Below are 55,817 nucleotides of genomic sequence, written 5' to 3' on the forward strand. Positions count from 1 at the left end.
AACCGCTTCCAGTCCCGAGCGCCGACCGGTCCCGCTGTCTCGGGTGCCGCCGACGCGCTCTCCGGTGCCTGCAGCCCCAGCGCCCCACCGACGCCGCCAAGCACACCTGCTCGCAGCACGTCCCGCCTGTCGATCACAGCGACCTACCCTTACGCAGCGGTCGCAGGCTCCTCCTGCGATCCATCGGCCAGTTCACTGATCGTCGACCGGTGCCGTCTCCGTCGGCCGCCCACGCGCCAGACCCACCATGCGAACGGACGAGAGACGCACCGCCAAACAGCTCAGACACACAGGCAGGGCCGTGCCCGGCCATCGAGGCCGGACTCCGACGTGGAGGGCGTTCGTGCGGCGGGTGCGCCGAGACGGGACACTGTGTAGCCCGGCATCCGAGGGAGGGCCCAGTGCTGATCGACTTCGTACCCGACGGGAATCTGTACCCCTTCGAGTCGCGTTGGTTCGACTCGTCCGCCGGCAGGGTTCACTACATCGACGAGGGGACCGGACCGACGATCCTGTTCTGTCACGGCGCTCCGGCTTGGAGTTTCCTCTACCGTCACATCGTGCAGGACCTGCGCGACCGGTACCGGTGTGTCGCCGTCGACCACCTGGGTTTTGGATTGTCCGAGCGTCCTGCGGGTTTCGGCTACAGCATCGCCGAGCACACCGCGGTCCTCGGCGAGCTGATCGATCACCTGCAGCTCGACGGCTTCGTTCTGATGGGACACGACTGGGGCGGCCCCATCGGTCTGGGCGCGGTCACCGCGCGCGCGGACCGGGTGAGGGGGATCGTGCTGGGTAACACCGTGTTCTGGCCGATCGAAGCGATGGCGAACCGGGCCTTCAGCGTGATCATGGGTAGCCGTCCGATGCAGCGGCGGATTCTCGAGCAGAATTTCCTCGTCGAGCGCGTTCTGCTCGCAGAACTGGGGCGCAGGCTCACCGCTGCCGAGGCCGACCACTACCGCGCGGTGCAGCCCACCGCGGAAGCCCGGCGCGGACTCGCCATGATGCCCAAGGAGATTCGTGCCGCACGCCCGCTGCTGGACCGGCTTGCACGAGAGGTGCCCGCCCGGCTCGGCGACAAGCCGACCCTGTTGGTGTGGGGAATGCAGGACATGGTCTTCCGTCCGAACGCCTGTATCCCGAGCATGCGTGCAGTCTTCACCGATCTGGACGTGGTCGAGCTGCCACGCGCGCGGCACTTCATTCAGGAACACGCACCGGATGCGATCACGTCGGCGATCGCGAGGCGATTCCCGTGAGGACGATCGGCGAACGTCCGTCACCCGGGCCGCCGATCCGGCCGCGGGCGGGGGTGACGGCCGGGCCTGTCACCCCTTGCCGCGGGCGTGGGGCACGGTGTCATTTCACCGCTGATGTGAATGGCCATGTCGTGTCGGCTGCAGCGCGTTGGCGTACACGTAGTCGCCGACGTGGGTACCGATCGCCCTCCCGTCCTCGGCGTCCCAGCGGAAGTGCACGCCCAGCCAGAGGCGGCTGAACTCGCCCTCCTGGGCGACCTGGCTGAAGCTGTTGATCGTGCGGGACGTCTCGAGGGTGTGCGGGTCCTCGGAGTGTGCGATGAACGTGGCCTTGTCACGGCCGAAGAAGTTCCTCATCGCGCTCGCCCACGCAGCCGTGAAGTTGGCGTGCCCGGAGGTCCAGGCGGGGAAGCACGGGGTGAACGGTGTCCCTGTGCGGTCCGCGCTGAGAGGCTCCCAGGTCGCGTTCGCGCCGCCCGTCGCCTGGATCGCGGACACCGGGCGCCACAGCTTGATCGGGCTGTCGAACTTGGAGTCCCAGGCCGCGATCCCGGCATCCGCCAGCGACAGCGCCGACAGCGCGAACAAGTGGGTGGTCTCGTACGTGTCGAGCTTGAACTTCTTGGCGACGGTCCCGGTCAGTTGGAGCAGCTGCCCCGGGGGGTGGTAGGTGCCGTTCAGGTCATGGTCCCAGAACCAGCCGATGACGGTCTGCTCGTAGGTGCGCTCGGTGGAGTCGACGGCACCGACCCGTCGTACCTCGTCGCGCTGGGCCGCGTACTCCGGGCTGGCCACCAGATCGCCGTAGGAAGTGAAGCCGCGCAGGGTGGGAGGCCGGAACTGCGAGCCGGAGCGGAGCACGAACGGCTTCACCTTGCCCCAGTTCGGGGTCACCGCGTCGCTCGGCTTCTTGCAGGCCGCTTCGTCGGCCGTCGCCTCTTCACCCGTCGGCCGCCAGGCTCCGGGTGTGGTGGTGTCACCGCTGTAGACCGCCGGGTTGTCCGAACCGTCGCCCGCCCGGGCCTTGTTGATCTGCCTCACCACCGGGTCGACCACCAGGCGGTCGAGGGGGTCGTAGGAGTGGGGGGAGTGCCCGGTCCGGGCCCTGTACTGGGCGTCGATGTACGCCTGATCGCCCGGGTACAGCTGCGAGATGATCCGGTACGCCGTGCGGTCGATCAGCCGCTCCTCCTCGTCCCGACTCGGCCGCGAGTGTTTGCCGGCGTACTTCAGCGGCCGGTTGAGGTACGGCTCGTACTTCAGGGTTCCGTACGTGTACTGATAGGCGCTCTCCGCGTTGTAGATCGCCGCGAAGACCATCGCCCCGGACCTGGAGAGTTTGCCGGGCGAGGCGTCCCAGCCCCGCGCATTGCGGAACGTCTGGAGCAGGACCTTGTTCCAGTACTGCGTGGGATCGTCCTTGTGTCCTGTCGCGGCGGCGGCCTGTGGCGCACCGGCCGCCACCGGACTCAGTCCGGCGAGCAGGGCCCCGGCCACGGCGGCGGTCCGTAGCCGTCCCAGGCGTCCGCCGACACGGGACTTCAAGCGCGGGAGGGCAGGCTGCACGGCCGGCCGACGGTCATGGTGGAGCTTGAGGGGCACGGCATTCCTTTCGCTGTCGCTGATCACCAGCGGCAGCGTAATGTCGGATATGCCGGAGTCACTATTAACCACGCCGATATGTAGATGATCTGATATATGACATGGTTTCGGCAGGAATGATCAACGTGCAGGTCAGAGGGCATCTGGCGGAATACCGTAGTTCTGAGCCGTCAGGTGTCCCACCGCCGTGCGTGCTCCCTGTGCGCCTCGGTCAGGCCGTCCCGGAAGAATCGTTCGTAGTAACCGAGTTCGGGATGGTGCGTCTGGAGCCAGATGCCCGGCACCTGAATGGCGTCGACGTGTGCGGGGAACCGGCCGTGCGTGGAGTGGATGTACTCGCACACGTCCCGGGCGCACTCGATGACCCGCTGGTCGTACTCGCGGGCCTCGGCGAGGTAGCGCTGCCCGTAGTCGTTGCGGTAGATGCCCGCGAAGAGGTCCTTGTCGTGGTAGATGCCCTTCGGACCGAACTTCGCCTGGACGACTGCGTCCACGGCCTCCGACATCGACGCGTGGTACGGGGGACAGGCCGCTGTGATCAGCGGTTCGCCGTCGACACTGAGCCCGACCGGATGGGACCGTGCGGTCGCGAACCGGGGCAGCGGCAGCTGCCAGCGCGGGAGGTCCAGCGGGCGCCAGCGGGGGGTGACGAAGTCGAAGCCCAGCATCCGCCCGTACCGGGCGGAGAACTTCGGGTCGCCCAGCATGATCTGGGGGTTGATCGAGGCATGGATCCACGCGCCGAGCCCCATGGCGTCCGCGGTCAGCATGAGGTTCTGCAGCAGCAGCTCGGCCTCGATCTGGGTCCGCAGCGGGCCCAGCACACCCAGCGGAAGCTTGAGGTCCTTGTTCAGGAAGCCGTTGCGCACCCACTTGCGCACTCCGGCGGGGCGGTAGAAGTTGCGGTCGTCGACCAGCGTGGGCCGGGCCCCGTCCGGCTGGGTGAGCAGGTACATCAGGCCGTTGATGTACTGGTGCGAGAGGTCGACGACCGGCAGGAAGACGGTGCTGCCCGGCAGGTTGGACAGCACACGGTTGGAGTCCAGGTAGGCCGGGAAGTCGCGCATGCCCTCGGCGACGTCCAGGCGGTGGTCCAGAACCCGCACCTTGGCCTGCCTGGCCCGCTCGACCAGTGCACCGGGCTCGAAGGAGGCGTCCGGTGACGGCGGCAGCTTGCGCAGATAGTAGGTGCCACTGTCGTTGATCATGAAGAAGTGGGTGCCCTGCGCGTTGTCGGGGCTGCCTGCCGTACGGCCGGTCATGTTGAGGTTCGGCTTGGCCATGATGGGCTTGCCGTCGCGCGGATCCTCGAACGGCCGGTCCGGCATGGTGAGCCCGGTGCAGCCGGTGAGGGCGATCAGCACCGCCTCCTCCAGCTCACCGAGCGGTAGCGGTACGTCGGACGAGCTGTAGCTCATCGAGCCGGCGGGGACGGCCGCACCCCGGCCGACCCGGTGGGTGCGCCGTCGCCAGATGGTCTCCAGGAGCGGCCGCGCCAGCAGCGCTTCGAGCCCCCGATGGCGGGTGGACACCGTCATGGTCTGTCCTCTCCTTGCCTCAGGAACAGCAACTGCCCCAGGAACAGGCACTGCCCCAGGAACAGCCACTGCCTCAGGAACATCGTCCGACTCAGGACTCCGTGCTGTGGGCACCGTTCGGCGGTGTCAGCACCGGCCGCCACGGTACGAAGGCGCTCGCGTCGCGAGGCAGGAAGCTCGCCAACTCCGGGCAGTGCCGCAGAATGACCTCGGTCATGCCGCTGTGCTCGATCCAGTCCATGCCGAGCGGCGTGTAGAGCTCGGGGCGGTAGTCCACAGTGAGGAAGCGGTCGCTCTGCAGCCTCCGGGACGCCATCAGGATGAAGACGCGGAAGGCCGTGTCGCTGAATCCGAATCCGGTCGGCGGGTTCTCGGCGAACAGCCCGACCATGGTGTCGATCTCGTCGACCGACCGGTAGAGCTCCTTCAGCCGCGCCAGCGTCCCGGGCTCGGTCGTCAGGTCCTCGAAGCGGCGGATGCGCTCCTTGTGCAGGCCGGCCCGGAAGTCGTTGTAACGGGGCACACCGCGTCGCCGGGTCCGTGCCAGGTCGACGACGGACAGGTCGATGATCTCGCCGTCCCGCTCGAAGTGCTGCAGCGCGCGGGGGAAGTTGTGCAGCGTGATCGCGCCGGGATGGGCGATGCCGAACGAGTACAGCGAGTCGGGCAGCCCGGTCTTGCGGATGAGAGGCTCGGCCGCGGCGCCCTGCACGTCGTCGAAGGCGAGGATGTCCAGCCGCCGTCCGATTCGGTGGTCGCAGATCTCGAAGTCGTCCGGGATCAGCGGATGCATCCGGTAGACGGTGACGAAGTCCTCGGTGAGGGAGTAGGGCGCGCTGTGGTGATCGGGCACGGTCTCGGGGATACCGGTCAGCGAGTGCGCCTCGAAGAGCCACAGCCCCAGCCGTTCCAGCCACTTCGCGGGCGGGCCCTGCCAGTTGGTCTTCAGCGCGATGTCGATCGCCTCGGTGGCGAGGATCGCCGGTGTCCACTCCACGGTGTGGATCTTGGCGATGAGCGCGGACACGACGAGACGTGCCGTGTGGTAGACGCGCTCCTCGTCCATGCGCGGATACTCGCGACGCAGCGCCGCGCACACCGCGTTGTGCTCCCTGGCGAAGAGGGTGTGCATCAGGCTGAGGCCCAGCCACCAGTTCTCGCGGACCCCGGTCAGCGGGATGCCGTTCGGGCCGAGCGGCAGATGGCCGTCCTCCAGGCGCAGGCCCGCGCCGCCGTCGGTGTCGCGCAGGGAGCGGGCGGCCTTCTCGTCGCCGCCGTAGAGCTCCGAGCCGTCCCACCAGTGGGAGGCCGAGTCGGCGAAGTGGACCGGCGCGCCGTCGCCGGTCATCGACACGTTCTCGGCGAAGCGCATCATGTGCTCCGCGGGACCGCCCGGAGTGTTGTGCCACTCGACGTCCGGCGGGAGCGGTACCTCCACGCTGGAGGTACCCGTGGGGTAGCGACTGTGGTTGACCCAGTCGTGCACCTGGAACTGGATCCACGCGGCGGCGAGCAGATTCAGGGAGCGGGCGGGCAGGAACGTGTCGCGGTGCAGCAGCAGCCTGCTGACTTCGTACGGGCTGGGCTGGTCGAACAGGTCCGGGCGCAGCACCGGTGGCATGTTGCGGCCGAAGGCCGCGCCCACGGCCCCCATCGCGGGTGCGGACAGGTCGTTGAACGTGCCGTCGTAACTGCGGCCGATCCGCAGCGACTCGTCGATCGGGGGCGGCACCGGGACGGGCCGGGGCGGTGCCTCGTGGTGATCCGTGTCGATGAGGTTCTTCGTGCGCAACGTCTTGCGCAGGAAGACGAGGTTGAGCAGGCCGGCCGGCAACGGCAGCCGGTACCAGGGCACCTGCCGGTTGAGGACGCGGAAGGCGGCGCCTACGGGAGCGCTCAGCAGCTTGTTGCGCCGGGGCTCGTCGGTGGTGAAGCGGTAGCCCAGCCGCTGCGCGCTGCTCGCCTGGTAGGCGGCCTTGCGGGCACGGTTGAGATTGCCCAGCGGACGGAACTCCTCCGTGGTGTGCCAGGGGTTGAACGCCAGCTCCTCGATCCGGCGCGCGGCCGTGCGAGCCTCGGCGCCGGCCACGTCCTGGCGGGGGATGGTCAGGGTGGCCACGGGCAGCGCGGGTGCGATGTCGTCCCGCCATTCCACCGAGCCGTCCTCGACGGGGGTGATCGCCTCGTTGACATATCGCTGCACGAGCAGTTCGAAGGCGACGTCGCCGCGGGCCAGGCGCTGCGCGAGCTCGCGGCTCAGGTCGTCCGGGTCGGCGCGGGGTGGTGCGGGCGCGTCGGGTGCGCCCCGCACGGGGCGCAACTGGTAGCGCACCGGCCCGGCCTCGCCCCACAGGATGGCGCCGCGGCTCCAGTACGTCTCCAGGGCCAGGCTGCGCACATCGCCGCGCGCTCCGGCCCGCACATTGCGGCGCATCCGGGCGGCGGTGGACCAGCCGACGGCGAAGGGCAACTTGACGAACAGTGCGAACGCCTTCCGGAGGCGGGTGCGGGCGCCCGCCATCGTTCTGGCGAACGCCACGAACTCACGGGCGTTGCGGGCGTGGGACACCGGAAAGTTCGTCATGAGAAGGTCGTGCGTGCCGTCGGACGCCTCGACGCGGAGCGCCGCGCCGCGCATGTCGGGCAGGGAGTCGGCCTGCGGGGCGCCACTGGCGTTGGACAGCCGGACGGTGACCGGGTACTCGGCACCGGGCCGGACAAAGCCGGTCTGCAGCTCGGGCGGCACCTGGTCATGGATTCTCAGCCGGGCGTTCTCCACACCGAGCACCGGCTTCGCATGGAAGGTCCTGGCGAAGGACGCTGCCCCGCTGGACTTCCTGTTCCGCACCTGGACACGCATCAGTTCCCTGGCGAGTTCCTCGAAGACCAGCCGCTCGGCCTCCGCGCTGCCGCCCTCGTACCGCTCGTACTGTTCTGCGCTGCTCATGGTTGCGCCATGCCTTTCCTACGCCGGTTCGCGCCACCGCCCGCGCGTCACGCCGCGGACGCCTTGACATGCCGGACACCGCGGTCGCGGGCGTTGCTGATGATGCGTCGGGCATCGCGTCGGCCGGATTCGACGGCCGCGTCGATGAAGCCGGCAGCGCCGCAGCGCCGTCGGCGGATGCCGGTCTCCGTCATACGAGATCCTCCATCCTCCGGCGGGGGTGGAGCGGCACGGAGCCTCCGGTCGAGGAGGGGCAGCCGGCGGGTCTCCTCACCGCCGGGCCACTCGACCATGTTCGCGCAACCCGTCGCCGCTCGCATTTCGCGACGTCCTCCGCGCGCGGCGTGCGGCCGGAAGTACCAGGCCGACGGCAGCTGCGGCCGTGGGACCGGATGCCTGCGCGGCAACCCTGTTCTACGCTGACGGAAGAGGGATGTGTGCCCGTGTGCCCACGGGTGACCCCGCACAGTGGTGAATCGCCGAAGAGCGGACACCACGAGCTCCAGCTGAGCGGCGCGCGAGAACTCCGCCGTCGACCGCCAGTACGGAGGAGAAGAGCCATGAGGGTGTACGAGGCGATCGTCAAGGGCCTGGAAGGAATCGGTGTACGCGCCGCTTTCGGCGGCGCCGGGGAGAACGCCGCCGGCCTGATGCTGGCCCTGAAGCACTCGCGGCAGATCCGGCCCGTCATCACGCGGCACGAACAGGCCGCCTCGTTCATGGCCTGCGGCTACGCCATGTACACCAGACAACTGGGGTTCTGCTTCGCCACGGCGGGGCCCGGTGCGTTCAATCTGTTCTCCGGGCTGGCCGTGGCGATGTCCGACTCGTACCCGGTCCTCGCCGTCTCCGGATACGCGCGGATGAAATGGCGTGGATGGGGCTCGCTCAACGAGACCTCCGGACTGAACCGCACTCCCGACTCCCAGGCCATGTTCGCGGCCACGACCAAGAAGTCGTTCCTGCTCACCGACGTGGCCGACACCTGTGACGTCCTGGAGGAGGCAGTCAACCTCGCGTTCGAGGGAAGGCCGGGCCCGGTGCACATCCATGTGCCCGAAGACCTGACCGAGCACGGCGTCGAGGTGCCGGACTTCCGGCCGGTGCGACTGGACGTGCCGCCGGTGCGGCCCGACCCGGCGAGGGTCGAGGAGATCGCGTCCGTACTGGCCGACGCCATCGAGCGGCGGAAACGGATCGTGGCGCTGGTCGGATTCGGCGCGGTCCGCTCCGGAGCCGGACCGGAGATAAAGCACCTGATCGAGCGGTTTCAGATTCCGCTTCTCACCACCCTGGACGGCAAGGGCATCGTGTCGGAGGGACACCCGCTCGCGGTGGGCGTCTTCGCGGACAGCGGTCACTCCAGCGCGTGGAAGGCCTTCCGCGAGGCCGACATCGTGCTGTGCATCGGGAACTCCCTCGGCCAGCACGCCACGTTCAACTACCGCGCGGACCTGTTCGAGAACAAGCTGCTCATCCAGGTGAACATCGCCGAGACGGAATTCCGCAAAGCCTATCGGCCCGACTACGCGTTGTTGTCCGACGCGCGTGCGGCGGTGGCTGCCCTCGTCGACGCGCTGGAGAAGCGGGTCGGTGAAGTGCCGCCGGTGAAGGTCGACAGCCAGGACTACGAGGCTCGGCATGTCATCCACCTGACCGGGAAGATCCACCCCGCGCAGCTCGCGCAGGCCATCGGCCGGATGCTGCCGCCGCAGGGCGTGCTGCTCGCGGACGCCGGGGCCCATCTGGCCTGGCTCGGGTACTACGCGGAGCTGGAGGAGGGCCAGAACTTCCGCAAGGCCGGGGCCTTCGGGCCGATGGCCGGTCACGTGAACGGAGCCATCGGACTCAAGGTCGCGCACCCGGAGCGCACGGTCGTCGTCGGCTGTGGCGACGGCTGCTACTCGCTGTCCGGCTTCGAGTTGATGACCGCCGTCGAGAACAGCATTCCCGTCATCTGGGTCATCTTCGACGACGAGGAATTCAAGTTGATCAAGATGTTCCAGGTGGCCACCTACGGCGAGTCCGCTCTCGTCGAGTTCCGGAATCCGGACTTCGCGTCGTACGCGCGGGCCTGCGGCGCCGACGGCCACCGGGTGGAGACGCTCGACGAGTTCGAGGAGGCCTTCGGTGCGGCACTGGTCTCCGGCCGGCCCACGCTCATCGACGCCAAGATCACACGCTGGGCCGTGCCGCACTACAGCCCGTCACCCGACGGGGTGATCCCCGGTCTCGTGGAAATGCTCGAGGAGCGCTTCCGGGACCGGTAGTTCGCGCGTGATCAGGCAGGCGGGTCCGGCGACAAGATCCTCGACGCCTCCACCGTGACCGCCGAAGGCGCCGCCGTCACCAGTACAGCAGCCACCGGCCGTCGCACCACACGCCGTGCCCCTGGAGGGTGAGCCGTTCGTCGTCGGGCTCGACGCGGGTGCTGGGGGCGACCTGGTGCAGTGTGTGTCCGGAGTGGATCACCATGCGGCCGACCGTGTAAGGGACGTACTGCGTGGTGTGGAAGCGACTGAGATCGGCGACGGACTCGATCCAGCCCTTCTCCAGCGCATGCCGGAACTGGTCGTGGCTCACCTCCCAGAGGTTCAGGCCGCCGCCTGCCGCGGGCAGCCGGACCGGCAGGGTGAAGGAGATCTGCCGCTTCAGGTCCGTGCCGGGGGGCCAGGAGAAGGCCCGGTACTGCAGATCGAAGTGCAGGGGTGCGGTCGGCTTCGTGAACACCGCGGCGGACAGCCAGACATGGAAGCCCGGCAGCGCCAGGTGCTCGGGGTAGTGGACCGGGGCGCCGAGATGCTCGCCGAGGACATCCGCAAGGCGCGCGTACAGCCGGCCGAAGGAGTTCTGGAGCACGGGCCGTGAGAGGTCGGCCCGCTGCTGGTAGACGCCGGACTCCGGGTCCGGTGCGAGGTCGAGGTAGCTCGGCGCGCCCAGGGTGAAGAAGGCGGCCGGTTCCGGGCCGCGAGAGGTCCAGTGCCGGCGCAGGCCGTGCACCGTGTCGCGGAGTGCGGCGCTGTTCGCCCCGGTGAGTACGGTCAGCGAGTCGATCACGGACGCACCCCCTGCAGCAGCCCGAGGAGCGACGCGCTGATGGCTCCGCCGAGCCGCCGGTCGTACCAGTCGTACGCGGGCATCGGGTTGACCTCCAGGCACCAGTGGGTGCCGTCACCGGCGACCTTGAAGTCCCAGCCCGCGAAGGCCATGCCCAGGTCGGCGGTGTGGCGGACCACCTGCCCTGCGAGCGGTCCGGGCAGCTCGCAGGGGGTGAACTCCGCGTCCCGGTCGGTCCGGTAGTCCACCGAGCCGGAGACGATCTCCTCGGCGTGCACCCGGTCGCCGACGACATGGGCGCGGACGTCCCGGCCCGCGACGTACCGCTGGAGGTGCACCGGGCCCTGTCCGGGGTCGAAGCCGGCCAGGTCGGCCGCGCTCACCAGCCTGCTGGTGGCCCGTACCCCGGAGACCGCCTTGACCAGGGTCGGCCCGGCCTCGGCGAAGGCCCGCAGACGCCGCGGCGACGAGCTGGTGATGCTCGCGGGCACCGTGAACCCGGCCTGGGACAACGACCGTTCGTGCAGCGGCTTGGACCCGTTGTCGGACTGGATCGAGGGCCGGTTGACCACCAGGCCGGGGATGTGGTCCAGCCACGCAGCGAGTGCCGTCGTGAGCCAGCGCCAGCGCTGCGCCGACTCGGAGTCCTCCTGAAGTGCCGCGAGATCGGCGACCCGGCAGTAGTAGGACGCCTCCGGATCGAGATCACGGCCGCCGAGCCTGGCCGAGCGGTCCCCGCCCACGACCAGGTGCCAGTCGCCCGCCTCGACGGCCTGCCGCAGATCGATGACGCCGACCGGTACGCCTCGGGCCTCGGCCTCGGCGGTGAAGTGCGCGAAGGTACTCTCGGCGGCGAGGCCGACCGCGTAGATCATGGGAACAGCACCTTCACGAGTCGGGGCCCGAGCCCGAGCCACACCATGCGCAACTGCTCCACGTCGGGGAACGGCTCCACCACGACGAGCCATGCCCGTGTGAGGTCGGGTGACAACCGCCAGACCACGGACGAGAGTTGGAGTCCGAGCCGGGCGACGATCGCCGTGCTGCGCTCCTTCAGACCGAGGTGGTCCAGATCGACGGGACTGCTGCGCCAGGCCTGGTCGCCGAGGACGACCACACTCTCGAAGAGGGGTTCGGGGTCCGACCACCTCGCCCGACAGGGGCCGGAGCCGTCTGCCGAGGCGGCGACGGTGTCCGGGAGTTCGGGCCAGGGGCGCGTGGTCCAGGAGCCGAGGTCCTGGACCCACCATTGGGTTCCCTGGCCGTCCGTGGGTTCGCCGTGCGGCCCGTAGGGCCGGGAGGAGAAGACTTCCGGCGACCCGCCGGTCAGGCCTGCCCGTAGTTCGGTGAGTGCCGCGGACGCGGACACGCGGGTGCCGAGGCCGCCGGGTTCCGGGCGGTTGATCACGGGCGCAGGGGTCAGGGTGGCCACGGCCCACAGGTGGGCCAGGCATTCGCTGAGATGGAACTCGGCGTCGAAGCTGATGCGCTGCAGCGGCGGGGCGGGCAGCCGGAGGAACATCGGCAGCGCGGGCTCGACCACCGCGTCGGCGCCGTCGACGGTGACGGTGAACAGCTGTGCGGCGTCGAACACATCGAGGATCGTCGCCTCGTGGCCGCTGTCCCGTACGAAGTCGCGTACTTCGATCGCGACGGGGTCCTCGGGGTCGGCGACGACTACGAGTCCGGAGGGGTCGCCGCCGGGTGTCTCAGATGACGACACCGCGCCTCCTCAGCAGGCGGTTGATGCGTGAGGTCCGGAGAGCCGCCGCGGCCTGCTCCGGACCGTCGTCCGGCAACTCGGCCGCCGCCGCGAAACGTTGCGGCATCCCCGCCGGGCCGAGGGGCGACGGCTCCCGCTGCTGCCGTACGACGGCGGCGGGACCGGGCGGGGCCATCGCACCGTCGAAGCTGTCCTTGCCGTCCTTGAAATCCTTGCCGTCCTTGTTGTCTTTCGTGTCTTTCCTGTCCTTGCCGTCCTTCGTGTCCTTGACATCCTTCATCTCCTTCATTTCCTTCACCTCCTTCCCGTCCTTTCCGTCCTTGTGGTCCTTGCCGTCCTTGAAGTCCTTGAAGCGCTTCCGGGCCTCCGGCGGGCGGCCGGCATCGGGTACTTCGGTGTCCTGCTGCCCGGGGAAGGCCCGGCCCGGTTGCAGGGCGTTCCACAGCAGCGCCGGGACATCGTGCCGCTCGGCGGCCGTGAGGAACGGCCGCACCCGTGACTCGTCGATGGTCCAGGTCATGTGTTCAGCACTCCTGTCGTCGGACGGGACGCCGCGCGGTACAACCGCAGCGCAGCGGCCAGTTGCCGCTGTGTGTCCCTGTGGTGCGGATTGAGGTTGAGGACCAGGTGGTCCACGCCGAGCGACGCGTACCTCAGGAGGCCGTCCGCAACGTCCTGCGGTGAGCCGCCGAGGACGTCGGCCGCCGGGGGTCCCGCGCCGTCGGCGTCGGACCGAGTGCCGTCCGCCACCCGGACGTTGACGCCGAGCGTGATGCCCAGCGTCGCCGGATCACGCCCTTCGCGCAGACAGGTCTCCCGCACCCGGGCCAGGGTCTCCTCGGCACCTGCGGGGGAGCCGAACCAGCAGGCGTTCCACAGGTCGGCGTACCGGGCAGCGAGCGCGGTCATCCGGGGGCCGCGCGCCCCCACCAGGACGGGTGGACCGCCGGGGCGCGGGCCGTGGGGTCGCAACTCTCCGTCGCGCAGCCGGTGATGACGGCCCGAGAAGTCCGCCCGGCCCGTCCGCAGCAGCGCGAGGATGATCTGCAGCGCTTCCTCGAAGCGGTCGACCCGGTGATCGAAGGGGATGCCGAAGGCCTCGAACTCCGGTGCGTGCCATCCGCATCCGAGACCGAGGACGAGTCGTCCCCGGCTCACTTCGTCGAGGGTCACGGCCATCTTGGCCAGCACCGCCGGGTTGCGGAAGGCGGTGCACAGCACGAGGGTGCCGAGCTCCACGCGATCCGTCGCCTCGGCCAGGGCCGACAGCACCGTCCAGGACTCCCAGATTCCCTCGCTCGGTCCCTGGGCGTCGCGGAACAGCAGGTGGTCGAAGACCCAGACCGAGTCGAAGCCGGAGTCCTCGGCCCGGAGGGCGAGCGCTCTGATCTCCCCGTAGGACGGCTGTCGCCACGGATACTCGGCGAGAGGCAGAACCAGGCCGACCTTCATCGTCCCCCCAGGTGACGAACCCGGACCCCGCAGCGAGATTACATCCGGCGACGGGGCGTCACAACGGGCGCACGGAGGGCTGGTTGGGCATGTTCTGCGCTCCGTCGCTCTCGACACATTGCGGGCATTACGGCAATCCTGGTCGGGCCTACTGCCCGAGGAGACGCATGGATCCGCTGCCGGAGGAATCGCTTGTCGTCGATGTCGACGTCGTGGACGAGCGGGGGTGTGCCGAGCTGAGCGACCGCCTGGAGGCGCTGCGGCCGTGCTGGCTGACTCGTGGCATCGGTTGCTCCACGTTCGGCCTGGCGACCTACCTCGATGTCCTGGCCTCCGACTCTCCGGAGGAGACGTACTTCGGCCGGCTCGACCGGCACAACCACCTGGTGCGTGAGCACTTCGGTGATCTCCTCGACCGGGTGGCCGAGGTGCTCTCCGAGCTGCTGGCGACACCGGCCCGGTATGACGAGAGGGTGGCCCTGCCCGGATTCCATGTCTTCGAGGGAGAGGGCATCGCCACCGCCCCCAGGCCGAGTCAGCACTTCGACCTTCAGCACCGGGGGCTGCGCTGGCCCTTCCCGATCGCCCCGGTCGAGCAGGCCGTGTCGTTCACGCTGCCCCTCGCCCTGCCGCGCCGGGGTGGAGCCCTGGACGTCTGGGACATCACCGAGGCGGAGATGCTCGGGCTGGAGCGACTCGGCCAGACGTCCGAGACGATCGAGAGGGCGAGGCCGGCGCGGCGGCACGAATACCGGGTCGGCAGGATGGCCGTACAGCTCACGCCGGTCCTGCACCGCATCGCGGCGATCCCCGAACGGCATCCAGGCGATCGGCGCATCACCCTGCAGGGGCATGGAATCCGAGATGCGGACGGCTGGGTCCTTTACTGGTGAATCTCCTGGCCCATGTCAGCGACGCCCTATGCACTCGTTGGTGACTTTCCGTCGTTCAACGGCTACTGTCAGCTGTTTTCGGCCGGGCTCTCATCCGTATGCTGCGATAAAATGTCACAAATATTCGCATTCCCGCTTGTCTCTCGTGGCCCGTAGGTCAGTTCTCCCCGTAGGTCGGTTTTCATGGACCTCAACACCATCACCGAAGTAGTCCGGCGACCGTCCGAGCGGCCGGGCCGGGACTGGCACGCGGGTGACGCCTGGCTCGCAGGCGGGACATGGCTCTATTCCACGGAGCAGCCGGACCTGCGACGGCTGGTCGACCTGACGGCGTTGCGCTGGGAGCCTCTCGTTCCGTCGGCCGAGGGCCTGGAGATCGGTGCCACCTGCACCATTCGCGACCTGTACGCCTTTCCATGGCCGGAGGGCTGGACCGCCGGAATTCTCTCCCGCCAGAGCTGTGAGGCGTTCCTGTCCTCGTTCAAGGTCTGGAACGCGGCGACCGTCGGCGGAAACATCTGCATGTCCCTGCCCGCCGGCCCGATGATCACGTTGACGGTCGCGCTGGAGGCGCAGTACGAGCTGTGGGCGCCCGACGGCTCCGTACGTCTTGTGGACGCCCTCGATTTCGTCACGGGCGACCACCGCAACGTCCTCGCCCCCGGGGAGATCCTCCGGCGCATCACCATTCCGGAGCACGCGCTGCGCAGACGCACCGCGCACCGTCGTTTCACACTGACCAGGCTCGGCCGTTCGACGGTGTTCCTCGTCGGCACGCAACGACCGGGAGCGAACGACCTGTTGCTCACCATCACCGCGGGCACCACGCGGCCGGTCCGTATCGCCTTCGACTCCCTGCCCGATGTCCGGACCCTGCGGCAGAGCATCGACGCCCTGCCGGCCGACGTCTGGTTCGCCGATCCCAACGGGACCCCTGACCACCGTCGGCATCTGACACGGCACTTCGCCGAGGAGATCTGCCGCGAACTCACGGCTGGGGACCTGGCATGAGCTACCTCGTGAACGGCAGGAAATTCGACCGGGAGCCGGCTCCCGGTCAGTGCCTGCGCACCTTCCTGCGCGAACTCGGCCACTTCGGCGTCAAGAAGGGGTGCGACGCGGGCGACTGCGGCGCCTGCACGGTGTGGCTGGACGGCGCACCGGTGCACAGTTGCATCACCCCCGCGTTCCGCGCCGACGGCCGGGAGGTGACCACGATCGAGGGCCTCGGGCGGCCCGGCGCCCCGCACCCCATGCAGCGGCAGTTCGAGGACGCCCCGGGGTTCCAGTGCGGTTTCTGCACCGCAGGGATGATCATGACGTCGGCGACCTTCACCGAGGACCAGAAGGCGGATCTGCCACGGTCGTTGAAGGGCAACCTCTGCCGTTGCACCGGATACCGGGCGATCGAGGACGCCGTGAAGGGTGTCGGCGCGGTGCAGACGGCGGCACCGGGCAAGGCCGTCGGGACGAGCGTCGGCGCGCCCGCGGGCCACGACGTGGTGACGGGGCACGCCGAGTTCACCATGGACACGCGGATGGACGGCATGCTGCACCTCAAGCTGCTGCACTCGCCCCACGCGCACGCCCGGATCCTCTCGATCGACAAGAGCGCAGCGCTCGCGGTGCCCGGCGTGCACCGGGTCTACACCTGGCAGGACGTACCCCGCAGACGCTTCACCACGGCGATCCACACCGACCACCTGGTCGACCCGGACGACACCTGCATCCTCGACGACACGGTCCGCTTCGCCGGCCAGCGCGTCGCCGCGGTCCTGGCCGACACGGTCGGGGCGGCCGAGGAGGGCTGCCGTCGTCTCGCGGTCGAGTACGAGGTGCTGCCGGCGGTGTTCGATCCCGAGGCGGCGATGGCCGAGGGCGCGCCCCAACTGCACGGATCCGACGATCCGTTCGTCCGCGACCCGGTCCACAACATCCTGATCGAACTCCACTCGCACGTGGGCGACGTCGACGCGGGATTCGCGGCGGCCGACGTGATCCACGAAGGCACGTACTTCTCCCCGCGGGTGCAGCACGCGCATCTGGAGACCCACGGTTCGATCGCCTGGATGCAGGATGGGCGGCTGAACGTCCGCACCAGTTCCCAGTCACCGTCGATCGCGAAGGTCAAACTGGAGTACCTGTTCGCGCTGCGCCCGGACCAGGTCAGGGTGTTCTGCAAGCGCGTCGGCGGCGGATTCGGCGGCAAGCAGGAAGTGATCACGGAGGACCTGGTCGCGCTCGCCACCCTGGACACCGGGCGGCCCAGCTGTCTCGAGTTCACCCGCGAGGAGGAGTTCACCACGGCCTCGCCGCGGCACCCGATGACCCTTACGGTCAAGCTCGGAGCGAAGGCCGACGGAACGCTCACCGCCTTCCAGGTGCGCAGTGTGTCGAACACCGGCGCCTACGGCAACCACGGCGGCGAAACGCTGTACGCGGGCGGAGCCGCGGTCATGATCTACCGCTGCCCCAACAAGAAGTACGACGCGTACTCCGTCTACACGAACACCGTGCCGAGCGGGGCGCTGCGCGGCTACGGCATGACGCAGCCGGCGTTCGCCGTGGAGTCGGCCATGGACGAACTGGCCCGCGCCCTGCACATCGAGCCGCTGGAACTGCGCCGCCGCAACATCGTGCGGCCGGGTGAGCCCCTGGTGGCCCTGCACGACGGTCCGGACGACGTGATCTTCACCGAGGACGGACTCGCCGAATGCATCGACCTGGTGGGTGATGCCCTGGCCCGCACGGCCGGCCGGCCGGCCCCCGGACCCGGGTGGCTCGTCGGAACGGGCGTGGCGAGTTCTCTCCACGAGACCGCGCCCCCGACGGACCACCTCTCCGAGGCCTGGGTCACGCTGGGTGACGATCTCATCTACGAAGTGGCCGTCGGGACCGTCGAGTTCGGTGAGGGAACCTCCACGGCCCATGTCCAGATCGCAGCCAACCAGCTGGGCACGACGCCGTCGCGGATCCGTCTGGTGCAGGCCGACACCGACCGCACGGGCTTCGACACCGGTGCCTTCGCGAGCGCGGGCCTCTTCGTGGCGGGCAACGCGGTGCTGCGGGCGGCCAATGCCGTACGTGACCGCATCCTGGAGTTCGCCGCGGCGCACACGGGTGTCCATGTCGTGATGTGCACGATGGACGACGACGGAGTCCTCTGCGGGGACCGGCGGGTGTCGCTGGCCGAACTCGTCGCGCTGGCCCGGAGACGTGGAATCCGCTTCACCGCAGCGCGCAAGGCGTACGGCTCGCCCCGGAGCGTCACCTCCAACACGCAGGGGTTCCGGGTCGCCGTGCACCGGGTGACGGGTGAGATACGAATCCTGCACAGCGTGCATGCGGCGGACGCGGGGGTCATCATCAACCCGGCGCAGGTCCGGGGACAGGTGGAGGGCGGCGTCGCCCAGGGACTCGGCTTCGCGCTGACCGAGAACCATCACGTCGACGAGAGCGGCGTCATGGTCAACCCGAACCTCCGGAACTACCGCATCCCCACCTACGCCGACGTTCCCCGTACCGAGGTCCTCCTGGTGGGCTCGGCGGACTCGGTGGGGCCGATGCGGGCGAAGGGGATGGCGGAGTGCTGCATCAACCCGGTCGCCCCCGCGCTCGCGAACGCGGTGCACGACGCCACGGGCGTCCGCTACCGTGCGCTGCCGCTGACTCCGGAACGCATTTACGGCCGACTCCCCGCGGAGCAGTCGGTGTCGGCAGGTTGAGCCACCATGAACACCGAGAAGAACGTGGCCTCCGCGGCGACGGCGATCATCGGCCAGAAGGTCCTGCCCGGGATGGACCAGGAGTTCGAGTCGTGGCAGGAGGGCCTCAACGGCGCGGCCGCCTACTATCCCGGGTTCCTCGGCGCCGAGGTCTCCCGGCCGACGGCTCTGCAACCCGACTGGGTCGTCGTGTACCGGTTCGACTCGGTGGCGCACCTGCAGGCGTGGATCAACAGCGGGACCAGGCAGACGTATCTCGACGTCGGCGCCAAGTACTTCGACGGCCCGGCGACCCAGCAGGTGGTCAGCAGCGGCACCCAGTCCCTGGATCCGCTGGTCACCGTGGTGGTCACGCACCGCGTTCCCCCGAACCAGGTCGACGACTTCCTGGACTGGCAGCAGCACATGGTCGAGGAGGAGAGCAAGTTCGAGGGGTTTCGCGGGACCGAGCTCTTCCGCCCCATCGAGGGGCTCCAGGAGGAATGGACCACGCTCTACCGCTATGACAGCGCCGAACACCTCGACGCCTGGCTGACGTCGCCCCAACGGCAGCAGATCCTGGCCGAGGGCGAGAGGTTCAGCGACTTCAGACTGCGTACGATCGACAACTCGTTCGGCAGCTGGTTCGCCTTCCAGGGCAATGGCAGGGAGGCACCGCCGCCGCCCTCCGAGACCAGGACCTCCCTCGCCATCTGGGTCGGCCTGTACCCGACCGTCGTGCTGCTGACGCTCGCTCTGTCCCCGCTGCACCTGCGGCTCTGGATCGGCCTGCTCGTGGGCAACCTGCTGTCGAGCTTCATCATGAGCTTCCTGACCATGCCGTACTACGTGAACCCGCTGCTCGGGCGATGGCTGCGGCCACCGCCGGACGAACCGGCGCTGCGAACCAACCTCCGTGGCCTCGGTGTCGTCGCGGTGGCGATGGCCTTCTGGGCCGTCGTCTTCTACCTCGTCACGGTCCGGTTCTGGACACTGCCCTGACCGCCGGGCACCCGCACGGCCCGCTGCCCGTCTCCGGTGACCGGGAAACGGGAAGTTGACCGCAGGTTCACACCAGATCCCTTGTCTCCCCGGGATGCCCAAGTCTGGCTCGACGACAGCCGTTTTGTGCACCCCGGGCTTACGACGCCTTGACGATTCGTTCCATGAGGGTTCAACCGGCCGTCTGTACGTGCGTTGTGAGCTGTCCCTAAGGTCCCTGAAGGTTGCGCAAGAAGGGACTCGAAGAAGGGACTCATGGACACACTTCTCGCAGTCCGGGCTCGCGGGATCACCAGATGTTTCGGCGACGTCGTCGCGCTCGACGGCGTCGATCTGGACGTGGCGCAGGGGCAGATACACGGCTTGGCCGGACCGAACGGCGCCGGCAAGACGACATTGCTCGGTCTCCTGCTGGGCCTGGCCGTCGCCGACAGCGGCCGTCTCGAAATCCTGGGTACGCCGGTCCGGCGGACACTCGACGCTCCCGACGGTGTCGCCGGCTTCGTGGACGGGCCCGGTCTCTACCCCTCGCTCACCGCCAGGCAGAACCTCACCTCGCTGGCCGCTCTTCGCGGTCGCGACGCGAGGACGGCGGGGGTCGACGACGTGCTCGACCAGGTCGGGCTCACCGACGTCGCCGACGACCAGGCCCGCGGCTTCTCCCTCGGTATGCGTCAGCGACTCGGGCTCGCCGCAGCCCTGCTCACCAAGCCCCGGCTGCTCGTGCTGGACGAACCGTCCAACGGCCTCGACCCGGCCGGCAAGAAGCACGTACACGGTGTCCTCAACCGGCTCGCGGCGGACGGAACCAGTGTCGTTCTCTCCAGCCACCGCATGGACGACCTCCAGGCACTGTGCTCCGATGTCACCATCATCTCCACCGGACGGGTCGTCTTCTCCGGACCGTTGAGCAAGCTGGCCGCCGAGAACCGTGAACTCGACTACCGGCTGCTCACCTCCGACCCGCAGACCGCCCGGCGGCTGGCTGCCGACGCGACCGGGATCCGGATCGTCGACGATGCCGGGGCACGGCGCGGCACCGAGGCTCTCGTGGTGCGCGCGCTGGTGCCCGCCCTGGACGAGCTCGTGGTGCAACTCGTGGGCGCGGGCGTAGCGTTGCGCGAGCTCGCCCCCGTGGTGTCGCCGCTCGAAGCCGCGTTCCTCGCCCTCACCGAGCCACAGGAGGGGACCGGCCGATGACCGCGACCGTCGCCACCGACAACGTTGCCCGTGCCCGCCCGGTCTCGGTTGCGCGCGGCTACCGCTTCGAGCTGGTCAAGCTGGTCTCGCAATGGCGGATCCGCTTGCTGGTCCTCGCCTGCTGGATCGCGCCGGCACTGTTCGTCGCCGCGGTGAGCCGGCAGAGCACGCTGCCCGTCGACACGCTCTTCGGCCGCTGGATGCACGCCACGGGATGGGCCGGACCGCTCGTGATGCTCGGTTTCGCGGGCAGTTGGGCACTCCCGCTGCTGACCTCGGTGGTCGCCGGCGACGTGTTCGCCTCCGAGGACCGGCTCGGCACCTGGCGCCACCTGCTCGTGGTGGTCCGGTCGCCCAGGCGGATCTTCGCGGCGAAGACACTGGCCAGCCTCACCGTCCTGCTGCTGCTCGTGGCCGGGCTGGCCTGTTCCAGTGCGGCCGGTGGCCTCCTCGCAGTGGGCAACCAGCCGCTGGTCGGTCTCGACGGCCACCTGCTGACGCCTGCGGACGCGGCAGGAAAGGTCCTGCTCGCGTGGGTCTGCGTACTCGCCCCGACGCTGGCGCTCGCCGGGATCGGACTGCTCGGGTCGGTTGCGCTGGGGCGCTCCCCGATGGGGCTGCTGCTGCCCGCCGGCGTCGCGCTGGCGATGCAGCTCGCGCAGATGATGCCGCTTCCCGCCGCCGTACGACTGGCTCTGCCGAGCTACGCGTTCATCGCCTGGAACGGTCTGTTCACCGGCCCGGCTCAGCTCGGCCCGCTCCTGATCGGCATCGTGGTCAGCCTGGTGTGGGCGGTGATCTCGACGGCGCTGGCCTATCTGCTGTTCGTACGGCGCGACTTCACCAACGCCGCCTACGACGGCTCGGGGCGCCGCGCGGTCATCGGAGTCCTGCCGCTGGCCGGGGTGGTCGCGCTGACCGTCGCGGTCGTCGCCGCGACGACCGGGGCCACGGGCTCCGGCGTGGAACAGGACAAGGTGCAGCGTTCGCTCGCCACGGCGTTCGCCCACCTCTATCGCATGCAGACGAAGCAGCTCAACCGCCCCGACGTCACCGAAGCGCAGTTGAGGGCCACGGCGACGTGCAACAAGGGCAGCATCAGGGTCGCCGCCGAGGGACCGGGCAACGACTGGCGCTGCGTCGTCTCGTGGCATCTACCCGGCGTCGAGGCCGCAGGCACGGCCATCTATCAACTCGACGTCACCCCAGACGGGCGGTTCATGGCCGACGGCGATGGACCGAAGGAAGTGAACGGGTACTTCCTGGTGCGGACCCCGACCGGCGACGCACCGAACCCACTTTGGCAGTTCGACGGCAACGTCGAACTTCTCCGCCCCTCGGAGGAATGACTCCATGCAGGTAACTCGCAACCGCAGGACTGTCGAGACGGGCCTTCGCGGTAGACGACTCGGTCGCCGGAGCACCCTCACGGCAGCCGCCACCGCGGTCGTCCTCGCCGTCACCACCGGCATCGGTTATGCCCAGACACACCAGTTCGGCACCGATCAGGTCGGTCAGACCACCGACCGGGGCCAGGTCATCTCCAGCGACCAGTACATCGCCCCGTACGGTGACCGCCTCGTCATCAACAACGGCAAGATCATGTCGTCCTCCGTCAGCCCGGACGGCACCCATCTCGCGGCCTCGGTCACCGACGGCGGGAGCGCGCTGGCCATCGTCGACGTGCAGAACTGGAAGGTGCAGCAGGTCGTCGGCACCGCCGCGTCGTCGGTCCCGCGCCTCAGCAGCAACAGCGTGGGACAGGAAGGCCCCACGTACTCGCCCGACGGCAAGCAGCTGTGGCTGGGCCAGACCGACGGCTACACCCGGTTCACGGTGAACCCGGACGGCTCCGTCACGAACCCGACGTCGATCAAGATCCCGGCGGACGGGGCCAAGCACGCGCTCGTCGGCGAGGCGGTCTTCTCGGCCGACGGCTCCACCGTGTACTCGGCGGTCAACGGCCAGAACCGGGTGGTCGCCATCGACGCGGCGACCGGTGCCGTCAAGCAGAGCTGGGCCGTGGGCAACGCCCCGCGCGACATGGTCCAGGCCGGCGAGAAGCTGTACGTCAGCAACGAGGGCGGCCGTCCGGCCGAGCCGGGCGACACCACCATGAACTCGTACGGCACCCAGGTGCCGGCCAACCCCAGGACCGGTGCCACCACCACCGGTACGGTCAGCGTCATCGACCTGGCGAACCCGCAGGCCGCCCCGTCGAGCATCGACGTCGGCCTGCACCCGACGGCCCTGTACGCCAAGGGCAAGGCGCTGTTCGTCACCAACACCGCCACCAACAACGTGTCGGTCATCGACACCGGCAAGGACAAGGTCGTGCAGACCATCGACACCCGGCCGTGGCCGGAGGCGTCGGTGGGCTACGAGCCCGATGCGGTGACGCTCACCGACGACGGTCGTCTGCTGGTGACGCTCGGCCGGGCCAACGCGGTCGCCGTCTACCGGTACAAGAGCGCGCAGGAGCCCGTCAGTTACGTCGGCCTGCTCCCGACGGACTACTTCCCCGCGGAGATCACCACCGTCGGCAACCAGGTGCTGGTCTCCAACACCCGCGGTATCGACGCCCGCCGGCCCACCAGCACCACCGGGCACGGGACCCACGACACCACGTCGAGCGTGCAGCGCTTCACGCTGCCGGACGACAGCGTCATCAGGTCCCAGACGGCCAAGGTCTTCAAGCAGAACGGCTGGACCCCCGGCTCGGTCGAGCTGGCCAAGGGCAAGAAGCACGGCTGGCCGGTTCCCGTACCGCAGCGGATCGGCGCCCCCTCGACGATCAAGCACGTCTTCCTGATCGTCAAGGAGAACCGGACCTACGACCAGGTCTTCGGTGACATCCCGAAGGGCGACGGCGATCCCTCGGTGACACAGTTCGGCGAGAACGTGACGCCGAACCAGCACGCGCTGGCCGAACAGTTCGGCCTGTACGACAACACCTACGACATCGGCACGAACTCCGCCGAGGGTCACAACTGGCTGATGCAGGCCGACGACCCGGAGTACACCGAGTCCTCGGCCGGTGAGTACGCGCGCAGCTACGACACCGAGAACGACGCTCTCGGCCACCAGAAGTCCGGTTTCCTGTGGACCGGCGCGCAGGCGGCGGACAAGACCGTACGGGACTTCGGCGAGTTCCAGTCGATCGAGAGCAAGCCGTCCGACGCCTCCTGGCAGAACCTGTACTGCGACGCCAAGAACATGGACGCGACCGGGCAGGACACCGCCTACCCGATACAGACGGGCTCGGCGATCCCGTCGCTCAACGACGTGTCGGTGCCGGGCTTCCCGATGTTCGACACGAGCGTCCCGGACATCTACAAGTACGAGATCTGGAAGCAGGACTTCGAGAAGAACGGTCCGGCGAACCTGAACATGTTCTGGCTCTCCAACGACCACACCGGTGGTCCGGCGAGCCCGGCGGCCCAGGTCGCGGACAACGACCTCGCGGTCGGCAGGATGGTCGACGAGATCTCGCACAGCAAGTACTGGAAGGACTCGGCGATCTTCGTCGTCGAGGACGACTCCCAGGCCGGCCTCGACCACGTCGACGGCCACCGTGCCCCGATCCAGATCATCAGCCCCTGGGCCCAGCACGGCACCGTCGACAGCCACTACTACTCGCAGATCACGATGATCCGCACCATCGAGCAGATCCTCGGGATCCACCCGATGAACCAGAAGGACAGCGCGGCCAGCCCGATGGCCGGGGCGTTCACCAGGAAGCCGGACTTCACGCCCTTCACGGCGCTGCCCAACCGCACCTCACTGACCGACGGCCTGAAGACCCCGCCCTCCTGCGGTGTGGACACCCCCGCGCCGCAGGACCCCAAGGCGGCGGCCGTGCCGTCGTCGAAGGTGCCGGCGGACAAGCGGCAGCTCGCGGCCAAGTGGGACGAGTGGAAGTCCAAGCAGCGGCTGACCGGGCCCCACGCCGTGCCCGACTACGCGAACCCCGCGCAGATGAACCACCTCACCTGGTACCAGACGCACAACTGGACCAGGCCGTACCCCGGCGAGAACAGGATCTACGCCCCGAACGACGTCCCGGGCGCCTACCTCCCGTCGTCGGAGTCCGACGGCTGACGTAGCCCGATCGCCCGCAGGGTCCCTGGCCGGCCGCACCGCCGGCCAGGGACCCTGCTGTGCCACGGCTGCGTCCTTCGGCCCTGCGTCCACCCCGGTTCGTCCCGATCCCACCCCGGCCGCCGCTCGGCCCTCGACCGAGCGGGTGCCTTCCGGCGTGCCGGACGGTGGCCTGCCGCGAGCGGCGGCGGACGCCTCCTAGCCTCGGCGACATGCTGGGGCTTCCTGCTCATGTCCGTGCCTGCTTGTTCGACCTCGACGGTGTCCTCACCCGGACCGCCACGGTGCACGCGGCCGCCTGGAAGGAGATGTTCGACGACTATCTCCGCGAGCGCGCGACACGCGAGGGCACAGAGTTCGTGCCCTTCGACGCGGTGGACGACTACGACGAGTATGTGGACGGGCGGCCCCGCGAGGACGGCGTGCGCACGTTCCTCGCCTCGCGCGGGGTGCACCTGCCCGAGGGGACGCCGGACGACGCGCCGCAGGCCGAGACGGTGAACGGACTGGGCAACCGCAAGAACGAGCTGGTGCTGCGCCGGATCCGCGAGGACGGGGTGGAGCCCTACGAGGGCTCGGTCCGCTTCGTTCACGCGGCGCGGAAGGCCGGCCTGCGCTGCGCGGTGGTGTCGTCCAGTGCGAACTGCCGGGACGTCCTGGCGGCGGCCGGCATCGAGGACCTGTTCGAGCAACGGATCGACGGAGTGGTGGCACACGAGCGCCGGCTGCGGGGCAAGCCCGCCCCGGACACCTACCTGGAGGGGGCCCGCGTGCTCGGAACGGATCCGGACGCGGCCGCGGTGTTCGAAGACGCCCTGGCCGGGGTCGAGGCCGGGCGAGCGGGACGGTTCGGCGTCGTCGTGGGCGTCGACAGGGTGGGCCAGGCGGATCAGCTGCGGGCGCACGGGGCGGACATCGTGGTCCGTGACCTGGCCGAACTTCTGCAGTCGCGATGATCACCCACCCCAGCTACACGGTCGAGCCGTGGTGCCTGCGCGAGACCGAGCTGAACCTGGACGTGCTCGCCCAGAGCGAGTCGGTGTTCGCGCTGTCCAACGGGCACATCGGGTGGCGCGGCAACCTCGACGAGGGAGAGCCCCACGGGCTGCCCGGCGCCTACCTCAACGGCGTCCACGAGCGGCATCCGCTGCCGTACGCGGAAGCGGGCTACGGATATCCCGAGTCCGGCCAGACGATGATCAACGTCACCGACGGCAAGATCATCCGGCTGCTGGTCGACGACCACCCGTGCGATCTGCGCTACGGCCGGCTGGTGGCGCACGAACGGGTGCTGGACTTCCGGTCCGGCGTGCTCAGCCGCACGGCCCGGTGGACCTCGCCCGGCGGCCGCACGGTCCGGATCACTTCACGGCGACTCGTCTCCTTCACCCAACGCGCGGTGGCCGCCATCGTGTACGAGGTCGAGCCGATCGACGGACCGACCACGGTGGCCGTGCAGTCCGAGCTGGTCGCCAACGAACAACTGCCCGGCACGACGGGCGACCCGCGCGTGGCCGCCGCCATCGAGTCCCCCCTGAACGCCGAGGAGCACTTCGCGCAGGACACCCGCCTGCGGCTCGTGCACTGCACCAACCGCAGCGCACTGCGGGTGGCGGCAGCGGCCGACCACCTCGTCGAGGGACCCGAGAGCACTCGTCGTACGGCGCAGAGCGAGCCCGATGTCAGCCGTCTGACGGTGACCGCGGACCTGGTGCCCGGGCAGCCGCTGCGGCTGGTCAAGTTCGTGGCCTACGGCTGGTCGGGGGAGCGTTCGCTGCCGGCCGTGCACGATCAGGTGGACGGAGCCGTGGCGGCCGCGGTCAGCACGGGATGGGACGGGCTGGTCGCCGCGCAACGGGCGTACCTGGACCGCTTCTGGGCCGGCGCGGACGTCGAGGTCGAGGGCGACGCGCAGATCCAGCAGGCGGTGCGGTTCGCTCTCTTCCACGTGCTCCAGGCGGCGGCCCGCGGCGAGAACCGGGCCATTCCCGCGAAGGGCCTGACCGGAACCGGGTACGACGGGCACTCCTTCTGGGACACCGAGTCCTACGTGCTGCCGGTCCTGACGTTCACCGCGCCGGAGACCGTCGCGTCGGCACTGCGATGGCGGCACCAGATGCTGCCGGCGGCCCGGGAACGCGCGAGCCAGCTGGGCCTGTCGGGAGCGGCGTTTCCCTGGCGGACGATCGACGGTGGTGAGAGCTCCGCCTACTGGCCGGCCGGTACGGCTGCCTTCCACATCAACGCCGACATCGCCATGGCCGTCGTCCGGTACGCCGCGGTGACGGGGGACGAGGACTTCGAGCGTGGTGAGGGGTTCGACCTCCTCGTGGACACCGCCCGGCTGTGGCGCTCCCTCGGACACCACGACCCGGAAGGCGTCTTCCACATCGACGGGGTCACCGGACCCGACGAGTACAGCGCCATCGCCCGCGACAACCTGTACACCAACCTGCTGGCCCGGCAGAACCTGCTGGCCGCGGCGGAGGTGGCCGCGCGGCATCCCGACCGGGCCGCGGAACTCGGTGTCGACGACGAGGAGACCGCCGCGTGGCGGGACGCCGCGGCGCGCATGGCGAGGCCGTACAACGAGTCCCTCGGCGTGCACGAACAGTCCGCCGGGTTCACCAGTTTCCAGCGCTGGGACTTCGAGGCGACCCCGCCCGAGCACTACCCGCTGCTGCTGCACTACCCCTACTTCGACCTGTATCGCAAGCAGGTCGTGAAGCAGGCCGACGTGGTGCTGGCGATGCTGGCGTGCCCCCACCTGTTCTCGGACGAGCAGAAGGCACGCAACTTCGCCTACTACGACGCGCTCACCGTCCGCGACTCCTCCCTGTCGGCGTGCTGCCAGGCGGTGCTCGCCGCCGAGACCGGGCATCTTCGGCTGGCCTACGCCTACCTCGGCGAGGCCGCGCTGATGGACCTGGACGATCTGGAGCACAACACCCGTGACGGGCTGCACATCGCCTCCCTCGCCGGGACGTGGATCGCCCTGGTCGCCGGTTTCGGCGGCCTGCGCCGGTACATCGGCGAGGAAGGAAAGCCGGACCTGCTGGCGTTCACACCGCGCCTGCCGGAAGCGCTGTCGAGGGTGGCGTTCACGGTGCTGGTACGCGGACGCAGGCTGAAGGTGGACGTCGGCCCGGCCCATGTGCGTTACCGGCTGGTGGAAGGTGAACCGCTGGAACTGCTGCATCACGGGGAACAGCTGACCGTGACCGCCGACGGCCCGGTGGACCGGTCGGTGCCCGCGGCACCTGCGCGCCCCGAGCCGCAGCAGCCACCGGGCCGCCGTCCGGCGGGCCTGCTCGCAGGGGAGGAGCACCAGGCGGAAACCCAGGACTAGGTTCCTGCCCGGCCGCCGCAGCGGCGTGCTTCACGTCCGCGCCGCACCACGGAGCACCCGCACTCCCGCCAGCGCGGTCAGCACGGTGTCGTTGGCGTTCCGGTCGCCGACGGTGAGACGGAGTCCCTCGCCGGGGTAGTGGCGGGCCTGGACACCGGCGCCGGTGAGTGCCGCGGCGCCCTCGTCGACCGGATCGGGCGCGGCGAGCCAGACGGAATTGGCGTGGCCGGGGCGTACGCACCAGCCGAGGGACACGAGTGCACGCCGAAGCCGTTCGCGTTCGGCGACGACGGTGTCCACGCGCAGGCGCAGTTCGCTCTCGGCCCGCAGTGAGGCCTGCACCGCCGCTGTCGCCACCGCGTTGATCCCGAAGGGCAGCTGCTGCCGGCGGACCCGCTCCACCAGGTCGGGCGCGCCGAGTCCGTAGCCGACCCGCAGGGCGGCGAGGCCGTATGCCTTGGAGAAGGTGCGCAGGACGAGCAGGTTGGGGTGTGCGTCCAGGAGCGCCGACGTGTCCGGCAGGTCGGCGCCGCGGGCGAACTCCACGTACGCCTCGTCGAGGAGCACGGTGACGCGCCGGGGGACCCGACGCAGGAACGCCGACAGCGCGTCGGCGGTGACGAGGCTTCCGGTGGGGTTGTGCGGATTGCACAGCACCACGACGCGGGTGTGGTGGTCGAGCGCCGCGAGCAGGGCGTCCAGATCCTGGTGGCCGTCCGGCGACAGGGGGACGGGGACAGGCCGGGCGCCGGCCATGGCGGCCAGGAGAGGGTAGGCGTCGAACGTGCGCCAGGCGTAGGCCATGGTGTCGCCCGGCACGACCACCGCCTGGAGCAACTGCAGGGCGACGCCGACCGACCCGCTGCCGACCGCGACACGGTCGGAGGGCACCCGGCACCACGCGGCGATCCGCTCGGTGAGGTCGTCGGGGTGGAACTGCGGGTAGCGGTGGGCCTGTGCGACGGCCCGTTGCATGGCCTCGCGTACCGAGGGCAGTGGGGGGTACGGGCTCTCGTTCAGGGCGAGTCGGTGCAGCACGGGGACGTCCATGGCTCAGTCCCGTCCGCCGTGCCAGCGAACCGCGACGGCACCGGCGAAGTCGCCCGCGTGGGCGAAGCCTCCGAGCACCATCAGGTCGCCGTCCGCCACCTGCCGGGAGCCGATCGCACGGTCCAAGGTGACCGGGATCGCCGCCCCGAACAGATTGCCGTATTCGTCGAAGGTGTTCAGGTGCCGCTCGGTCGGCAGTTGCAGCGCCTCTCGCCAGTTCCGCAGGAAGGTGCGGTTGGGCTGGTTGGTGATGAGGACGTCGATGTCGGTGCTCGCCACGCCGAGCCGCCGGCACAGGTCGAGGACCACCTCGGGGACGAGGCGGTTCCCGCGTGCCAGGACTTTGGCGACGCTCGCGTCGGTGAACCCGATCCGCAGCTGGGACTCGCCCGGCTCCCAGTACTTGCGACCGTCGTCGAGCGCCACGGTCATGTCGCCGGCGTACTCGCCGATGTGCCGGGTCTCCACATCGAGGACCGGAGACTGTGCCGACGTCGTCACGAACGCCACACCGCACCCGTCGCCCGGAATCGCGGCCTGGGCGAGTCTGCGCACCTCGGACTGGGTGAAGCATTGCCCCGCGGCGCTTTGCGCGTTGCAGATCAGAGCGGTCTTCGCGTCGGTGGAGGCAAGGATCTGCCGGGCCATCTTCAACATGTACACAAAGGACGCGCAGCCCGCGTTGGCGACGTCGACGAGCCACTCCGGGTTCAGGCCCAGCCGGCGCGCCACCTCGGTTCCGGCGCCCACGAACGGCAGGTCCGGCAACTGGCTGTGCACCAACAGCACGTCGACGCCTCGGATCGCCGCCCTGCCGTGCCGCTCGATCAGGGGCTGTACGGCGCGCTCGACCATGTCCGCGTTGGTCTCGTCCCGGGCCACGTGATGCCGTGACGGAGGGACCTTGAACATGGGGTGGTTGCGGAGCTTGTCCTCGGCCCCGGGGTATTCGGTGTAGTACTCCGCGGGGACCGGCTCGCCGGGGAGGTAGCTCGCCACGTCGGTGAGGCTGACCGTCGTCACTGCGCCACCGCCCTGCCCGGAGCCACGCTGACCGGCAGGCCGCTCCGGTGGCGGTGTTCCAGGATCGCCTTGAGATTGTTCATCTCCAAGGTGTGCCCCGCGTAGAAGAGGTCCCAGTAGTCGCCCACCCAGGGCCGGTCCGGGCGGGGAGCCAGGTCGGGGCGCGGGTTCTCGTCGTAGTAGGGATGCCGGCAGTTGGTCCAGGTGATCACCGAACCCGGCTTGTCCAGCACCAGGCGGGCCGGGACGACACGCATCAGGTAGATCATCCACAGCTTCTCGCCCTGGTCCCACGAGCAGTGGTAGTCCACGGTCATGGCCTCGGGGTTGGCGACCACCTCGCAGTAGATCCTGGTGTCGTCCTCCAGCCGGTCGTGACCGACCCACAGCCCCGGTGTACCGGTGGGCGCGAAGTCCCGCAGGCTGCAGGTCCATTCCTCCAGATGGTGCCCCTGGCGCAGATAGTCGTAGGCCTGCTCCGGGGGGCAGTCGACGTACTCGTGGAGGGTGCAGTACTGCCCGTAGACCTGATGGTGGGGGTAGACCGCGTGGGTGAGCTCCATGCAGTGGGCGGTCAGTTCCTCCTTGCCGGCGTTCTCGATCCGGATCAGACCGGGGATGTCAGCCAACATGGACGACTCCTCGCTCATGTGAACCCTCCTTGCTCTCGGTGACTTCGGTGAAGGACTGGAAGGGAAGGAACGGGGGGATCTCCCGTGGGTCACAGGCCACCGCGACGAACGCCGGGCCGCCGCCCGCGTTGCTGCGCAGCAGCGCCGTGCGCAGTTGCGCTGCGTCGACGGCTCCCGTGGCCGCCAGCGACGGGAAGGCTGCGGCCACTCCGGCGGCGAGGTCGGCCGGGGCGAACAGGTCGTCGCTGCGGACGCCGCCCTGGAGGAACTCCTCACGCAGCGCGCACATGGCGTGGGCGTTGTTGTTGAAGATCACGAACGTCACGGGTGCGCCGTACTCCACGGCGGTGTGCACTTCCATCCCGTGCATGAAGAAGGCCCCGTCGCCTGCCAGCACGTAGGTGCGCCGGCCGGTGGCGAGTGCGGCGCCGATACCGGCACCGAAGGTGTAGCCCATACCGCCCATGCCGACCGCCAGCACGAAGCGGCCGCGGCGCGGTGCCGGGAGGAGATGGACCGCGCTGGCCCCCGCGTTGCCGGCGTCCACGAAGACGTGCGCGTCCTCGGGGAGTGCCGCCGCCACCGCGGCGACCGCCTGGGCATGGGGGACGGTTCGCTCCCGGACCCGAAAGTCCGGACCCGGCACGGGCGCGGGGAGCGGGCCGGTGTGCGGCGGGCAGGGACGTGGGTCCGACGGCAGCAGGGCGGTCACCGCGCGGAGCGCGTCGCGCAGGTTCCCACCCAGTGCGATGCCTGCCACGAAGGGCGGTTCGGGACCGAGGCACACGACGTCGGTGTCGGCCAGAGCCCGGTCGAGGCCGCCACGTGCCAGGAGCGGCAGCCGGGTACCGGCCAGCAGGCACAGATCGGCCCGCCGCAGACAGTCCTCGACGTTGGCGTGGCCCATCACCCCGGCCACGCCGGCGAATCGGGGATCGTGGTTGTCGAAGACGTCCTTGGCGTCCGGGGTGACCGCGACCCATGCCCCGAGACGCCGGGCCAGTTCGGCCAGTTCGCCGCGTGCGTCGTCGGCGGCGACACCCTCACCGGCGATGACGAGGACGCGACCGGCCCCGCGGAGGGCGTCCGACACGGTGCTGACGGCAGCCGTGTCGAGCCTTGTCCCGGTGGCCGTCGCCCGGCCGCCCGGTGCCGGGTCCGGGGCATGGGCGGGCACCCGGATGCGGGCCTGCTGCACGTCCTTGGGCAGCAGCAGCACGGCCGGCCCGCGCGGTTCGGCCTGTGTCGCCGCTATTGCCCGGGGCAGCAACTCCCTGAGCGAGTCCGCGTCGTCGACCCGGGCGCAGAACCGCGAGACGGGTGCGAAGACCTCCCGTGCGTCGAAGGAGCCCGCCCTGCCGCTGGAGTCCTGGAAGGCCCCGTGCCCTTCCTGACCGGTCGGCGGCTGGCCCACCAGGGCCAGCACAGGAACCCGGGAGGCGTACGCCTCCGCCAGACCCGGTACGAGATTCATCGCCCCGCCGCCCGAGGTGGCCGCAACGACGCCGAGGCGCCCGGTGGTACGCGCGTACCCGTCGGCCATGGTGACGGCGGAGAACTCGTGCTTGGCGACGACGCCGCGGACAGCACCGCCGCGGTGCACCGCGTCGTACAGGTCCTCGATGTTCGCGCCGCCGACGCCGAACATGTGGGTGACGCCGGCCCTGGCGAGTTCCCGGGCCAGATAGTCGGCCAGGCGTATCGTTCCTGCCTCGCGTAATTCCGGGGTCGCGGTGGTCATGCGGGGCTCCCCTCCCTCTCGTGGTGCCGGTCGATGAGGCCGGATGGCGAGATGACCTGAAAGCGGTGCCGGTATTCCTTGGGCGTGAGTCCCAGCGTCCGTCCGAAGGAGCGGAAGAACGTCTCGGTGGCGGCGAATCCGCAGCGGCCCGCTATCTGGCTGATCGTCAGGTCTGTGGTCTCCAGCAGTTCGCGTGCGCGGGCGATACGCGTGCGCTCGACGTAATGGCCGGGTGTCGTGCCCACCTCGCGCCGGAAGACCCTGGCGAAGTTGCGCTGACTCATATTGGCCTGCCGTGCGATCTCGGCCACGGGCAGTGGGTTGTCCAGGTTGTCCAGAATCCACTCCTGCGCTGCCCGGATCGGCGGATGGTCGGCCAGCTGGGCGTCGAGGACGGCGCTGTACTGGGACTGTCCTCCGTGCCGCTTGAGGAACAGCACGAGAAACCGTGCCGTCTCCAGCGCGAGCGCCGATCCGTGATCGGCCTCCACCAGAGCCAGCGCCATGTCGATGCCCGTCGACACACCCGCGGAGGTGACGAAGGGGCCGTCCCAGACGAAGATCGGCTCGGCGTCCACCGTCACATCCGGATAGCGGTGTGCCATCGCCTCGCTGTAGGCCCAGTGCGTGGTGGCGCGTCTGCCGTCGAGCAGCCCGGCCTCGGCCAGCAGGAAGGATCCGCCGCAGACGGAGGCGACTCTGCGCGACCGGCCCGCCGCCTCGCCGATCCAGGACACGAGCTCCTGGTCCCGGAGCGCGTTGCCGACGCTCCATCCCCCCGGCACGAGAAGCGTGTCGATCGGGCCCTGCCCCGCCTCCAGCGGCGCCGCCCCGACCACCACCCCCGAACTCATGCGCACCAGCGGCGCGTCGGCGGAGACGAAGTCGGTCCGGTAGGGGGTGCCCGAGGGACCCAGGAGCCGGTTCGCGGTATCGAACACTTCAATCGGTCCGGTGATGTCCAGGGCCATCGCGCCCGCGTACACCACCACAACAACACGTCGCTCCAACACGGTCACAGCCTGTATCGGATCTCGCACTGGCTGCAATGACAGATTACTGACGTATCCGGCCAACAAGCGGGCCCGGACCGACAGTAAGGGCGCTGGTCAGGCAGTTCGTGCGCCCGGCGGGGGCAAGGGGTGAGGCAGCTCACAGAGTGGCTCGTGTCGCTGCTGTTCGCCGATGTGGTGTCCACCGTGCGGCCGGAGTCTCGCAAATTCCTTAGGGCCAATGCTGGTTCGCTGGCACTCCGAGAAGGCCGTGGCGGTGGAAGGGAAATGATGTCCAAGCGTGCGCTGATCACCGGAGTGACCGGGCAGGACGGGTCCTACCTGGCAGAACATCTGATCTCGCTGGGATACGAGGTCTGGGGCCTGGTCCGGGGGCAGGCGAACCCGCGCAAGGACCGCATCGGCCGGCTGATCCCGGACCTGCGGTTCGTCGACGGCGACCTGATGGACCAGGGCAGTCTGGTCTCCGCGGTGGACCGGATCCAGCCGGACGAGGTCTACAACCTGGGGGCCATCTCCTTCGTCCCCATGTCGTGGCAGCAGCCGGGACTCGTCACCGAGGTCAACGGCAACGGCGTGCTGCGCATGCTGGAGGCGGTCCGGATGGTGAGCGGGCTCAGCGGCGGTGGGGCGGGGGCCGGCGCCCCGGGGCGGATCCGCTTCTACCAGGCGTCGTCCTCCGAGATGTTCGGGATGGTCGCGGAGACGCCGCAGCGCGAGACCACCCTCCTGCACCCGCGCAGCCCCTATGGCGTCGCCAAGGCGTTCGGCCACCACATCACGCGCAACTACCGTGAGTCGTACGGGATGTACGGCGTCTCCGGGATCCTGTTCAACCACGAGTCCCCGCGGCGGGGCGCCGAGTTCGTCACCCGGAAGATCTCCCTGGCGGTCGCGCAGATCAAGCTCGGCATGCAGGACAAGCTCAGCCTCGGCAACCTCGACGCCGTACGCGACTGGGGGTTCGCCGGCGACTACGTCCGGGCGATGCACCTGATGCTCCAGCAGGACGAGCCGGGCGACTACGTGGTGGGCACCGGCCGGATGCACTCCGTGCGTGAGGCCGTGCGCCTGGCCTTCGAGTACGTGGGTCTGGACTGGGAGGAGCACGTCGTCATCGATCCGGCGCTGGTGCGGCCCGCGGAGGTGGAGGTCCTGTGCGCCGACTCCACCCACGCCGGCACGGTGCTGGGCTGGGAGCCCGAGGTCGACTTCGCCGAGCTGATGCGGATGATGGTGGAATCCGACCTCGCCGAGGCACGGCTGGTCCGTGAACACGGAGCGGCGCTCACCGGCGCCCGCTGGTAGCGGGCGGCCGTAAGGGCCCGCGGACGGCGGGCTCCCGGACTCCGGTCCGGGAGCCCGCCGTCGCCATGTGCGCAGCCGTACGGTTCGGGCGGTACGTCTCAGGAGCGGTTGTGCGGTGCGCGCTGCTGCTGCCGGGCCAGCGTGAGGATCGCCAATGCGATCTCCGCGCCGGGCCGGCCCAGGCGGGCCGTGTACTCCCGCAGCATCTCCGTCTCCCCGGTCAGCGTCGTGGCCGGAAGACCCGCGGCCCGCCGGCTCAGCTGCCGGCCCCGGGAACGCTGCACCCGCCGGAGCAGATACGCGATCAACTCCTCGTCCTGGGCGTCGAATTCGGCCGGGTCGCCGGGAGCGGACGGTGCGGGACGCGGCGGATTGCCCGTCGGGGCGGATTCGGGCATGCGAAGTGATCCTCGTCGAAGTCGCTGGCCGGGGTGTCCCCCCGGAACCCATCTCGCAGCGCCGATGCTGTCCCGCCCACCGGCAGCAAACCCCTAGTGTTGCCCGCCGGCCGGCTCCCGCAGGAGCGCCCGGCCCCGCCCGTCCCGGGCCGGCACCCGGCCACGACTAGGGGTTTTCCTGCGCCGGCCTGCCGAGACTGTGCGCTGGTCTGCGCTGGTCTTCCAGATGGGTTGAGTTGATATGGGCAACGAGCAGAAACTGCGGGACTACCTCAAGCGGGCCGGCGCCGACCTGCAGCGCGCGCGGCAGCGGGTGACGGAGCTCGAGGCCGCCGCCAGTGAGCCGATCGCCATCGTAGGCATGAGCTGCCGCTATCCCGGAGGGGTGGCGAGCCCCGAGGACCTGTGGGCCATGCTCGTCGAGGGGCGCGACGGAATCACCGGGCTGCCCGACGACCGCGGCTGGGAACTCGACCCGCAGGACGGCCCCACGGACGTCTTCGGCGGTTTCCTCCAGGGCGCCGCCGAGTTCGACCCCGACTTCTTCGGGATCTCGCCCCGCGAGGCCCTGTCCATGGACCCCCAGCAGCGGGTGCTCCTGGAGACGTCCTGGGAGGCCTTCGAACGGGCCGGCGTCGACCCGCTCACGCTGCGCGGCACCCGGACCGGTGTCTTCGTCGGCGCGATGCCCCAGGAGTACCGCACCGGTCCCGACGACGACGTCCAGGGCTTCGTCCTGACCGGCAACGCCACGAGCGTCATCTCGGGCCGGCTGTCGTACTTCTTCGGCGCCGTCGGACCGGCCGTGACCGTGGACACCGCCTGCTCCTCCTCCCTCGTCGCCCTGCACCTGGCCGCTCACTCACTGCGCTCGGGGGAGTCCTCCCTCGCGCTGGCCGCCGGCGTCACCGTGATGTCCAGTCCGACGACATTCGTCGAGTTCGCCCGCCAGGGCGGGCTGGCCGCCGACGGCCGCTGCCGCTCCTTCGCCGACTCCGCGCAGGGCACCGGCTGGGCGGAGGGCGTCGGTGTCCTGGTCCTGGAACGGCTCTCGGACGCCCGCCGCAACGGCCACCCCGTGCTGGCCGTGGTGCGCGGCTCCGCCGTCAACCAGGACGGCGCCAGCAACGGCCTGACCGCTCCCAACGGCCCCTCCCAGCAGCGCGTGATCGAACAGGCCCTGGTCAACGCCCGGCTGTCGGCCGATCAGATCGACGTGGTCGAGGCCCACGGCACCGGCACCACCCTCGGCGACCCCGTGGAGGCGCAGGCCCTGCTGGCGACCTACGGGCAGGGCCGCGACGCCGAGCGGCCACTCCTGCTCGGGTCGGTGAAGTCCAACATCAGCCACACCCAGGCGGCCGCCGGTGTCGCCGGCGTCATCAAGATGGTGCTGGCGATGCGGCACGGCCTGCTGCCGAAGACCCTGCACGTCGACGCGCCCACCACCCATGTGGACTGGACGGCGGGAGCCGTGCGCCTGCTCACCGAGCCGGCCGCCTGGCCGGAGCGGGACGAGCCGCGCCGCGCCGGTGTGTCGTCCTTCGGTCTCAGCGGCACCAACGCCCACGCCGTCATCGAGCAGGCCCCGCCGGCCGAGGAGACCGAGCCGGAGCCCGTACCGGCCGCGGAGACCGACGGGGCGGTGCTGCCCTGGCTCGTGTCCGGACGGACCCCCGACGCCCTGCGCGCCCAGGCCGCCCGGCTGCGCTCCTTCCTGGAGGCCCGGCCCCGGCTGTCCGCGGCCGGCATCGCCCGCTCCCTGGCCACCACCCGGGCAGCCCTGGAACACCGAGCGGTGATCACCGCGGTGAGCGGCGAGGCCGCCGCCGCGGCGCTCGCGGCGCTCGCGGCGCTCTGCGACGGCGACGCATCGGCCGCCGTGCAGGGCAGCACCCACGCCCGCCCCAAACTCGCCCTCCTCTTCGCCGGGCAGGGCTCGCAGCGGCTCGGCACCGGCCGTGAACTCGCGGCTCGCTTCCCGGTGTTCGCCCGCGCGCTCGACGAGGTCCTCGCCCACTTCGACTCCGGACTCGACCGTCCGCTGCGCGACGTGCTGTTCGCGGCCGAGGGCAGCGCCGACGCCGAACTGCTCGACCGCACCGCCTACGCGCAGCCCGCACTCTTCGCGGTCGAGGTCGCCCTGTACCGGCTGACGGAGTCCTTCGGCATCAAGCCGGACTTCCTCGCCGGGCACTCCGTCGGCGAGATCGCGGCCGCGCATGTCGCCGGGGTGTTCACGCTCGCCGACGCGGCCGCGCTCGTCCTCGCCCGGGGCACGCTGATGCAGGCGCTGCCGGCCGACGGGGCGATGATCGCCGTAGAGGCCGCCGAGGCCGAGGTGCTGCCCCTGCTGCAGGGCCGCGAGGACCGGGTCTCCCTCGCCGCCGTCAACGGCCCGACCGCGGTCGTCGTCGCGGGCGCCGAGGCCGAGACCGAGGCCGTCGCAGCGCACTTCACCGCGCTCGGCCGCAGGACGAACCGACTGCGGGTGTCCCACGCCTTCCACTCGCCGCTCATGGAACCCATGCTGGACGAGTTCCGCGCGGTGGTCGCCGGCCTGTCGCCGCAGGCTCCGGTGACCCCGATCGTGTCCACGGTCACCGGTGCTCCCGCCACCGTCGAGCAGTTGACCTCGCCCGACCACTGGACCGAGCACGTCCGCCGTACCGTCCGCTTCGCCGACGCCCTCGACTGGCTCGGCGGACACGGCGCGGGCCTCTTCCTCGAAGTCGGCCCCGACGGAGTGCTGTCCGCGCTGACCCGGACCGCGCTCGAGTCCCACGACCCGGTCACCGCCGTGCCGGTGCTGCGGCCCGGCCGGCCCGAGACCGACACCCTCACGGAGGCCCTGGCCGGGCTGCACGTCCGCGGTGTGCGCGTCGACTGGGCTGAGTACTTCGCCGGCACGGACGCCCGGTGTGCGGACCTGCCGACGTACGCGTTCCAGCACCGCCGGTTCTGGCCCAGGACCGCGCTGAGCCGAACCGGCGACGTCCGTGGGGCGGGCCTCGGCGCGGCCGGCCACCCGCTGCTCGCCGCCGCCGTCTCCCTCGCCAACTCCGACGGACTGCTGCTCACCGGGCGGCTGTCGCTGCGCACACACCCCTGGCTGGCCCAGCACGCCGTGCGCGGCACCGTGCTCCTGCCCGGCACCGCCTTCCTGGAACTGGCCCTGCGCGCGGGTGACGAGACCGGCTGCGACCGGGTCGAGGAGCTGACGCTGGCCGCGCCGCTGGTCCTGCCGGAACAGGGCGGTGTCCAGGTGCAGGTGTGGGCCGGCAGCCCCGACGAGGCCGGCCGCCGCACCCTCACCGTCCACTCCCGGCCCGACGGCGCCGAGGACCAGCCGTGGACCCAGCACGCCGGCGGTGTCCTCGCCGCGGCGGATCAGGCGGAAGCAGCCGCGCAGGAGACCGCGTTCGCCGGTCTCGCCGCCGCCGACTGGCCCCCCGCCGCCGCCCGCCCGCTGGACACCGACGACCTGTACGAGCGGCTCGGCACCCTGGGATTCGGCTACGGGCCGCTGTTCCAGGGGCTGCGTGCCGCATGGCGGCACGGCGACGACGTCCTCGCCGAGGTGGCGCTGCCCGACAGCGACGCGGACGTCCGCTCCTTCGGCCTCCACCCGGCACTGCTCGACGCCACCCTGCACGGCTCGGCCTTCCTGGACCTCGGCGAGCACGGCAGTGGCGGAGTGCCCTTCTCATGGCAGGACGTGGCGCTGTACGCCGAGGGCGCCCGCGCACTGCGGGTCCGGCTCTCCTGGGCCGCGGACGACGCCGTGTCCCTCGCCGTCGCCGACACCGAGGGACGGCCCGTCGCCTCCGTGGGATCGCTCGTCCTGCGCGCCCTGCCGGACGAACGACTGACCGCCGCCACCACCCTGGCCCGGGACGCCCTGTTCGAGCTGCGCTGGACCCGGCTGCGGGGCGCCACCCCCACCGCGCCGACGTCGGTGGCCGTCCTCGGCGACGACCCGTTCCACCTCGGCACACCCCTGGCCGCGGGCGCGCAGCCGGTACCCGACGTCGTGCTCGCCCCCGCCGTGGGCGACCCGGCCGGCGACCCGGCCACAGCGGCCCACGCCCTCACCGCCCGCGTCCTCGGCCAGATGCAGTCCTGGCTCGCCGACGACGCGGGCGCCGCCTCCCGGCTCACCTTCGTCACGTGCGGCGCGGTCGCCGCCGAGGGTGAGGGCGTGCAGGACCCCGCGGGCGCCGCCGTATGGGGCCTCGTGCGCTCCGCCCAGGCCGAACACCCGGGCCGGTTCGGCCTGCTGGACCTCGACCCGGACGCCCCCGCAGCCCTGCCCCCGCAGGCCCTCGGCGGCGACGAACCGCAACTCGCCGTGCGGGACGGCCAGGTGCTCATGGCCCGGCTGGCCCGCGCCCGCCACTCCGGCACGGACGCCACCGCCCCGGTCACCGACCGGAACCCCGACGGCACCGTCCTCATCACCGGTGGCACCGGAGGTCTCGGCCGGGCCCTCGCCCGCCACCTGGTCGCGCGGCACGGCGTACGGCACCTGTTGCTCGCCGGCCGCCGCGGACCTGCCGCACCCGGCGCCATGGAGTTCGCCGACGAACTGCGCGGCCTCGGCGCAGCCCAGGTGACCGTCGAGTCCTGCGACCTCGCCGACCGCGCGGCGGTCGACCGGCTGCTCGCGGCCGTGCCCGAAGCACACCCCCTCACCGCCGTGGTGCACACCGCGGGCGTCCTCGACGACGGCGTCATCGACTCGCTCACCCCCGAGCGGATCAGCGGCGTGCTGCGCCCGAAGGCCGACGCCGTATGGCACCTGCACGAAGCGGTCCGCGACCGCGGTGACGACCTGGCCGCCTTCGTCGTCTTCTCCTCCCTCTCCGGCTCCGTGGGCGCCCCGGGACAGGGCAACTACGCCGCGGCGAACGCCTTCGTCGACGCCGTCGTCCAGCTGCGCCGCACCGCCGGACTGCCCGGCCAGTCGCTGGCCTGGGGCCCGTGGGCCCCGACCGCCGACGCCTCCGCCGACGGCGGCATGACCGGAACCCTGACCCAGGCCGACGTGGAGCGGCTCGCCCGGACGGGCACCCCCGCCCTGTCCGAGCAGGACGGCCTCGCGCTGTTCGACGCCGCCCTCGCGCTCGGCGCCCCCGTGCTGCTGCCCGCCTGTCTGGACCTGCCGGTCCTGCGCGCCCTGGGAGACGTACCGCCGCTGCTGCGCGGTCTCATCCGCACCCCGGCCCGGCGCTCCGTCGTGGCCGGCTCCGAGGCCGCGGCCGGCCTGGTCCAGCGCCTCGCCCGACTCGACACCGCGGCCCGCGACGAGGCGGTCGTGGAGCTCGTACGCGCCCAGGTCGCCGCCGTCCTGCGGCACGGCGGCCCCGAGGACGTCGACCCCGTACGCCGGTTCCAGGACCTCGGTTTCGACTCGCTGACCGCCGTCGAACTGCGCAACCGGCTGCGAACCGCCACCGGCCTGCGCACCTCCGCCACCGTCATCTTCGACTACCCGACGGTCACCGCGCTCGCCGCCCACGTCCTCGACGAGCTGATGGGCGAGGACGGCACGCTCGCCACGACCGCGGCACGCCCGGCCGGGCACGACGACGACCCGATCGTCATCGTCGGCATGAGCTGCCGCTACCCGGGCGGGGTCGCCTCGCCCGACGACCTGTGGCGACTGGTGCGCGAAGGCACCGACGCCATCTCCGGTCTGCCCACCGACCGCGGCTGGGACCTCGACTCCCTCTACGACCCGGACCCCGACCACCTCGGTACCACCTACACCCGCTTCGGCGGATTCCTGCACGACGCCGCCGACTTCGACCCGGCCTTCTTCGGCATGAGCCCACGCGAGGCCCTGGCCACCGACGCCCAGCAGCGGCTTCTGCTGGAAGCCTCGTGGGAGGCGATCGAGCGGGCCGGGATCGACCCGGTGTCGCTGCGCGGCAGCCAGACCGGTGTGTTCGCCGGCGTCATGTACAACGACTACGCGGCCACCCTCGCCGACGAGCGCTTCGAGGGCCACCAGGGCAGCGGCACCTCGCCGAGCATCGCCTCCGGCCGCGTCTCGTACGTCCTCGGCCTGGAGGGCCCGGCCGTCACCGTCGACACCGCCTGCTCGTCCTCGCTGGTCGCCCTGCACTGGGCGATGCAGGCACTGCGGGCGGGGGAGTGCTCGCTGGCGCTCGCCGGCGGTGTGACCGTGATGTCCACACCGACCTCCCTCATCGAGTTCTCCCGGCAGCGCGGGCTCTCCCCGGACGGACGCTGCAAGGCGTACTCCGACAGCGCCGACGGCGTGGGCTGGGCGGAGGGCGTCGGCGTCCTGGTGCTGGAACGGCTCTCCGACGCCCGCCGCAACGGCCACCGGGTGCTGGCCGTCGTCCGCGGCTCCGCCGTCAACCAGGACGGTGCCAGCAATGGCCTGACCGCCCCCAACGGGCCCTCCCAGCAGCGGGTCATCCGCCAGGCCCTCGCCGGTGCCGGTCTGACCACCGCCGACATCGACGTGGTCGAGGGGCACGGCACCGGCACCACCCTGGGCGACCCGATCGAGGCCCAGGCCCTGCTGGCCACCTACGGCCAGGGCCGCGCCCCCGAACAGCCACTGCTGCTCGGCTCGGTGAAGTCCAACATCGGCCACACGCAGGCCGCCGCGGGTGTCGCGGGCATCATCAAGATGGTCATGGCGATGCGCCACGGCGTCGTCCCGCGCACCCTGTACGCCACGCAGCCCTCCACCCACGTGGACTGGGACGCCGGAGCCGTGGAACTGGTCGCCGACGAGACCGCGTGGCCCGAGAGCGGCCGACCGCGCCGCGCCGGCGTCTCCTCGTTCGGCATCAGCGGCACCAACGCCCACGTGATCCTGGAACAGGTTCCGGATACGGCGGCAGCCACGCAGCCCCGGCCCGTGCCCGTGGACAACCCCCGCACGGCCGTCTGGCCACTGTCCGGCCGCAGCCGTGCGGCCCTGCGCGACCAGGCCGCCCGGCTGCGCGCCCATGTCGAGACCCGAACGGACCTCGACCCCGCCGACATCGCCCTGTCCCTCGCCACCACCCGCTCCGCCTTCGACCACCGTGCCGCCGCGGTCGGCGACCGCGACGACCTCCTGCGCGCGCTGACCGCGCTCGCCACCGGGGACACCGATCCCGCCCTCGTGACGGGCGAGACCGGCGGCACGGGCAGGCCGGCCCTGCTGTTCACCGGCCAGGGCGCCCAGCGCCCCGGCATGGGCCGCGAACTGTACGAACGGTTCCCGGTGTTCACCGCCGCGCTGGACGAGGCGCTCGGTCACCTCGACCGGGGCGCCGACCGGCCGCTGCGGGAGATCCTGTTCGCCGCCGACGGCTCGCCCGAGGCCGAACTGCTCGGCCGCACCGGCTACGCCCAGCCGCTGCTGTTCGCCGTCGAGACCGCCCTCTTCCGGCTGCTCGCCTCCTGGGGCGTGCGCCCCGGCGCACTGCTGGGCCACTCGGTCGGCGGAATCACCGCCGCGCACGCCGCCGGCGTGCTGTCCCTCGCGGACGCCTGCACGCTGGTCGCCGCCCGCGCCCGGCTGATGCAGGCGCTGCCCGAGGGCGGCGCCATGGTGTCCCTGGAGGCCACCGAGGACGAGGTCCTCGCCCGCCTGACCGACTCCGGAGCCGTGTCGGTCGCCGCGGTCAACGGCCCGCGCGCAGTCGTGATCTCCGGTGACGAGGCCGAAGTCCTGCGCCTCACCGAGGAGTTCGCCGCCGAGGGGCGCCGCACCAAGCGGCTGCGGGTGAGCCATGCCTTCCACTCGGCCCGTATGGAGCCCATGCTCGACGAGTTCCGCCGGGTCGCCGAAACCCTCACCTACACCGCACCGGCCCTGCCCGTCGTCTCCGATCTGACCGGCGAGCTCACGACCGGCGAGGAGCTGTGCACCCCGGACTACTGGGTCGAGCACGTCCGCCGGACCGTCCGTTTCGCCGACGGTGTACGGGCCCTGCGCGCCACCGGCGCGACCACCTTCCTGGAGATCGGCCCCGACGGCGTGCTGTCCGCGCTGGCCGAGGACGTCCTCGCCCCCGACGACACCGGCATCCGGACGGTCCCCGTGCTGCGCGCCGGGCAGGACGAGGAACGGACCGCCGCCACGGCCCTCGCCCGCCTCCAGGTGCGCGGAATCGCCGTGGACTGGGCCGCGTACCACGCCCCCCGCCCCGCCGCCGTCGTCGAACTGCCCACCTACGCCTTCCAGCACGAGCGGTACTGGCCCGAGACCACCGCCACCGCCGTCACGGCCGACCCGGCCGACTCCGCCCTGTGGGATGCCGTCGAGCGAGCCGACACCGACCGGGTGGCCGCCCTGCTCGGACTGCGTGACGAGCAGCACGCGGGCCTCGCCGCCCTGCTCCCGGCGCTCACCTCCTGGCGTCGCAGCCGGCATGAGAAGACGCTGCTGGACACGGCCCGCTACCGCATCCGGTGGGCGCCGGTCCGGGCGAGTGCCGCCCCCGTCCTCGACGGCACCTGGCTCGTACCCACCACCGCCGCCGTGGACGACGGCGGGCTGCTCGACGCCCTGCGCGGGCACGGCGCCCGCTTCGAACCACTCGTCCTCGACGATGACTGCCTCGACCGGGACGTGCTCGCCACCCGCCTCACCGAGGCCGGGGCGGCGAACGCGGCCGGCTTCCTGTCGCTGCTGCCGCTGACCGACCAGGGCCCCCTCACCGGGGGCGGTCTGCCCACCGGGCTCGCGCTCAGCGTCGTCCTGGCCCAGGCCCTCACCGACACCGGGACGACCGCCCCGCTGTGGACCGTGACCCGCGGTGCCGTGTCCACCGGCGCCGCCGACCCGCTCACCGAGCCCGTCCAGGCCGCCGTCTGGGGCCTGGGACGGGTCGCGGCTCTCGAACGGCCGCAGGCATTCGGTGGCCTGGCCGACCTGCCGCCCGTCCTGGACGCACCCACGGTGCAGCGGCTCGTCAGCGCTCTGGCCGCACCGGCAGCCGACGCCGAGGACCAGATCGCGCTGCGCGCGACCGGCTCCTACGGCCGCCGACTGGTGCGCCGGCCCGCCGCCGAACTCCCGCACGAGAGCGACGTGTCGGCACGGGGCACCGTGCTGGTCACCGGCGGCACCGGCGCCCTCGGGGCCGAGGTGGCCCGCTGGCTCGCCCGCGCCGGCACCGAGCACCTCTTGCTCACCGGCCGACGCGGCCCCGACGCCCCCGGCGCCGGTGAACTGGCCGCCGAGCTGCGAGAGCTGGGCGCCGAGGTCACCGTCGCGGCCTGCGACACCACCGACCGCGAGGCGCTGGCGGCCCTGCTCGCCGCCGTCCCCGAGGACCGGCCGCTCACCGGCGTCGTGCACGCCGCCGGCGTCGGGCAGGCCTCCGCACTGGCGGCCACCCCGCTGGCCGACGTCACGGCGACGGCCGAGGCGAAGATGCTGGGCGCCGCCCACCTCGACGCCCTGCTCGCCGACCACGACCTCGACTTCTTCGTCCTGTTCTCCTCCGTCGCCGGTGTCTGGGGCAGCGCCGGACAGAGTGCCTATGCGGCCGCCAACGCCTATCTCGACGCCCTCGCCGAACACCGCGCCGCCCGCGGCCTGGCCGCCACCTCGGTGGCCTGGGGCCCCTGGGCCGAGGCCGGCATGGCCACCCACGAGGCCGTCTCCGACGGTCTCGCCCGCCAGGGCCTGCGCTTCCTCGCGCCCGCCACCGCCCTCGCCGAGCTGCGCCGCGCCGTCGTCCGGCGCGAGGTGACGGTCACCGTCGCGGACGTCGACTGGGAGACGTACGTCCCCGTCTTCACCGCCGCACGGCCCAGCCGCCTGTTCACCGAGCTGCCCGAGGTGCGGCAGCTCGCCACGGCCGGCGAGAGCCGCGACGCCGCCGCCTCCGCTTTCGTGACGCAGCTGCGCGGACTGGACCAGGACGGACAGTACAAGCTGCTCGTCGACACGGTCCGCCGGGAGGCTGCCGCAGTCCTCGGGCACGCCTCCGCCGAGGGCGTCGCCACCACCCGCGCGTTCCGCGACGCCGGATTCGACTCGCTGATGGCGGTGGACCTGCGCAAGCGTCTGGTGGCCCGCACCGGCCTGCCGCTGCCCAGCACCATGGCCTTCGACCACCCGACCCCCGTCGCCCTCGCCGCCTTCCTGCGCGACGAGATCGCCGGCGCCGACGACGGCCGTGCCCCGGTTCGGGCCGCGGCCACCGGACGGTTCGACGAGCCGATCGCCATCGTCGGGATGAGCTGCCGATTCCCCGGTGGCGCGAGTAGCCCCGAACAGTTCTGGCAGCTGGTCGCCGAGGGCTCCGACGCGATCTCCGAGTTCCCCGTCAACCGCGGCTGGGAGACCGGCCTCTACGACGCCGACCCCGACGCCCCCGGCAGGACGTACTCCACGCAGGGCGGATTCCTCCACGACGCCGGCGAGTTCGACGCGGGATTCTTCGGCATCTCGCCGCGCGAGGCCCTCACCATGGACCCGCAGCAGCGCCTGCTGCTGGAGACCACCTGGGAGGCCTTCGAGGCGGCGGGCATCGACCCGACGACCGTCCACGGCAGCGCCACCGGCACGTTCATCGGATCCACGTACCAGGAGTACGGGATCGGCATGGACGACTCCTCCGCCGGACACGCCGTCACCGGCACCAGCCCCAGCGTGCTCTCCGGCCGCCTCGCCTACCTGTTCGGCCTGGAGGGACCGGCGGTCACGGTGGACACCGCCTGCTCCTCCTCCCTGGTCGCCCTGCACCTGGCCTGCCAGTCCCTGCGCAACGGGGAGAGCGATCTAGCCCTCGCGGGCGGCGCCACCGTCATGACCAACCCCAACGCGTTCATCGCGTTCAGCCGGCAGCGGGCCCTGGCCGTCGACGGCCGCTGCAAGGCCTTCTCCGAGGACGCCGACGGCATGACCCTCGCCGAGGGCGTCGGTGTCCTCGTCCTGGAACGGCTCTCCGACGCCGAGGCCAGGGGACACGACATCCTCGCCGTGGTCCGCGGGTCCGCCATCAACCAGGACGGCGCCTCCAACGGGCTCACCGCGCCCAACGGGCCCTCCCAGCAGCGGGTCATCCGCCAGGCCCTCGCCAACTCCGGCCTCGCCCCCGCCGACATCGACGCCGTGGAGGCGCACGGCACCGGCACCGCCCTGGGCGACCCCATCGAGGCCCAGGCCCTCCAGGCCGTCTACGGCCGAGGCCGCGCCCCCGAACAGCCGCTGCTGCTCGGCTCGGTGAAGTCCAACATCGGCCACACCCAGTCCGCCGCAGGTGTCGCCGCCGTCATCAAGATGGTCATGGCGCTGCGCCACGGAGTGCTCCCGCGGACCCTGCACGCCGACGAGCCGTCCTCGCACATCGACTGGACACCCGGCACCGTCTCCCTCCTCACCGCCCCCACCGCCTGGGACGAGGGCGAGCGGACCCGCCGCTGCGCCGTGTCCTCCTTCGGCATCAGCGGTACGAACGCGCACGCCGTCCTCGAAGAGGCACCCCGCCGCGCCCAACTGCCCAGCAGTGAGCGGGCACCCGTGGCAGGAAACGCCCTCCCGTGGGTGCTGTCCGCGCGTACCCCCGGTGCGCTGCGCGCCCAGGCCACGCGGCTCGCCGAGCACCTGACCGGCCACCCCGGCCCCGGCCCCCTCGACATCGGCCACTCGCTCCTCACCACGCGCGCCCTGCTCGACCACCGCGCCGTCGTCATCGGCGGCGGCACCCAGGAACTGCACGACGGCCTGGAGGCCCTGGGCACCGGCGCTTCCTCGGCCACCGTCGTCCAGGGCACCGCCGACCTGGACGGCAAGACCGTCTTCGTCTTCCCCGGCCAGGGCTCCCAGTGGACGGGCATGGCCGCGGAACTCCTCGACGAGTCCCCGGTCTTCGCCGAGCGGCTGCACGAGTGCGCCGCCGCGCTCGCCGCGTACACCGACTGGAACCTGGTGGACGTACTGCGCCGGACCGATGGCGCACCCACCCTGGACCGCGTCGACGTCGTCCAGCCCGCCACCTTCGCCGTGCTGGTCTCGCTCGCCCACCTGTGGCGCTCCTACGGGATCCGGCCCGACGCCGTCGTCGGTCACTCCCAGGGCGAGATCGCCGCCGCCGTCGTCGCCGGCGCACTGAGCCTGGACGACGCGGCCCGAGTCGTCGCCCTGCGCAGCCGGGCCATCGCCCGCGTCCTGGCGGGCTCCGGCGGCATGGTGTCCCTACCGCTGTCGCTCGACGAGACCGAGCAACGCCTCGCCGCACGCGGCGGTGACATCGCCGTCGCCGCCGTCAACGGCCCCCGCAGCGTGGTGGTCGCCGGGGCCCCCGACCAGCTGGACGCCCTCGTCGCGGACCTCACCGCACAGGACGTCCGCGCCCGCCGCATCGCCGTCGACTACGCCTCGCACTCCGCGCAGGTCGAACTGCTCCAGGACGAGCTGCTGACGGCCCTGGCACCCGTGCGCCCGCGCCCGGCCGAGGTGCCGTTCTACTCCACCGTCACCGGCGACTGGCTGGACACCACGGCCATGGACGCCGGGTACTGGTACCGCAACCTGCGGCAGACCGTCCGCTTCGCGCCGGCCGTCGAGGCCCTGCTCGCCGCGGACCACCAGGTCTTCGTGGAGGTCAGCCCGCACCCGGTGCTGACCATGGCGGTGCAGGCCACCGCCGAGGAGACCGGCCACCGGGCCGTCGCCGTCGGCACCCTGCGCCGCGACCAGGGCGGCAGCAGCCGCTTCCTGACCTCCCTCGCCGAAGCCTTCGTGCGCGGCGTGCGCACCGACTGGACCCGTGTCTTCGACGGCACCGGCGCCGCGCGCGTCGACCTGCCCACCTACGCCTTCCAGCGCGAGCACCTGTGGGCCGTACCCGTCCACCCGCGCGGCGGCCAGGGCGCGGAGCGGCCCGTGGACGCCGAGTTCTGGGACGCCGTGGAGCAGGAGGACGTCGAGTCGCTGGCCGTCGGCCTCCACCTCGACCAGGCCACCCTCTCCCCGGTGCTGCCCGCCCTGACCGCGTGGCGCCGCCGCAGCCGTGACAGGTCCACCGTCGACTCCTGGCGCTACCGGCAGACCTGGAAGCCGCTCGGCGGCCCGGCCTCCACCGCCGTGCTGACCGGCACATGGCTCGTCGTCAGCGGCCGCACCCCGGCCGCCCCCGACGTGACGGACGCGCTGACCGCCGCCGGGGCCGGCCTGCGGCACCTGGTACTGGACCCGACGTGTGCCGACCGTACGACGCTGGCCGCGCGCCTCACCGAAACGGTCGCCGACGGCACGGAGTTCGCAGGGATCGTGTCCCTGCTGGCCGCCGACGAGGAGCCCGGCGCGGCCCACCCGGCTCTGTCCGAGGGCCTCGCCCGCACCCTCGCCCTCGTCCAGGCGCTCGGCGACGCCGGCATCGGTGCACCCCTGTGGTGCCTGACCCGCGGCGCGGTCTCCACCGGGCGCGCCGACCGGCTCACCCACCCGGCCCAGGCGCAGATCCACGGCCTGGGCTGGACGGCGGCCCTGGAACACCCCGAGCGCTGGGGCGGCGTCGTCGACCTGCCCGAGACGCTCGACCGGCGCGGGGCCGTACGCCTCGCCGCCGTCCTGGCCGGCACCACCGGCGAGGACCAGATCGCGGTACGGCCCTCGGGCCTGCTCGCCCGCCGGGTGACCCCGGCCGGCGCCGCGAGCACCGGCAAGAAGACCGGCTGGCAGCCGCGCGGCACCACCCTCGTCACCGGCGGTACCGGCACCCTCGCCCCGCACCTGGCACGCTGGCTGGCCCGGCAGGGCGCCGAGCACATCGTGCTGACCAGTCGCCGCGGACCCGAGGCGCCCGGCACCGCCGAACTCGTGGCCGAGCTGGAACAGCTGGGTACCGAGGCGGAGTTCCTGGCCTGTGACCTGACCGACCGCGAGGCCGTCGCCGCACTGCTCGACGGTCTCAGGGCCGCGGGCCGCACCGTACGGACCGTGGTGCACACCGCCGTCGTCATCGAGCTGGCCACCCTGGAGGAGACCAGCACCGAGGCCTTCGCGAAGGTCGTCGACGCGAAGGTCACCGGCGCCCGGCACCTCGACGAACTCCTCGACGACGAAGAGCTCGACGCCTTCGTCCTGTACTCGTCCACCGCCGGAATGTGGGGCAGCGGCAAGCACGCCGCCTACGTCGCCGCAAACGCCTACCTCAACGCACTCGCCGAACACCGCCGCGCCCGCGGTGCGCACGCCACCGCCGTCTCCTGGGGCATCTGGTCCGACGACCTCAAGCTCGGCCGCGTCGACCCCGGCCAGATCCGCCGCAGCGGCCTGGAGTTCATGGACCCGCAGCTCGCCCTGGCCGCGCTGCACCGGGCACTGGAGGACGACGAGCACGTCCTCGCCATCGCCGACATCGACTGGGACCGCTATCACCCGGTGTTCACCTCCGGGCGCCCGACCGCGCTGTTCGAGGAGGTGCCCGCCGTTCAGCGGCTGGCGTCCGAGACCCGGCAGCCCGTCTCGGACGGCGAGTTCGCGGCCCGGATGCGCGGGCTGCCGGCCGCCGAGCAGGACCGCGCGCTGCTGGACCTGGTCCGCGCGGAAGCGGCCACCGTCCTCGGACACGCGTCCCCCGACGTCCTGTCCGAGCACCGGGCGTTCCGCGACGTCGGCTTCGACTCGCTGACCGCGGTGGACCTGCGCAACCGGCTGGCCACGGTGACGGGCCTGACCCTGCCCAGCACCATGGTGTTCGACTACCCGAACCCCCTGGCCCTGGTCGAGTTCCTGCGCACCAGGATCGCCGGCACGGGTACGGCCGCCTCCGGCGCGACGGCCGCAACCGCCGCGCGCACCGACGACGAACCCATCGCCATCATCGGCATGAGCTGCCGCTATCCCGGCGACGTCGCCTCGCCCGAGGACCTCTGGAACCTCGTCGCCGCCGGCGGCGACGCCATCGGCGAGTTCCCGCTCGACCGCGGCTGGGACGCCGAGGGCCTGTACGACCCGGACCCGGACGCCCCGGGCCGTACATACTCCACCCGAGGCGGCTTCCTCACCTCGGCCGCCGACTTCGACGCCGCCTTCTTCGGCATCTCGCCGCGCGAGGCCCTGGCCATGGACCCGCAGCAGCGCCTGCTGCTGGAGACCGCCTGGGAGGCCCTGGAACGCGCCGGAATCGACCCGGCCGGCCTGCGTGGCAGCCGCACCGGCACCTTCATCGGCGCCAGCTACCAGGACTACACCGCCGGCGGCTCCGCCCAGGACGGCGCCGAGGGACACCTGGTCACCGGCACCATCCCCAGCGTCCTGTCCGGGCGGATCTCCTACACCTTCGGCCTCGAAGGCCCCGCCGTCACCCTGGACACCGCCTGCTCCAGCTCGCTGGTGGCCCTGCACCTGGCCTGTCAGTCGCTGCGCAACGGCGAGAGCAGCCTCGCCCTCGCCGGCGGCGTCAGCATCATGGCCACACCGAACGCGTTCGTCGGCTTCAGCCGGCAGCGCGCCATGGCCGCCGACGGGCGCTGCAAGGCGTACGCCGAGGCGGCCGACGGCATGAGTCTCGCCGAGGGCGTCGGCCTCGTCCTCGTCGAACGTCTCTCCGACGCGATCCGCAACGGACACCGCGTCCTGGCCGTGGTCCGCGGCTCCGCCGTCAACCAGGACGGTGCCAGCAACGGGCTCACCGCCCCCAACGGCCCCTCCCAGCAGCGCGTCATCCGCCAGGCCCTCGCCGACGCGGGCGTGGCCGCGGCCGAGGTCGACGCAGTGGAGGGCCACGGCACCGGCACCCGGCTCGGCGACCCCATCGAGGCGCAGGCCCTGCTCGCCACGTACGGCCAGGACCGGCCCGCGGACCGGCCGCTGCTGCTCGGCTCGGTGAAGTCCAACATCGGCCACACCCAGATGGCCTCCGGTATCGCCGGAGTCATCAAGATGGTCATGGCCATGCGCCACGGCGTCCTCCCGCCGAGCCTGCACGTCGACCGGCCCTCCACCCACGTGGACTGGACCGAGGGCGCCGTCGAGCTGCTGACCGAGCCGCGCCCCTGGCCCGGGACCGGACGACCCCGCCGCGCCGGTGTCTCCTCCTTCGGCCTCAGCGGGACCAACGCCCACACCGTCCTTGAACAGGCCCCGGCCGCCGAGGCGGAGACGCGCCCGGGCCACGGGGCGGATGCCGGGCGCGGGACGGACGAGCCCGCGCCGCAGCAGGCGCACGCCCTGCCCATGGTCCTGTCCGCACGCTCGGAGACCGCCCTGCGCGCGCAGGCCGGCCGACTGCTCGGCCTCCTCGACGCCCGGCCCGGACTGCCGCTCAGCGACCTGGCCGCGTCCCTGGCCACCACCAGGGCCGCGCTCGACCACCGCGCCGCCGTGCTGACCGACGCCGCCGACGGCCAGGACGACCTGGTGCGGGCCCTGACCGCGCTGCGCGACGGCCGCACCGACAGCCGGCTCGTCACCGGCCGCGCCACACCCGGGCAGCCGGCCTTCCTCTTCACCGGCCAGGGCAGCCAGTACCCCGGCATGGGCCGTGAACTGTACGACGCCCACCCGGTGTTCGCCGACGCCCTCGACGCCGTACTGGCCCGCTTCGAACTTGCCGGCCTGGAAGCGGAACCGCCGCTGCGGGACGTGATCCTCGCCGACGACGGCAGCCGGACCTCCGCACTCCTGGACGACACGGCCTACGCCCAGCCGGCCCTGTTCGCACTGGAAGTGGCCCTGTACCGGCTGGTGGAGTACTGGGGCCCCCGCCCCGACGCACTCGCCGGGCACTCGATCGGCGAGATCGCCGCCGCCCACGTCGCCGGCGTGTTCTCCCTGGAGGACGCCTGCGCCCTCGTCGCCGCACGCGCCCGGCTGATGGCCGCGCTGCCCGGCGGCGGCGCCATGGTGTCGCTGGAGGCGACCGAGGACGAGGTCCTGCCGCTGCTGGCCGGGCACGAGGAGCGCATGTCGCTCGCCGCGGTCAACGGTCCGCGCTCGGTGGTCGTCGCGGGCGACGAGGAACCGGTCCTGGACCTCGCCGCCCGCCTCGCCGCCCAGGGACGCCGTACCAAGCGGCTGCGGGTCAGCCACGCCTTCCACTCCCCGCACATGGACGGCATGCTCGACGCGTTCACACGCGTGGCCCGCGGGCTGACCTACCACGCCCCGACGATCCCGGTCGTCTCCACCGTGACCGGCGAGACCGCCACCGCCGAGCAGCTGACCTCGCCCGAGTACTGGGCCGGGCAGGTCCGCTCCACCGTGCGCTTCGCCGACGCTGTGCGCACCCTCACCGCCCGGGGCACCGGTACGTTCCTGGAACTCGGCCCGGACGGCGTGCTCACCGGAGCCGTCGGCGCCGTCACGGGCGAGACGGACACGCCGCCCACCGCGATCCCGGCGCTGCGCCGTGGCCGCGGGGAGGCACTGACCGTCACCACGGCCCTCGCCACCCTGCACACCCGGGGCGTACGGGTCGACTGGGACGCGGTGTTCGCCGGAACCGGCGCCCGGCTCGTCGACCTGCCGACCTATCCGTTCCAGCGGCAGCGCTACTGGCCCGAGGGCGGGCCGGTGGCCCCCGCCGCCGCGTCGTCCGACCCCGTGGACGCCGAGTTCTGGTCCGCCGTCGAACGGGCCGACCTGCCCTCCCTCGGCGCCGGTCTGGAGCTGGACGACGAGACCCTGGCGGCGATGGTGCCCGCGCTGTCGTCGTGGCGGCGCAAGCGCCGCGAGGCGTCCACCGTCGACAGCTGGCGCTACCGCATCACCTGGAAGCCGCTGAGCGGCTCGGACCCCCGAGCGGCCCTCACCGGGACGTGGTTGTGCCTGATGCCTGCCGACGGCGATGCGCCGGTGCCGCTCCTCGACGCCCTCGCCTCCGACGCCGTCCGGCTGGTCCGGGCACAGGTGCCCGCCGGCGCGAGCCGGGCCGGACTCGCCGAGCAGCTGCGTGAACTGAGCGCCGAAGAGGGCGAGTTCACCGGCGTACTGTCCCTGCTCGCGTTCCAGGACGAGGGACTGCTCGCCACGGCCACCGCCGTCCAGGCCCTCGGCGACTCCGGCCTCGACGCACCTCTGTGGTGCCTGACCCGCGGCGCCGTCCAGGTCGGCCGCTCGGACCGGCTCACCGCCCCTGCGCACAGCATGGTGTGGGGCCTCGGCCGCAGCGCCGCCCTGGAGCACCCCGAGCGCTGGGGCGGCCTGATCGACCTGCCGGAGCGGCTCGACGCGGGTGCCGTCCGCAGGGTGGCGGGTCTGCTCACCGCCGCATCGGGCGAGGACCAGGCCGCGGTACGGGCCTCGGGCGCCTACGCCCGCAGGCTCACCCGCCACCCCGTGGCGGACCGCCCCGCCGTACGGGACTTCACCCCGACCGGAACGGTCCTGATCACCGGCGGCACCGGGGGCATCGGCTCCCAGGTCGCCCGCTGGCTGGCCGCACACGGCGCCGAGCACCTCCTGCTCGTCAGCCGGCGCGGCGAACAGGCCCCGGGCGCACGGGAACTGCGCGACGAACTCATCGCCCAGGGCGCCCGGGTCACCCTGGCCGCCTGCGACACGGCGGACCGGGACGCCCTCGCCGCCGTACTCGCGGCCGTCCCCGAGGAGTACCCGCTCACCTCGGTGTTCCACGCGGCGGGCGTCGTCGCCGACGGCGTCCTGGACACGCTCACCCCCGAAGCCTTCGCGGCCGTACTCGGGCCGAAGACCACATCGGCGCTCAACCTGCACGAGCTGACCCGGGCCGCCGGCCTCACGGCCTTCGTCCTGTTCTCCTCGACCGCGGCGACCCTCGGCGCGGCCGGACAGGCCAACTACGCCGCCGCCAACGCCTTCCTCGACGCCCTCGCCGAACACCGGCGCGGGCAGGGCCTGCCCGCCACGTCCGTGGCCTGGGGCCCCTGGGCCGAAGCGGGCATGGCCGCCGAGGGCGCCGGCGTCGAGACCCGGGTGCGCCGCGGCGGCTACAGCCCGATGCCGCCCCGATCGGCCGTCACCGCGCTGCGGCACGCCATCGAGCACGACGACACCACCCTGACCGTGACGGACATCGACTGGGCCCGCTTCGCCCAGGTGTTCACCGCCCTCAGGCCCAACCCGCTCGTCGCCGACCTGCCCGAAGTGCGCGGCGCCTCGGTGCGGGACACCGAGGTGGCGCGCGGGGAGTCCGGGCTCCGGGAGCGGCTCGCAGCGCTCGCCGAGGCGGCACGCCCGAAGCTCGTCCTGGACTTCGTCCGGGCACAGATCGCAGCGGTGCTCGGCCACTCCGAAGCCTCGGCCGTCGGCACCGACCAGGCCTTCACGGACCTCGGCTTCGACTCCCTGACCATCGTCGAACTGCGCAACACCCTCACCGCGACCACCGGCCTGCGGCTGCCCGCGACCCTCGTCTACGACCACCCGACGCCGCTCGCCCTGTCCGCGCACCTGCTCGCCGAACTCGCGGACACCGTCCCCGCGGCCGGACCGCAAGCGGGCGCGGCGATCCTCACGACGCGGGCGGTGGACGACGACCCGATCGCCATCGTCGGCATGAGCTGCCGCTTCCCCGGCGGGGTCGTGTCCCCCGAGGACCTGTGGCGGCTGCTGACCCGCGGCGAGGACGCGATCACCGCGTTCCCCGCCGACCGGGGCTGGGACCTCGACACCCTCGGCCGCGGCACCTCCGCGACTCTGGAAGGCGGCTTCCTCGACGGCGTCGGACTCTTCGACGCGCGCTTCTTCGGCATCTCGCCGCGCGAGGCCCTCGCCATGGACCCGCAGCAGCGCCTGCTGCTGGAGACCTCCTGGGAAGCCCTGGAGCGCGCCGGTATCGCCCCGGACGCGCTGCGCGGCACCGACACCGGTGTGTTCGTCGGCACCAACGGCCAGGACTACATGTCCGTCCTGCGCCGGGGCACCGCCGATGTGCAGGGCCATGTCGCCACCGGCACCACGGCCAGCGTCATGTCGGGCCGGCTCTCCTACACCCTGGGCCTGGAAGGCCCGGCGGTCACCGTGGACACGGCCTGCTCCTCGTCCCTGGTGGCGCTCCACCTCGGGGCCCGTGCGCTGCGGGCCGGGGAGTGCTCACTGGTGCTCGCCGGTGGCGTGTCCGTGATGTCGAGCCCGGACGCGTTCGTCGAGTTCACCGCGCAGGGCGGGCTGGCCCCCGACGGCCGCTGCAAGGCGTTCGCCGACTCGGCTGACGGCACGGCCTGGTCGGAGGGCGCCGGATTCATCGTCCTGGAGCGGCTCTCCGACGCCCGCCGCAACGGCCACGACGTACTGGCCGTCCTGCGGGGCGCCGCCGTCAACCAGGACGGCGCCAGCAACGGCCTGACCGCCCCCAACGGGCGGGCCCAGCAACGCGTCATCCGCCAGGCCCTGGCCGAGGCAGGTTTGTCCGCTGCCGACGTCGATGCCGTCGAAGCACACGGCACGGGTACGCCGCTGGGCGATCCGATCGAGGCGAACGCCCTGATCGCCGCCTACGGCCACGACCGGCCGGAAGACCGGCCCCTCCTGCTCGGCGCCGTCAAGTCGAACATCGGTCACACGCAGGCCGCGGCGGGTGTCGCGGGTGTGATCAAGATGGTGATGGCGATGCGGCACCGGGTGCTGCCGCGCACCCTGCACGTGGATGCCCCGTCCACGCACGTCGACTGGTCCGACGGCGCCGTAGCCCTCGTGCGCGAGGAGCGGGCGTGGCCCGAGACCGGGCGGCCGCGCAGGGCAGGCGTCTCCGCCTTCGGCGTGAGCGGCACGAACGCGCACGTGATCGTGGAGCAGGCCCCGCAGGCCCCGGTGGCGGAACCGGTCGCCACCGAGCCGGCCGCACGGCCCGACGTGGTCCCGCTGGTGGTGTCGGCGAAGTCGGAGAAGGCGCTCGATGCCCAGGCGC

At 71.7% G+C, this 55,817-nt stretch carries 29 protein-coding genes (1 of these 29 only partly in view); 13 read left to right on the forward strand and 16 right to left on the reverse strand.

Translation table 11 applies throughout. The features are described 5' to 3' along the window. Window positions 1-137 carry the 5' portion of an FAD-binding oxidoreductase gene (locus tag AC07DS_RS29660; RefSeq protein WP_479150178.1) on the reverse strand. 1,456 nt of this gene lie to the left of the window's left edge, so 137 of the gene's 1,593 nt are visible here — the first part of the coding sequence; its start codon is at window positions 135-137; its stop codon lies off the left edge, out of view. A 264-nt stretch (window positions 138-401) separates the two neighbouring features. On the opposite strand from AC07DS_RS29660, the gene AC07DS_RS29665 reads away from it, so the two are divergent. Then, window positions 402-1,262, forward strand: a complete 861-nt coding sequence (locus AC07DS_RS29665; protein WP_479150180.1) for a haloalkane dehalogenase — start codon at window positions 402-404, stop codon at window positions 1,260-1,262. Between the two features lie 105 nt (window positions 1,263-1,367). On the opposite strand, the gene AC07DS_RS29670 is transcribed toward AC07DS_RS29665, so the two are convergent. The 4 genes from AC07DS_RS29670 to AC07DS_RS29685 all read right to left on the reverse strand — a co-directional run bounded on the left by AC07DS_RS29670 (window position 1,368) and on the right by AC07DS_RS29685 (window position 7,543). After that, complete coding sequence (locus AC07DS_RS29670; RefSeq protein WP_479150182.1) at window positions 1,368-2,807, reverse strand: vanadium-dependent haloperoxidase; 1,440 nt, start codon at window positions 2,805-2,807, stop codon at window positions 1,368-1,370. Window positions 2,808-3,034: 227 nt separating this feature from the next. Further along, window positions 3,035-4,402 carry a hypothetical protein gene (locus tag AC07DS_RS29675; protein WP_479150183.1) on the reverse strand — a complete coding sequence of 456 codons (1,368 nt, stop codon included), beginning with the start codon at window positions 4,400-4,402 and terminating at the stop codon, window positions 3,035-3,037. 91 nt (window positions 4,403-4,493) lie between these two features. Continuing rightward, entirely contained in the window at window positions 4,494-7,349 is a 2,856-nt protein-coding gene (locus AC07DS_RS29680) for a peroxidase family protein (protein ID WP_479150185.1), read from the reverse strand. Window positions 7,350-7,396: 47 nt separating this feature from the next. Further along, window positions 7,397-7,543: a hypothetical protein gene (locus AC07DS_RS29685; protein ID WP_479150187.1), complete on the reverse strand. Its 147-nt coding sequence runs from the start codon at window positions 7,541-7,543 to the stop codon at window positions 7,397-7,399. Between the two features lie 366 nt (window positions 7,544-7,909). Here AC07DS_RS29685 and AC07DS_RS29690 point away from each other — a divergent pair, with 366 nt between their 5' ends. Continuing rightward, window positions 7,910-9,619, forward strand: coding sequence for a thiamine pyrophosphate-binding protein (locus tag AC07DS_RS29690; RefSeq protein ID WP_479150188.1), 1,710 nt, complete (start codon window positions 7,910-7,912; stop codon window positions 9,617-9,619). A 76-nt stretch (window positions 9,620-9,695) separates the two neighbouring features. Here AC07DS_RS29690 and AC07DS_RS29695 read toward each other — a convergent pair whose 3' ends face one another. Genes AC07DS_RS29695 through AC07DS_RS29715 form a run of 5 tightly spaced genes read right to left on the reverse strand, consistent with a single transcriptional unit; the run spans window position 9,696 to window position 13,581 of the window. Next, window positions 9,696-10,406 (reverse strand): hypothetical protein, encoded by a 711-nt coding sequence (locus AC07DS_RS29695; protein WP_479150189.1) that lies wholly within the window; start codon window positions 10,404-10,406, stop codon window positions 9,696-9,698. Continuing rightward, window positions 10,403-11,281, reverse strand: coding sequence for an ATP-grasp domain-containing protein (locus AC07DS_RS29700; RefSeq protein WP_479150191.1), 879 nt, complete (start codon window positions 11,279-11,281; stop codon window positions 10,403-10,405). The genes AC07DS_RS29695 and AC07DS_RS29700 overlap by 4 nt, the downstream gene beginning before the upstream one ends. Beyond that, on the reverse strand, window positions 11,278-12,129 hold the full coding sequence (locus tag AC07DS_RS29705; RefSeq protein WP_479150192.1) for a hypothetical protein: 852 nt from the start codon (window positions 12,127-12,129) through the stop codon (window positions 11,278-11,280). The genes AC07DS_RS29700 and AC07DS_RS29705 overlap by 4 nt, the downstream gene beginning before the upstream one ends. Next, on the reverse strand, window positions 12,116-12,649 hold the full coding sequence (locus tag AC07DS_RS29710; protein WP_479150194.1) for a hypothetical protein: 534 nt from the start codon (window positions 12,647-12,649) through the stop codon (window positions 12,116-12,118). The genes AC07DS_RS29705 and AC07DS_RS29710 overlap by 14 nt, the downstream gene beginning before the upstream one ends. Beyond that, window positions 12,646-13,581, reverse strand: coding sequence for an LLM class flavin-dependent oxidoreductase (locus AC07DS_RS29715; RefSeq protein WP_479150196.1), 936 nt, complete (start codon window positions 13,579-13,581; stop codon window positions 12,646-12,648). The genes AC07DS_RS29710 and AC07DS_RS29715 overlap by 4 nt, the downstream gene beginning before the upstream one ends. Window positions 13,582-13,748: 167 nt before the next feature. Between AC07DS_RS29715 and AC07DS_RS29720 the strand changes: the two genes are divergently transcribed. The 9 genes from AC07DS_RS29720 to AC07DS_RS29760 all read left to right on the forward strand — a co-directional run bounded on the left by AC07DS_RS29720 (window position 13,749) and on the right by AC07DS_RS29760 (window position 27,830). Then, window positions 13,749-14,474: a hypothetical protein gene (locus tag AC07DS_RS29720; protein ID WP_479150198.1), complete on the forward strand. Its 726-nt coding sequence runs from the start codon at window positions 13,749-13,751 to the stop codon at window positions 14,472-14,474. Window positions 14,475-14,657: 183 nt separating this feature from the next. Next, window positions 14,658-15,485, forward strand: coding sequence for an FAD binding domain-containing protein (locus AC07DS_RS29725; RefSeq protein ID WP_479150199.1), 828 nt, complete (start codon window positions 14,658-14,660; stop codon window positions 15,483-15,485). Further along, window positions 15,482-18,199, forward strand: a complete 2,718-nt coding sequence (locus AC07DS_RS29730) for a molybdopterin-dependent oxidoreductase (protein ID WP_479150200.1) — start codon at window positions 15,482-15,484, stop codon at window positions 18,197-18,199. The genes AC07DS_RS29725 and AC07DS_RS29730 overlap by 4 nt, the downstream gene beginning before the upstream one ends. 6 nt (window positions 18,200-18,205) lie before the next feature. Next, window positions 18,206-19,180, forward strand: coding sequence for an antibiotic biosynthesis monooxygenase (locus AC07DS_RS29735; RefSeq protein ID WP_479150202.1), 975 nt, complete (start codon window positions 18,206-18,208; stop codon window positions 19,178-19,180). Window positions 19,181-19,435: 255 nt separating this feature from the next. Continuing rightward, window positions 19,436-20,380, forward strand: coding sequence for an ABC transporter ATP-binding protein (locus tag AC07DS_RS29740; RefSeq protein WP_479150204.1), 945 nt, complete (start codon window positions 19,436-19,438; stop codon window positions 20,378-20,380). Then, window positions 20,377-21,729: an ABC transporter permease gene (locus AC07DS_RS29745; protein ID WP_479150206.1), complete on the forward strand. Its 1,353-nt coding sequence runs from the start codon at window positions 20,377-20,379 to the stop codon at window positions 21,727-21,729. Before AC07DS_RS29740 ends, AC07DS_RS29745 begins: the two co-directional genes overlap by 4 nt. Window positions 21,730-21,733: 4 nt before the next feature. Beyond that, window positions 21,734-24,481 carry a bifunctional YncE family protein/alkaline phosphatase family protein gene (locus AC07DS_RS29750; protein ID WP_479150208.1) on the forward strand — a complete coding sequence of 916 codons (2,748 nt, stop codon included), beginning with the start codon at window positions 21,734-21,736 and terminating at the stop codon, window positions 24,479-24,481. Window positions 24,482-24,693: 212 nt separating this feature from the next. Then, a complete protein-coding gene (locus AC07DS_RS29755) occupies window positions 24,694-25,437 on the forward strand; it encodes a beta-phosphoglucomutase family hydrolase (protein ID WP_479150210.1) in 744 nt (247 codons plus the stop codon). Further along, a complete protein-coding gene (locus AC07DS_RS29760) occupies window positions 25,434-27,830 on the forward strand; it encodes a glycoside hydrolase family 65 protein (protein ID WP_479150211.1) in 2,397 nt (798 codons plus the stop codon). Before AC07DS_RS29755 ends, AC07DS_RS29760 begins: the two co-directional genes overlap by 4 nt. 30 nt (window positions 27,831-27,860) lie before the next feature. Here the strand turns inward: AC07DS_RS29760 and AC07DS_RS29765 are convergent, their stop codons facing one another. Genes AC07DS_RS29765 through AC07DS_RS29785 form a run of 5 tightly spaced genes read right to left on the reverse strand, consistent with a single transcriptional unit; the run spans window position 27,861 to window position 33,289 of the window. After that, window positions 27,861-28,880 (reverse strand): histidinol-phosphate transaminase, encoded by a 1,020-nt coding sequence (locus AC07DS_RS29765; RefSeq protein WP_479150213.1) that lies wholly within the window; start codon window positions 28,878-28,880, stop codon window positions 27,861-27,863. A 3-nt stretch (window positions 28,881-28,883) separates the two neighbouring features. Beyond that, entirely contained in the window at window positions 28,884-29,903 is a 1,020-nt protein-coding gene (locus AC07DS_RS29770; RefSeq protein ID WP_479150215.1) for a 3-oxoacyl-ACP synthase III family protein, read from the reverse strand. Further along, window positions 29,900-30,553 (reverse strand): SRPBCC family protein, encoded by a 654-nt coding sequence (locus AC07DS_RS29775; protein WP_479150217.1) that lies wholly within the window; start codon window positions 30,551-30,553, stop codon window positions 29,900-29,902. The genes AC07DS_RS29770 and AC07DS_RS29775 overlap by 4 nt, the downstream gene beginning before the upstream one ends. Further along, window positions 30,525-32,276, reverse strand: a complete 1,752-nt coding sequence (locus AC07DS_RS29780; protein WP_479150219.1) for a thiamine pyrophosphate-binding protein — start codon at window positions 32,274-32,276, stop codon at window positions 30,525-30,527. Before AC07DS_RS29780 ends, AC07DS_RS29775 begins: the two co-directional genes overlap by 29 nt. Next, a complete protein-coding gene (locus AC07DS_RS29785) occupies window positions 32,273-33,289 on the reverse strand; it encodes a GlxA family transcriptional regulator (protein WP_479150220.1) in 1,017 nt (338 codons plus the stop codon). The genes AC07DS_RS29780 and AC07DS_RS29785 overlap by 4 nt, the downstream gene beginning before the upstream one ends. A 270-nt stretch (window positions 33,290-33,559) precedes the next feature. On the opposite strand from AC07DS_RS29785, the gene AC07DS_RS29790 reads away from it, so the two are divergent. Further along, on the forward strand, window positions 33,560-34,597 hold the full coding sequence (locus AC07DS_RS29790; RefSeq protein WP_479150236.1) for a GDP-mannose 4,6-dehydratase: 1,038 nt from the start codon (window positions 33,560-33,562) through the stop codon (window positions 34,595-34,597). Between the two features lie 98 nt (window positions 34,598-34,695). Here the strand turns inward: AC07DS_RS29790 and AC07DS_RS29795 are convergent, their stop codons facing one another. After that, on the reverse strand, window positions 34,696-34,995 hold the full coding sequence (locus AC07DS_RS29795; RefSeq protein ID WP_479150222.1) for a chorismate mutase family protein: 300 nt from the start codon (window positions 34,993-34,995) through the stop codon (window positions 34,696-34,698). Window positions 34,996-35,236: 241 nt separating this feature from the next. Between AC07DS_RS29795 and AC07DS_RS29800 the strand changes: the two genes are divergently transcribed. Further along, window positions 35,237-55,817 (forward strand): type I polyketide synthase (locus AC07DS_RS29800; protein ID WP_479150223.1); only part of this gene is annotated, 20,581 nt, incomplete at its 3' end.

The organism is Streptomyces sp. NPDC044064, from assembly GCF_056434245.1.

Excerpts from the sequence above, each read along its gene's own strand:
- AC07DS_RS29675 (WP_479150183.1), bottom strand. The coding sequence starts at position 4,402 with ATGACGGTGTCCACCCGCCATCGGGGGCTCGAAGCGCTGCTGGCGCGG.
- AC07DS_RS29700 (WP_479150191.1), bottom strand. The coding sequence starts at position 11,281 with ATGATCTACGCGGTCGGCCTCGCCGCCGAGAGTACCTTCGCGCACTTC.
- AC07DS_RS29765 (WP_479150213.1), bottom strand. The coding sequence starts at position 28,880 with ATGGACGTCCCCGTGCTGCACCGACTCGCCCTGAACGAGAGCCCGTAC.
- AC07DS_RS29710 (WP_479150194.1), bottom strand. The coding sequence starts at position 12,649 with ATGACCTGGACCATCGACGAGTCACGGGTGCGGCCGTTCCTCACGGCC.
- AC07DS_RS29780 (WP_479150219.1), bottom strand. The coding sequence starts at position 32,276 with ATGACCACCGCGACCCCGGAATTACGCGAGGCAGGAACGATACGCCTG.
- AC07DS_RS29775 (WP_479150217.1), bottom strand. The coding sequence starts at position 30,553 with ATGAGCGAGGAGTCGTCCATGTTGGCTGACATCCCCGGTCTGATCCGG.
- AC07DS_RS29725 (WP_479150199.1), top strand. The coding sequence starts at position 14,658 with ATGGACCTCAACACCATCACCGAAGTAGTCCGGCGACCGTCCGAGCGG.
- AC07DS_RS29720 (WP_479150198.1), top strand. The coding sequence starts at position 13,749 with ATGGATCCGCTGCCGGAGGAATCGCTTGTCGTCGATGTCGACGTCGTG.
- AC07DS_RS29730 (WP_479150200.1), top strand. The coding sequence starts at position 15,482 with ATGAGCTACCTCGTGAACGGCAGGAAATTCGACCGGGAGCCGGCTCCC.
- AC07DS_RS29715 (WP_479150196.1), bottom strand. The coding sequence starts at position 13,581 with ATGAAGGTCGGCCTGGTTCTGCCTCTCGCCGAGTATCCGTGGCGACAG.
- AC07DS_RS29795 (WP_479150222.1), bottom strand. The coding sequence starts at position 34,995 with ATGCCCGAATCCGCCCCGACGGGCAATCCGCCGCGTCCCGCACCGTCC.
- AC07DS_RS29750 (WP_479150208.1), top strand. The coding sequence starts at position 21,734 with ATGCAGGTAACTCGCAACCGCAGGACTGTCGAGACGGGCCTTCGCGGT.
- AC07DS_RS29760 (WP_479150211.1), top strand. The coding sequence starts at position 25,434 with ATGATCACCCACCCCAGCTACACGGTCGAGCCGTGGTGCCTGCGCGAG.
- AC07DS_RS29755 (WP_479150210.1), top strand. The coding sequence starts at position 24,694 with ATGCTGGGGCTTCCTGCTCATGTCCGTGCCTGCTTGTTCGACCTCGAC.
- AC07DS_RS29735 (WP_479150202.1), top strand. The coding sequence starts at position 18,206 with ATGAACACCGAGAAGAACGTGGCCTCCGCGGCGACGGCGATCATCGGC.
- AC07DS_RS29740 (WP_479150204.1), top strand. The coding sequence starts at position 19,436 with ATGGACACACTTCTCGCAGTCCGGGCTCGCGGGATCACCAGATGTTTC.
- AC07DS_RS29685 (WP_479150187.1), bottom strand. The coding sequence starts at position 7,543 with ATGACGGAGACCGGCATCCGCCGACGGCGCTGCGGCGCTGCCGGCTTC.
- AC07DS_RS29790 (WP_479150236.1), top strand. The coding sequence starts at position 33,560 with ATGTCCAAGCGTGCGCTGATCACCGGAGTGACCGGGCAGGACGGGTCC.
- AC07DS_RS29680 (WP_479150185.1), bottom strand. The coding sequence starts at position 7,349 with ATGAGCAGCGCAGAACAGTACGAGCGGTACGAGGGCGGCAGCGCGGAG.
- AC07DS_RS29690 (WP_479150188.1), top strand. The coding sequence starts at position 7,910 with ATGAGGGTGTACGAGGCGATCGTCAAGGGCCTGGAAGGAATCGGTGTA.
- AC07DS_RS29745 (WP_479150206.1), top strand. The coding sequence starts at position 20,377 with ATGACCGCGACCGTCGCCACCGACAACGTTGCCCGTGCCCGCCCGGTC.